The sequence below is a fragment of the Streptomyces aureus genome (genome assembly GCF_000725495.1).
In the GTDB taxonomy this organism is placed as follows: Bacteria; Actinomycetota; Actinomycetes; order Streptomycetales; family Streptomycetaceae; genus Streptomyces; species Streptomyces aureus_B.
Map to the genome: position 1 here is coordinate 228,726 of NZ_KL647042.1, position 50,015 is coordinate 278,740.

Annotated in this window: 41 protein-coding genes, 1 rRNA gene and 4 pseudogenes (1 of these 46 only partly in view); 14 read left to right on the forward strand and 32 right to left on the reverse strand. The window is 73.0% G+C overall.

The window, feature by feature from the left end; all coding sequences use genetic code 11:
* A protein-coding gene (locus tag IO36_RS42130; RefSeq protein ID WP_037628686.1) for an MTB12 C-terminal domain-containing protein crosses the window boundary here: on the reverse strand, positions 1 to 221 show its beginning. Its footprint begins 343 nt before the window's first position; only the first 221 of its 564 coding nucleotides appear in the window; it begins with the start codon at positions 219 to 221; the stop codon falls past the left edge of the window.
* Positions 222 to 343: 122 nt separating this feature from the next.
* Here IO36_RS42130 and IO36_RS42135 point away from each other — a divergent pair, with 122 nt between their 5' ends.
* The 3 genes and pseudogenes from IO36_RS42135 to IO36_RS42145 all read left to right on the forward strand — a co-directional run bounded on the left by IO36_RS42135 (position 344) and on the right by IO36_RS42145 (position 4,641).
* Positions 344 to 844, forward strand: a complete 501-nt coding sequence (locus IO36_RS42135) for a hypothetical protein (RefSeq protein ID WP_051901339.1) — start codon at positions 344 to 346, stop codon at positions 842 to 844.
* A pseudogene (locus IO36_RS48810) lies at positions 844 to 3,916 on the forward strand (ABC transporter permease subunit). Before IO36_RS42135 ends, IO36_RS48810 begins: the two are co-directional and overlap by 1 nt.
* A complete protein-coding gene (locus IO36_RS42145) occupies positions 3,913 to 4,641 on the forward strand; it encodes an ATP-binding cassette domain-containing protein (protein ID WP_037628591.1) in 729 nt (242 codons plus the stop codon). Before IO36_RS48810 ends, IO36_RS42145 begins: the two are co-directional and overlap by 4 nt.
* On the opposite strand, the gene IO36_RS42150 is transcribed toward IO36_RS42145, so the two are convergent.
* Positions 4,529 to 5,227: a transglycosylase family protein gene (locus IO36_RS42150; protein ID WP_107065937.1), complete on the reverse strand. Its 699-nt coding sequence runs from the start codon at positions 5,225 to 5,227 to the stop codon at positions 4,529 to 4,531. The two genes, IO36_RS42145 and IO36_RS42150, sit on opposite strands and share 113 nt — an antisense overlap.
* Before the next feature lie 154 nt (positions 5,228 to 5,381).
* Positions 5,382 to 6,098 (reverse strand): LysM peptidoglycan-binding domain-containing protein, encoded by a 717-nt coding sequence (locus tag IO36_RS42155; protein WP_037628593.1) that lies wholly within the window; start codon positions 6,096 to 6,098, stop codon positions 5,382 to 5,384.
* 534 nt (positions 6,099 to 6,632) lie between these two features.
* Here IO36_RS42155 and IO36_RS42160 point away from each other — a divergent pair.
* Together IO36_RS42160 and IO36_RS42165 are read left to right on the forward strand one after the other, a co-directional pair.
* Complete coding sequence (locus tag IO36_RS42160) at positions 6,633 to 7,406, forward strand: hypothetical protein (RefSeq protein WP_037628595.1); 774 nt, start codon at positions 6,633 to 6,635, stop codon at positions 7,404 to 7,406.
* 263 nt (positions 7,407 to 7,669) lie between these two features.
* Entirely contained in the window at positions 7,670 to 8,011 is a 342-nt protein-coding gene (locus tag IO36_RS42165; RefSeq protein WP_037628691.1) for a hypothetical protein, read from the forward strand.
* A gap of 92 nt (positions 8,012 to 8,103) precedes the next feature.
* Here the strand turns inward: IO36_RS42165 and der are convergent, their stop codons facing one another.
* From der to aroH, 5 genes are all read right to left on the reverse strand, one after another.
* Positions 8,104 to 9,582 (reverse strand): ribosome biogenesis GTPase Der, encoded by a 1,479-nt coding sequence (gene der, locus IO36_RS42170; protein WP_037628596.1) that lies wholly within the window; start codon positions 9,580 to 9,582, stop codon positions 8,104 to 8,106.
* A gap of 78 nt (positions 9,583 to 9,660) precedes the next feature.
* Positions 9,661 to 10,374, reverse strand: a complete 714-nt coding sequence (locus tag IO36_RS42175) for a lysophospholipid acyltransferase family protein (protein ID WP_209441354.1) — start codon at positions 10,372 to 10,374, stop codon at positions 9,661 to 9,663.
* A complete protein-coding gene (gene cmk, locus IO36_RS42180) occupies positions 10,332 to 11,027 on the reverse strand; it encodes a (d)CMP kinase (protein ID WP_037628598.1) in 696 nt (231 codons plus the stop codon). The genes IO36_RS42175 and cmk overlap by 43 nt, the downstream gene beginning before the upstream one ends.
* 172 nt (positions 11,028 to 11,199) lie before the next feature.
* Positions 11,200 to 12,285, reverse strand: coding sequence for a prephenate dehydrogenase (locus tag IO36_RS42185; RefSeq protein WP_037628599.1), 1,086 nt, complete (start codon positions 12,283 to 12,285; stop codon positions 11,200 to 11,202).
* Positions 12,282 to 12,644: a chorismate mutase gene (gene aroH, locus IO36_RS42190; RefSeq protein ID WP_037628600.1), complete on the reverse strand. Its 363-nt coding sequence runs from the start codon at positions 12,642 to 12,644 to the stop codon at positions 12,282 to 12,284. The genes IO36_RS42185 and aroH overlap by 4 nt, the downstream gene beginning before the upstream one ends.
* Positions 12,645 to 12,924: 280 nt before the next feature.
* On the opposite strand from aroH, the gene IO36_RS42195 reads away from it, so the two are divergent.
* The 4 genes from IO36_RS42195 (at position 12,925) to IO36_RS42210 (ending at position 15,429) form a co-directional block, all read left to right on the forward strand.
* Positions 12,925 to 13,602: a hypothetical protein gene (locus tag IO36_RS42195; protein WP_037628601.1), complete on the forward strand. Its 678-nt coding sequence runs from the start codon at positions 12,925 to 12,927 to the stop codon at positions 13,600 to 13,602.
* 25 nt (positions 13,603 to 13,627) lie between these two features.
* Positions 13,628 to 14,212: a DUF6529 family protein gene (locus IO36_RS42200; RefSeq protein WP_037628602.1), complete on the forward strand. Its 585-nt coding sequence runs from the start codon at positions 13,628 to 13,630 to the stop codon at positions 14,210 to 14,212.
* Complete coding sequence (locus IO36_RS42205) at positions 14,209 to 14,619, forward strand: Rieske (2Fe-2S) protein (RefSeq protein ID WP_037628603.1); 411 nt, start codon at positions 14,209 to 14,211, stop codon at positions 14,617 to 14,619. Before IO36_RS42200 ends, IO36_RS42205 begins: the two co-directional genes overlap by 4 nt.
* A 156-nt stretch (positions 14,620 to 14,775) precedes the next feature.
* Entirely contained in the window at positions 14,776 to 15,429 is a 654-nt protein-coding gene (locus IO36_RS42210; protein WP_051901348.1) for a nucleotidyltransferase domain-containing protein, read from the forward strand.
* A 67-nt stretch (positions 15,430 to 15,496) separates the two neighbouring features.
* On the opposite strand, the pseudogene IO36_RS42215 reads toward IO36_RS42210, so the two are convergent.
* From IO36_RS42215 to IO36_RS42270, 12 genes and pseudogenes are all read right to left on the reverse strand, one after another.
* Positions 15,497 to 16,248, reverse strand: a pseudogene (locus IO36_RS42215) (nucleotidyltransferase domain-containing protein).
* A 3-nt stretch (positions 16,249 to 16,251) separates the two neighbouring features.
* The gene (locus tag IO36_RS42220; protein ID WP_037628604.1) at positions 16,252 to 17,274 is read right to left on the reverse strand and encodes an ADP-ribosylglycohydrolase family protein; all 1,023 of its coding nucleotides are present in this window, start codon (positions 17,272 to 17,274) and stop codon (positions 16,252 to 16,254) included.
* Between the two features lie 11 nt (positions 17,275 to 17,285).
* Positions 17,286 to 18,014, reverse strand: coding sequence for an NUDIX hydrolase (locus tag IO36_RS42225; protein ID WP_037628693.1), 729 nt, complete (start codon positions 18,012 to 18,014; stop codon positions 17,286 to 17,288).
* A 188-nt stretch (positions 18,015 to 18,202) separates the two neighbouring features.
* Positions 18,203 to 19,390, reverse strand: coding sequence for a pseudouridine synthase (locus IO36_RS42230; RefSeq protein ID WP_037628606.1), 1,188 nt, complete (start codon positions 19,388 to 19,390; stop codon positions 18,203 to 18,205).
* Positions 19,390 to 20,046: an SMC-Scp complex subunit ScpB gene (gene scpB / locus IO36_RS42235; RefSeq protein WP_037628608.1), complete on the reverse strand. Its 657-nt coding sequence runs from the start codon at positions 20,044 to 20,046 to the stop codon at positions 19,390 to 19,392. The genes IO36_RS42230 and scpB overlap by 1 nt, the downstream gene beginning before the upstream one ends.
* Positions 20,043 to 21,326: a segregation and condensation protein A gene (locus IO36_RS42240; RefSeq protein ID WP_342455148.1), complete on the reverse strand. Its 1,284-nt coding sequence runs from the start codon at positions 21,324 to 21,326 to the stop codon at positions 20,043 to 20,045. Before IO36_RS42240 ends, scpB begins: the two co-directional genes overlap by 4 nt.
* A 129-nt stretch (positions 21,327 to 21,455) precedes the next feature.
* Positions 21,456 to 22,034, reverse strand: coding sequence for a hypothetical protein (locus IO36_RS42245; protein ID WP_037628609.1), 579 nt, complete (start codon positions 22,032 to 22,034; stop codon positions 21,456 to 21,458).
* Positions 22,019 to 23,146, reverse strand: coding sequence for a ParA family protein (locus IO36_RS42250; protein ID WP_078943795.1), 1,128 nt, complete (start codon positions 23,144 to 23,146; stop codon positions 22,019 to 22,021). Before IO36_RS42250 ends, IO36_RS42245 begins: the two co-directional genes overlap by 16 nt.
* Before the next feature lie 425 nt (positions 23,147 to 23,571).
* Positions 23,572 to 24,696, reverse strand: a complete 1,125-nt coding sequence (gene ald / locus IO36_RS42255) for an alanine dehydrogenase (protein WP_209441355.1) — start codon at positions 24,694 to 24,696, stop codon at positions 23,572 to 23,574.
* 162 nt (positions 24,697 to 24,858) lie between these two features.
* Complete coding sequence (locus tag IO36_RS42260) at positions 24,859 to 26,940, reverse strand: tetratricopeptide repeat protein (RefSeq protein WP_037628612.1); 2,082 nt, start codon at positions 26,938 to 26,940, stop codon at positions 24,859 to 24,861.
* Positions 26,941 to 27,194: 254 nt separating this feature from the next.
* Positions 27,195 to 27,821 (reverse strand): NUDIX domain-containing protein, encoded by a 627-nt coding sequence (locus tag IO36_RS42265; RefSeq protein WP_037628614.1) that lies wholly within the window; start codon positions 27,819 to 27,821, stop codon positions 27,195 to 27,197.
* Positions 27,822 to 27,931: 110 nt separating this feature from the next.
* A complete protein-coding gene (locus IO36_RS42270) occupies positions 27,932 to 29,599 on the reverse strand; it encodes a CTP synthase (RefSeq protein ID WP_037628615.1) in 1,668 nt (555 codons plus the stop codon).
* Positions 29,600 to 30,159: 560 nt separating this feature from the next.
* Here IO36_RS42270 and IO36_RS42275 point away from each other — a divergent pair.
* The 3 genes from IO36_RS42275 (at position 30,160) to IO36_RS42285 (ending at position 35,216) form a co-directional block, all read left to right on the forward strand.
* The gene (locus IO36_RS42275; RefSeq protein ID WP_037628696.1) at positions 30,160 to 31,962 is read left to right on the forward strand and encodes a glycoside hydrolase family 15 protein; all 1,803 of its coding nucleotides are present in this window, start codon (positions 30,160 to 30,162) and stop codon (positions 31,960 to 31,962) included.
* A 119-nt stretch (positions 31,963 to 32,081) separates the two neighbouring features.
* A complete protein-coding gene (locus IO36_RS42280) occupies positions 32,082 to 33,476 on the forward strand; it encodes an FAD-binding oxidoreductase (protein ID WP_037628617.1) in 1,395 nt (464 codons plus the stop codon).
* Positions 33,477 to 33,587: 111 nt separating this feature from the next.
* Positions 33,588 to 35,216: a PucR family transcriptional regulator gene (locus tag IO36_RS42285; RefSeq protein WP_037628618.1), complete on the forward strand. Its 1,629-nt coding sequence runs from the start codon at positions 33,588 to 33,590 to the stop codon at positions 35,214 to 35,216.
* A 24-nt stretch (positions 35,217 to 35,240) separates the two neighbouring features.
* Here the strand turns inward: IO36_RS42285 and IO36_RS42290 are convergent, their stop codons facing one another.
* The 5 genes and pseudogenes from IO36_RS42290 to IO36_RS42310 all read right to left on the reverse strand — a co-directional run bounded on the left by IO36_RS42290 (position 35,241) and on the right by IO36_RS42310 (position 40,820).
* Positions 35,241 to 36,377, reverse strand: a complete 1,137-nt coding sequence (locus tag IO36_RS42290; RefSeq protein WP_037628619.1) for a glycosyltransferase family 4 protein — start codon at positions 36,375 to 36,377, stop codon at positions 35,241 to 35,243.
* Positions 36,378 to 36,891: 514 nt separating this feature from the next.
* Positions 36,892 to 38,565: pseudogene (gene recN, locus IO36_RS42295) on the reverse strand (DNA repair protein RecN); the annotation flags it as partial.
* Positions 38,566 to 38,709: 144 nt separating this feature from the next.
* A complete protein-coding gene (locus tag IO36_RS42300) occupies positions 38,710 to 39,615 on the reverse strand; it encodes an NAD kinase (RefSeq protein WP_037628620.1) in 906 nt (301 codons plus the stop codon).
* Positions 39,612 to 40,427 carry a TlyA family RNA methyltransferase gene (locus IO36_RS42305; protein WP_037628621.1) on the reverse strand — a complete coding sequence of 272 codons (816 nt, stop codon included), beginning with the start codon at positions 40,425 to 40,427 and terminating at the stop codon, positions 39,612 to 39,614. The genes IO36_RS42300 and IO36_RS42305 overlap by 4 nt, the downstream gene beginning before the upstream one ends.
* Positions 40,428 to 40,502: 75 nt before the next feature.
* Positions 40,503 to 40,820: a hypothetical protein gene (locus tag IO36_RS42310; protein WP_037628622.1), complete on the reverse strand. Its 318-nt coding sequence runs from the start codon at positions 40,818 to 40,820 to the stop codon at positions 40,503 to 40,505.
* A 42-nt stretch (positions 40,821 to 40,862) separates the two neighbouring features.
* Between IO36_RS42310 and IO36_RS42315 the strand changes: the two genes are divergently transcribed.
* The gene (locus IO36_RS42315) at positions 40,863 to 41,210 is read left to right on the forward strand and encodes an SCP2 sterol-binding domain-containing protein (protein WP_037628623.1); all 348 of its coding nucleotides are present in this window, start codon (positions 40,863 to 40,865) and stop codon (positions 41,208 to 41,210) included.
* 151 nt (positions 41,211 to 41,361) lie between these two features.
* Here the strand turns inward: IO36_RS42315 and IO36_RS42320 are convergent, their stop codons facing one another.
* The 4 genes from IO36_RS42320 to IO36_RS42335 all read right to left on the reverse strand — a co-directional run bounded on the left by IO36_RS42320 (position 41,362) and on the right by IO36_RS42335 (position 45,649).
* Positions 41,362 to 42,297: an ABC transporter ATP-binding protein gene (locus IO36_RS42320; protein WP_078943796.1), complete on the reverse strand. Its 936-nt coding sequence runs from the start codon at positions 42,295 to 42,297 to the stop codon at positions 41,362 to 41,364.
* Complete coding sequence (locus IO36_RS42325) at positions 42,294 to 43,370, reverse strand: FecCD family ABC transporter permease (RefSeq protein WP_051901350.1); 1,077 nt, start codon at positions 43,368 to 43,370, stop codon at positions 42,294 to 42,296. The genes IO36_RS42320 and IO36_RS42325 overlap by 4 nt, the downstream gene beginning before the upstream one ends.
* A gap of 20 nt (positions 43,371 to 43,390) precedes the next feature.
* Complete coding sequence (locus IO36_RS42330; protein ID WP_037628625.1) at positions 43,391 to 44,434, reverse strand: FecCD family ABC transporter permease; 1,044 nt, start codon at positions 44,432 to 44,434, stop codon at positions 43,391 to 43,393.
* Positions 44,435 to 44,617: 183 nt separating this feature from the next.
* A complete protein-coding gene (locus IO36_RS42335; protein ID WP_037628627.1) occupies positions 44,618 to 45,649 on the reverse strand; it encodes an HAD hydrolase-like protein in 1,032 nt (343 codons plus the stop codon).
* Positions 45,650 to 45,721: 72 nt separating this feature from the next.
* On the opposite strand from IO36_RS42335, the gene IO36_RS42340 reads away from it, so the two are divergent.
* Positions 45,722 to 47,014, forward strand: a complete 1,293-nt coding sequence (locus IO36_RS42340) for a DUF1015 domain-containing protein (protein ID WP_037628629.1) — start codon at positions 45,722 to 45,724, stop codon at positions 47,012 to 47,014.
* Between the two features lie 134 nt (positions 47,015 to 47,148).
* Here IO36_RS42340 and IO36_RS42345 read toward each other — a convergent pair whose 3' ends face one another.
* The 3 genes and pseudogenes from IO36_RS42345 to rrf form a co-directional block, all read right to left on the reverse strand.
* Positions 47,149 to 48,039 carry a hypothetical protein gene (locus tag IO36_RS42345; protein WP_245173677.1) on the reverse strand — a complete coding sequence of 297 codons (891 nt, stop codon included), beginning with the start codon at positions 48,037 to 48,039 and terminating at the stop codon, positions 47,149 to 47,151.
* Between the two features lie 543 nt (positions 48,040 to 48,582).
* Positions 48,583 to 49,293 (reverse strand): annotated as a pseudogene (locus tag IO36_RS49490) (tetratricopeptide repeat protein); the annotation flags it as partial.
* A gap of 396 nt (positions 49,294 to 49,689) precedes the next feature.
* Positions 49,690 to 49,802: ribosomal RNA gene (gene rrf, locus IO36_RS42355) — 5S ribosomal RNA — on the reverse strand.
* Between the last annotated feature and the right edge of the window lie 213 nt (positions 49,803 to 50,015).

Genomic DNA, 50,015 nt, shown 5'->3' on the forward strand with positions numbered 1-50,015 from the left:
TTCTGGGCCGCCGCCGGGTCGGCCGGAGCCGTGGCGGACGGCACACTGGTGGTGTGTTCCGCCGAAGGTGTGGGCGACGCGGAACCGCCGCCGCCGTTGTCACTGCACGCCGTGAGGGCCGCGGCGAGGACGAGCACCGCCCCCGCCGCCAGGGCCCTGACGTGTCCCCGCCCGCGATCGCCGCTGACGTTCCCCCGCCTGAGGTCGCTCCCGAGAACCATCTGGCTCACCACCGGGTGTCGGTCCGGGCCACAAGCGCCCGGTGCTTTCAGGGTCAGCTTCCAGGGGGCATAGTGCAAGCCATCGGCTGACATGGACAGATACCCGACGTTTGGGAGTCCGGATGCGGACAGCTCGACTGCGGAGCGTGCACCCCGTCCTGTGGGCCGGCTGGGCCGCCCTGGCCGCCGGGGCGGTGCTGTGCGTCATCGGCTGGTACGGCGTCTCGGGCGAGCGGTTCGCGGAACGCCAGCTCCCCTACCTCGCCTCCTGCACCGTGCCCGGGGCCGCGCTGATCGTCGCCGGGGCGGTGCTCCTCGCCCACGGCAGGGACGCGTCGGCCACGGCCCGCGTGGAGGAGCTGTACGGGCTGCTGGTGGCCGCCGAGGACGGGGAACCGGGGCCCGCGGCGGCCGCACCGGTGGCCGTGAGCGGTGACCGCCTCATGGTGCCCGGCGGCACCCTGTACCACCGCGCGGACTGCCCGCTGGTCGCCGGGAAGCCGGAGGCCGTGCCGGCCGACTCCCGCGTCCTCGCCGGCGGGGACCTGGGGCCCTGCCCGATCTGCGAACCCGACGCCGGCGACGGTCCCGCGGCGGGCCCGGACGACCGATCGCCCCGCTGATGTCCTCGCTGACCTACGACCTCACGCTCGCCGGGCTCTCGATCGGCTCCGCCGCCGCGCTCACCGGGATCGGGCTGGTCGTCACCTACCGGGCCACGGGCGTGCTCAACTTCGCGCACGGGGCGATCGCGATGGTGTGCGCGTATCTGCTGCGCCAGTTCACGGTCGGGTGGGGCTGGCCGCTCGCGCTCGGCGCCTCGGTCACCCTGCTGGTGGTGGCCCCGGCCATCGGGGTGACCCTGGAGCGCCTGGTGTTCCGGCCGCTGTCCCTGCGCGGCGGCGACCCGGCGCAGACGCTGGTCGCGAGCATCGGGGTCTTCGTGCTGCTGGTGGGCGGCGCGGCGCTCGTGTGGGGCACGGGGGCGCGGACGGACGCGCCGGTCCTGGTGTCGGCGGATCCCTGGGGCCAGCTGGCGGTGGTGGTCGCACTGGCCGCCGGGGTGGACGCTCTGACCCGCTGGACCCGCTTCGGCACGGAGCTGCGTGCCGTCGTCGACGACCGCCCGCTGGCGGTGCTCGGCGGGATCGACGCCGACCGGGTGGCCGCGGCGGGCTGGGCCTTCGGCTCGTTCACGGCGGGCCTGACGGGCGTGCTCCTCGCGCCGTACGTGCGGCTCGACCCCTACGGTCTGCCGCTGCTCGTCATCGAGGTGATGGCGGTCGCGGTGGCGGCCCGGATGCGCAGTCTGCCCGTCGCCGTGCTGGTCGCGCTCGGCATCGGTGTCGCCCAGAGCCAGCTGACCCGGCTGCACCCCTCGGGCTGGGCGGAGCCGCTGCTCCTGGCGGTCGGCGCCAACCTCTTCGTGGTGGCGCTGCTCGTCGCCGCGCTCGTCCTGCCCGGCATCGGCACCGGGGACGCGCTCCCGCGCCCGGCGGCGGCCCGGGTGACGGCGCCGCCCGGGGCCTGGGCCGTTGCCGTCGTGCTGTTCCTGCTGCCGCTGGGGTTCGCCGGCTCGGACCTGCACACGTCGGTGCAGGTGCCCGCCCTCGGTGTCGTCCTGCTGTCGCTGGTCGTGGTCACCGGCCGCGGCGGCCAGATCTCGCTGGGCCAGGCCGCGTACGCCGGTCTGGGCGCCCTGTTCACGGCGCTGCTGGCCGCGGGCCGGTTCCCGGGGCTTCCGAGGCTGCCGGAACTGGCCGCGCTGGCGGTGGCCGTGCTGCTGGTCGCCCCGCTCGGCGTACTGACCGGCTGGCCGGCCATCGGACGGCACGGCCTGGCGCTCGCGGTGGCGACGTTCGCGGTGGGGGTGGGCGTCAGCCGGTTCGTCTTCGAGCAGCCGTACGCGGTGACCGGGCTGTCCCTCGGCCGCCCGGCCGGATTCGGCGGCGACCGCGCGTACTACGTGCTCGAACTCCTGCTGCTGGCCGCCGCCGTGCTCGCGGCGCACACGCTGCGCAGGGGCCGGACGGGACGGGCCCTGGCCGCCATGCGGGACCACGAGGCGGGGGCGTCCGCCGCGGGTGTCCGGGTCCCGGCCCTGAAGCTGACCGCGTTCGTGGCGGGGGCCGCGCTGGCCGCGCTGGGCGGCGGCATGCTCGGCATGGGCCTGCGCGCCTTCGACCCGGCCGAGTTCGACCCGGTCCGCAGTCTGCTGTGGTTCGCGGCGGTCGTCGTGCTGGGCGCCGACAGCGTCCTCGGCGCGCTCGTCGCCGCTGCTCTGCTGGTCGGGCTCGACGCTGGGGCCCGGGGCGGGGTGGCGGCCGTCGTCGTCGGGCTGCTCGCCGTCCTCGTCGGCCGCTTCCCCGAGGGACCCTACGAGGCCCTGCGCAAGGCACTGTCCCGGCTCCGCCCCGAACGCCGGGCGACCCTGACCCCGCTGGGCCTCACCACGCGCCGCCGGCTGAGCCCCGCCCTCGCCACCCGCCCCGGCTCACCCGCGCCGGGGCCCACGGCCACGACCGCGCTCCGCACCGAAACCGGACCCCGACCGCACCCGGCCCCCGTCCGACCGACAGGAACGGACCGGGCCCCCACCCCGACGGCGGTCCCCGGCCCACCCCCGAGCCCCACCCCGCCGNNNCCCCCCCCCGAGCCCCACCCCGCCGCCGGCCCCCCGCCGAGGCCCCGGACCACGCACGCGACCCGCCTCGCCGGCCGGCACCGGACGGGAGAACGAACCCGTTCCGGCCGAGACCCTCCCGCCGGGCGGCCGCCCGGAACCCGCCCCGCCGGCCGCCGCCGGCCGGGGACTCGGCGCGGACAGCGGCGCGGACGAGGGGGCCGCGGGCGGGGCCGGTGCGAGGAAGACGCCGGACGTCGGAGGCGGGCCGACCCCGCGGGCCCGGGCCGGGGCCCGGGCAGAGAAGGCGCCAGGTGTCGGAGACAGGGCGGGCCGGCACGGGAAGGACGGGGCCGGTACTCGCGGTGGTGCGGGCGCGGGGCGCCTGGTCGCGCGGGGGCTCCGGGTCGACTACGAGGGGTTCACCGCCCTCGACGGGGTCACCCTGGACGTCCCGGCGGGGCGGATCACCGCGATCGTGGGGCCCAACGGGGCCGGGAAGAGCACCCTCTTCCACTGTCTCGCGGGGACGCTGCGCCCCTCGGCCGGACAGGTGCTGTTCGACGGCCGGGACATCACCCGGCTGCCGGCGCACGCGCGGACGCGGCTCGGGATCGCGCGGACCTTCCAGCAGCTGGCGGTCTTCCCGTCGCTGACCGTGGCGGAGAACGTGCGCGTGGGCGCCGAGCAGGGCCGGGCCGGCGGACCGGGGGCGGTGGAGCGGGCGCTGCGGCTGCTCGGCCTCGACGGGCCGGTGCGCTCGCTGCCCGCGGAGGGGCTGGGGACGGGGACGCTGCGGCGCGTGGAACTGGCCCGGGCGCTCGCCGGGAACCCGGGGGTGCTGCTGCTGGACGAACCCGCGGCCGGTCTCGACACCGGCGAGGTGACCGCGCTGGCCCGGGTGCTGCGGGCGCTCGCCGCGGACGGCACGGCCCTGCTGGTCGTCGAGCACGACCTCGATCTGGTGGCCGGACTGGCCGACACCGTCCATGTCATGACGGCCGGACGGATCGTCGCCTCGGGCCCCGCCGACCGCGTCCTGCGCGTCCTGGACACGGGGACCGGCCGATGAGCATCTCCCTGCGCGACGCGCGCGTGCGCTACGGCCCGCTGGAGGCCCTGCACGGCGTGAGCCTGACCGCCCCGGGCCCCGGGCTCACCGTCCTGCTGGGCCGCAACGGCTCCGGCCGTACGACCGCGCTGCGCGCCCTCGCCGGGTCCGTGCCGCTGTCGGCGGGCGCCGTCGTCTGGGACGGCGCCGACGTGACCCGGCTCCCCGCGTTCGAGCGGGCCCGGCGCGGGCTGTGTCTGGTCCCGGAGCGCCGGGCCGTGTTCGGTTCCCTGACTGTGCGGGAGAACCTGGAGCTCGGTGCCGCCCGCCTCCCCGCCGCGCTGGAGGCCTACCCGCAGCTGGAACCGCTGCTGCCGCGCCGCGCGGGCACCCTGTCCGGCGGCGAGCAGCGCGTGCTGGCCCTCGCCCGGGCCCTGTCGGCCCGCCCCCGTGTGGTCCTCGTCGACGAACCGGCCCAGGGCATGTCGCCCGCGGTCGCGGCCCGGACGTACGCGCTGCTCGGCGGCCTGGACGCCTGCGTGGTGATCGCCGAGCAGCGGCTGCCGCCGGCACTGCGCGGGCCGGCGGGCCGGACGGTGTACGTCCACGAACTGCGCCGGGGCGCGGTCGTGTTCAGCGGAGAAGCCACCGAGCCGAGGGGGCGAGGCGGTGGCCCACCGGGTTCAGGGGCGGGCCGAACAGGCCCGGGGCCCCGGAACGGGAGGCGCCGGTCGCCTTCGGGATGACGAGCTTGACGCCCTTGGTCAGCCGGTTCGGGCTGCTGCCAATCGTCTTCTTGTTGACGTTGTAGAGCGTCTTCCAGCCGCCCTCCACCCGGTACTTGCGGGCGATCGACGCGAGGGTCTCGCCGCTCTTCACCACGTGGAAGGGGCCCTGCAGTCCGTACGAGCGGGAGCACTCGGGCCAGGCACCCCAGCCCTGTTCGGCCAGGACCTTCTCGGCGACCTTGATCTGCTGGGCGCGGGTGGCGAGATCGGCGCGGGGGGCGTAGGCGAGCCCGCCGAACCGGATCCAGGTGGGCTGCCAGAACTGCAGGCCGCCGTAGAAGCCGTTCCCGGTGTTCGCGTGCCAGCGGCCCCCGCTCTCGCACTGGGCGAGGCAGGTCCAGGGCCAGGCGTCGTTGGCGCAGTCGTAGGTCCCCTTGACGGCCCGGGAACCGGGGAGCGGGGGCGGCGCCGCGGCCTGTGCGTCGACGGGGACGAGGGCGGCCAGTACGGCGGCGACCGCGGCCGCGTACCGCACGGTCCCGCCCGGCAGCCGGGACACGGTGTGCGTGGTCGGCGGAATCCGCCTGGTCGGCATGAAGGACATCGCGCCACGCTAAGCAGCGCGTCCCGCTCCCCCGCCGAGCCCGCGCCCGGCACGCCCGGGGCCCCACCCGGTCGGACGACCGGATGGGGCCTCGCGCCCGGGACGAGGGCCTGTCGGACGGGAATTGTCGGACAGGCCCCGGGGGGAGCGTGGCTCAGATGTCGAGCCGCTGGCCGGGCACGATCAGGTCGGGATCACCGCCGATGACACTCTCGTTGGCGGCGTAGATCTTCCGCCAGGTGGTCCCGTGCCGTGCGGCGATGCCGCTCAGGGTGTCGCCCTGGCGGACGGTGTAGTCGCCGCGGGACGAACCGCGGTTGACGTGGCCCGGCGCGCGGACCGGCGTCTTCGCCGCTTCCCGCTTCGCCGGTACGGACCTCTTGGACTGCTCGTGGGTCTGCCCGGAGGCGGAGCCGCCGGACGACCGCGTGCCCGCCGATCCTGCGGCCTGCCCGGTGCCCGAGGAGCCGGGCGCGTTCCCGTAGGCCCCGGCGCGGGCCGAGCAGGTGGGCCAGGCACCCCACCCCTGGGCGCGCTGGACCTTCGTCGCGATGGCTATCTGGCCGCTCCTGGAGGCCTGGTCGGCGGTGGGCGCGTACGCCGTGCCGCCGTAGGCGCGCCAGGTGCCGGCGGAGAACTGGAGCCCCCCGTAGTAGCCGTTGCCGGTGTTGATGTGCCAGTTGCCGCCGCTCTCGCACTGGGCGATGCGGTCCCACACTCCGCTGTCGGCCGCGGCGGCCTCGCCGCCCGCGGCGAGCAGTCCGAGCGGGGCGAGCAGTGCCGCCCCGGCCAGGACCGCCGTCGTACGTGTCTTGTTCGCCGTACGAGCCTTGTGGCCGTTTTCGTGAGTGCTATCGGCACATGCGGACATGTATTTCCCTCTCGAAACACCCGGGGTCCCCCAGGAGGGAACACGACGACCTGCGCGTTGGACGCGGTCCTCGCGCTCCGACCCGCCCGCCGGCGGTGTTGCTGTGATCCGTGGAGGATCGGCCGGCGGACGTACCCGAGCGGTGCTCGTTGCACACGGCGAAGGAATCTAGGGAGCCGGGCGCCCCGATATCAACCAACTCCTTGTCATTCGAGGCCAGTTCGCCGTTACCGTGGGTACCGTCGATTTTCGGCCAGCCGTTTCATGGGGTGATTTCAGGATTTGTCGACCAGCGCCCTTCGTGATCTGTGACTCACTTCACCCATTCAACTTCCCCACGACTTCCACAAGTTGACTGGGAGTGACCGATTCCGGGGGCGCCTTCACCCTGGGCGTCGGATGGTTCGATTCCGTTCGCTCTCGGGCGTGACTCCGGCCACAGATCACCCGTTGACATCTTCATGAGCCGGGAACGCCGGTTCATGGGCCGGGAGCCACCCGGCACCGCCACGCACCGCATCCCGAGGAGCCACCGTGCCGCGCATGCTCGACGTCAGCGACGACGTACGCGCCGAGATCGGCGACGAAGAAGCCGACCGGCTGCTCGCCGGAGAGAACGCCCCCGGCAGTTACGACTGCACGTCGTGCCGCACCCCGGGCGACTCGGAACAGGAGCGCACCAGCACCGTCCTGTTCATCGGCGACGAGACCGCCGTCCTCGCCTTCGCCCACGCCACCTGCCTGCCCTCGCAGGTCGTGCAGGTCACCGAGGAGCAACTCCAGGGCGCCGTCCGCTCGATCCACCCCGACGGCGCGCCCGCCGACCTCGTCCCCGAGCAGGCCGTGCTCGGCGTCACCAGCGGACTCGTCCTGATCCACGGCGAGCTGCACCCCGCGCTCGTCGTCGAGCCGACCGGACCGATCGTGCGGCCCGGCTCGACCGACATCGGCGACGACTTCCTGCCCCTGCTGATCGAGCAGGGCTTCATGCCCGCGACCGAGCTGAGCTCGGTGCCGCCGGTCCTGCACGGCTGGTCCGTGCTGCTCGCGGCGGGCCAGCTGCACGCCGTGCTCCAGCCGGGCAGCGGCGGCGGCGCCCCCGTCGCCTGGTGGCAGGCCCACCAGGCGCTCCAGGTCACCGACAGCTGGCGCGCCGCGGCGAACAAGCTCCAGCAGGTGCTCCTGTTCGCGGCGCCGGTCGGCTCGATCGGGCGTCAGCCCCGGGAGGACCTGCTGCGCGACGCGCTCGACAAGGCGGCGGCCAACGGACAGCTGGTGGCGGCGGCCATGCCACTCGCCGGCATCTGAGAGTCGCCGGACGGGACGCGGCGGGGAACCGCGGGCGGCGGGCCGGCCTCGGCCCGGGGTGCCCGTGCGGTTCCCCGCGCCCCCGCGCGCGCCGTCACTCCTGACGGCCCGTGAAATGAACGTTCCGGCCGCATCCGTCGGCCACCGGGGTCGTTGGCACGTACGTGCACACCTACGACGTCCCCGGCCACCGGCCCTTCCAGCCGGTCCCTCCCTCTGGCTCCCCCCACCGTCCGAGCAGAGAGGTGGCGGCGTCGCGGCCGGTGCATGATCATCATCCGGGCGGCCCGTCGGCCACGCCGATCTACGACGCGCTGTACGCCGAGTGGATCCGGTCGTTCAGGACCCTGCCCGGTGACCGGCACGGCGAGGAGCACCTGGAGTTCAAGGCCTTCGGGCTCCTCGGGCGCGGCTCGAACTCCTTCAGCAGCTCGGGGCTGTACAGCTCGTACAGCGCGGGGGCGCAGACCACCCGGCAGATCGCCGCGCAGCACGGGCACACGTCGATGACGACGGCCGTCTGGCAGACGGGTACGCGCCAGCACGGCACCGGGACCCAGCACGTCCCGGCCGCGCTTCCGCCCGCCCCGCGCAGGGGCGTGTGAGCGGCGGGTAGCGAAGAAGCAGAGAAGCGTGAGGGGCGGCTCCCCGGGAGCCGCCCCTCACGCCGTGTCCACGGGCGTCCTGCCCGTGGGCCCTACTTCTTCTTGTTGGTGCCGCGCTTCTCGCGCACCCGCACCGAGATGTGGATCGGCGTACCCGCGAAGCCGAACTCCTCGCGCAGTCGGCGCTCGATGAAGCGGCGGTAGCCGTGCTCGATGAAGCCCGAGGAGAAGAGCACGAAGCGCGGGGGCTTGGTGCCCGCCTGCGTGCCGAACAGGATGCGGGGCTGCTTGCCGCCGCGGACCGGGTGCGGGTGGGCCGCGACCAGCTCGCCGAGGAAGGCGTTCAGACGGCCGGTCGGGACGCGTGTCTCCCAGCCGTCCAGGGCCGTCTCGATCGCCGGGACGAGCTTCTCCATGTGACGGCCGGTGCGGGCCGAGACGTTCACCCGGGGCGCCCAGGCCACCTGGGCGAGCTCGGTCTCGATCTCCCGCTCCAGGTAGTAGCGGCGCTCCTCGTCGAGCGTGTCCCACTTGTTGAAGGCGAGGACGACGGCGCGGCCGGCGTCGACGGCCATGGTGACGATGCGCTGGTCCTGCACCGAGATGGTCTCGGACGCGTCGATCAGGATGACCGCGACCTCGGCCTTCTCGACGGCGGCGGCGGTGCGCAGCGAGGCGTAGTAGTCGGCGCCCTGCTGGAGGTGGACGCGCTTGCGGATGCCCGCCGTGTCGACGAACTTCCAGGTGACGCCGCCGAGTTCGATGAGCTCGTCGACCGGGTCACGGGTGGTGCCCGCGATCTCGTTGACGACCACGCGGTCCTCGTTCGCCACCTTGTTCAGCAGCGAGGACTTGCCGACGTTCGGGCGGCCGATCAGGGCGATGCGGCGGGGGCCGCCGACCGCGGTGCCGAAGCTCTGCGCCGGGGCCTCGGGCAGCGCCTCCAGGACGGCGTCGAGCATGTCGCCGGTGCCGCGGCCGTGCAGCGCGGAGACCGGGTGCGGCTCGCCGAGACCGAGGGACCACAGATACGTGGCGTCGGCCTCGCCGCTCATGCCGTCGACCTTGTTGGCGCACAGGATGACGGGCTTGCCGGCCTTGCGGAGCAGGCGGACGACCGCCTCGTCGGTGTCGGTCGCGCCGACCTTGGCGTCGACGACGAAGACGACCGCGTCCGACGCCTCGATGGCGTACTCGGCCTGGGCGGCGACGGACGCGTCGATGCCGAGGACGTCCTGCTCCCAGCCGCCGGTGTCGACGAGCTTGAAGCGGCGGCCCGACCACTCGGCCTCGTAGGTCACGCGGTCGCGGGTGACGCCGGGCTTGTCCTCGACGACCGCCTCGCGGCGGCCGATGATGCGGTTGACCAGGGTCGACTTGCCGACGTTCGGGCGGCCGACGACGGCGAGGACGGGGAGCGGGCCGTGCCCGGCCTCCTCGATCGCGCCCTCGACGTCCTCGATGTCGAAGCCCTCTTCCGCGGCGAGCTCCATGAACTCCGCGTACTCGGCATCGCCAAGCGCCCCGTGATCGTGCTCTGCCGAGCCGTCGGGCTGGATGTGGTCGTTCATGAAGTCCGTACCTCGTCGTTCATTCGTGGTGATCGGTGGACCGTCCGCAAATCCGGGTGATCCACTACTAAGTGTCGCCTAGCGCCCGGCGGGGCGCCCGGTGTTTTCCCGGCGTCCGGTCAGATGTCTGGCGTGGTCCAGGTGGGCGCTGAGCTGCTTCTGGATGCGGCCGGTGGCCTCGTCCAGCGCCTGTCGCGTGCGCCGGCCGCTGCCGTCGCCCGCCTCGAAGGGGTCGCCGAAGACGACGTCGACCCTGCTGCGCAGCGGGGGCAGCGCCTTGGTGAGCCGGCTGGCCCGTTCGGTGCTTCCCAGTACCGCGACCGGGACGATCGGGGCCCCGCTGCGCACCGCGAAGTACGCGAGCCCGGCCCGCAGCGAGGCGAAGTCGCCCTCGCCCCGGGTGCCCTCGGGGAAGATCCCGAGGACTCCGCCGGCCGCCAGGACGCCGAGGGCGTCGGTGATGGCCGCGCGGTCGGCGATCTCCCGGTCGACCTTGAGCTGGCCGATGCCCAGCAGGAACGGGTCGAGCGGGCCGACGAACGCTTCCTTCTTGATCAGGAAGTGCGTGGGCCTGGGCGCGACGCCCATGACCATCGGCCCGTCGATGTTGTGGGCGTGGTTCACGGCCAGGATCGCCGGTCCGGTCGCGGGGACCTTCCAGGCGCCGAGGACGCGCGGCTTCCACAGCCCGTACATCAGGCCGACGCCGATGCGGCGCCCGACCTCGGCCCGTCTCGCGGAGGGTGCGCTCACGCGGCGGCCCGCTTCTCCTCGACGAGGGTGACGACGCACTCGATGACCTGCTGGAGCGTGAGGTCGGAGGTGTCCACCTCGACCGCGTCGTCCGCCTTGGCGAGGGGGGAGGTCTTACGGCTGGAGTCGGCCGCGTCGCGCTTGACCAGGGCCTCACGGGTCGCCTCGACGTCGGCGCCCTTGATCTCACCGCTGCGCCGGGCGGCACGCGCCTCCGGGGAGGCGGTGAGGAAGATCTTCAGGTCGGCGTCGGGCAGCACGGTGGTGCCGATGTCCCGGCCCTCGACGACGATGCCGGCCGGCGCGGACCCGGCGAGGGCGCGCTGCAGCTCGGTGATGCGGGCCCGCACCTCGGGGACGGCGCTGACCGCGCTGACCTTGGAGGTGACCTCCTGGGTGCGGATCGGGCCCGCGACGTCGGTCCCGTCGACCGTGATGGTCGGCTCGGCCGGGTCGGTGCCGGAGACGATCTCCGGCTTGCCGGCCGCGGCGGCGATCGCGGAGGGGTCCGTGATGTCGATGTCGTTGCTGACCATCCACCACGTGATGGCGCGGTACTGGGCGCCGGTGTCCAGGTAGCTCAGGCCGAGCTTGGCGGCCACGGCCTTCGAGGTGCTCGACTTGCCCGTGCCGGAGGGGCCGTCGATGGCGACAATCACAGCCGGAACGGTACGGGCGGCGCCGTTTTCCACGGTGGGAACACCTTCCTGGTGCGGGGTGGAGGTCTCTGCGGGGCGCGAGCGCGCCCCGCACAAGGTTACCGGCCCCGCGGACCCCGTATCACTGCCCCTTCCGCCGACGGCCCGGCAGGCCGGTCGGACGACGGTGGCACCGGGGCTTCGGGGCACGGGGCGGCGGCCGTTCTCACTGGCGCAGGGCCCAGCCCCGTTCCCGCAGGGCCGCGCTCAGGACCGGTACCGCCTTCGGCTCCACCATCAGCTGCACCAGACCGGCCTGCTGCCCGGTCGCGTGCTCGATGCGGACGTCCTCGATGTTGACGCCGGCCATCCCCGCGTCGGCGAAGATGCGGGCGAGCTGTCCGGGCTGGTCGTCGATCAGCACGGCCACGACCTCGTAGACCCGCGGCGCGGAGCCGTGCTTGCCGGGGACGCGGACCTGGCCGGCGTTGCCTCGGCGCAGGACGTCCTCGATGCCGGTCGCGCCCTCACGGCGCTTGTCCTCGTCGGAGGACTGGAGGGCGCGCAGGGCCTGGACCGTCTCGTCGAGGTCCGCGGAGACGTCCGCGAGCAGGTCGGCGACGGGGCCCGGGTTCGCGGAGAGGATGTCGATCCACATCCGGGGGTCGGAGGCCGCGATCCGGGTCACGTCGCGGATGCCCTGCCCGCAGAGCCGTACCGCCGTCTCCTCGGCGTGCTCCAGGCGTGCGGCGACCATGCTGGACACCAGATGCGGCATGTGCGAGACGAGCGCCACGGCGCGGTCGTGGGCGTCCGCGTCCATGACGACGGGCACGGCCCGGCAGTGCGAGACCAGTTCCAGAGCGAGGTTCAGGACCTCGGTGTCCGTGTCCCGGGTCGGGGTGAGCACCCAGGGCCGGCCCTCGAAGAGGTCGCCGCTCGCGGCCAGCGGGCCGGACTTCTCCCGGCCGGACATGGGGTGGGTGCCGATGTACGGGGTGAGGTCGAGGCCGAGCGCCTCCAGCTCGCGGCGGGGGCCGCCCTTGACGCTCGCGACGTCGAGGTAGCCGCGGGCCACTTTGCGGCGCATGGCGTCCGCGAGGGTGGCGGCGACGTGGGCGGGCGGCGCGGCGACGATCGCGAGGTCGACCTGCCCCTCGGGGGCCTCGTCGGTGCCGGCGCCGAGCGCGGCCGCCGTGCGGGCCTGCTCCGGGTCGTGGTCGGCGAGGTGGACGACGACGCCGCGGGCGGCGAGCGCGAGGGCCGCGGACGTGCCGATCAGCCCGGTTCCGATGACGAGTGCGGTCCTCACTGGGCGATGTCCTTGCGCAGGGCGCCCGCGGCGCCGAGGTAGACGTGCACGACGTCGGCGCGCGGCCGGTCGGACTCGATATGGGCGAGGACCCGGACCACCCGGGGCATCGCGCCCTCGATGTCCAGTTCCTGCGCGCAGATCAGCGGGACGTCGACGATGCCGAGCTTGCGGGCCGCCGCGGCCGGGAAGTCGCTGTGCAGATCGGGGGTCGCCGTGAACCAGATGCTGATCAGGTCGTCCGTGGTGAGCGCGTTGCGCTCCAGGATGGCGGTGAGCAGCTCGCTGACCTGCTCGTCCATGTGCCCGGCCTCGTCCCGTTCCAGTTGGACGGCGCCCCGGACCGCTCGTACCGCCACGTTGGTGCTCCTCGCTGATCCATGTAGCTGATCTGTGCAGCTGGTCTGTGTTCACGCGTGTCACACCAGCGTAGTCAGCCCCCGGACGGCGGGTGCGCGGCGCCCGTCTGACGAGACGGGCCCCCGGAACCGGATCCGGCCGGGGCGGGCCGCCCGGAGGTGCCGGTGTCACCCGAATCGCCCCATTCCGCGAAGTCCGGGGAGAACGCGCCCGTGCGCCTCTGGACGCGGGGGCACGCGTCCGCTCTGATGGCAGGAGACCCGCCCCGGGGAGGAACGGATGAAGCGCCCAGGACCCCTTCTCACCCTCCTCGCGGGGCTCGTGTTCGCCGTGTTCCTGCTGGCGCTCAACGCGACGACGGGGACGAAGGGCACGTCGAACCCGTACCGGCCGGCCTCGCCGGGCGTCTCGGCGTCCGCCACCGCGCCCGCGGTCTCCGCCTCGCCGCCGAGGAGCCCCGCGCCGAGCCCCTCCGCGTCCCGCGCGGCCGTCCCGAACGCCGACTACGCGGGCCGCACCGACGACGGCTCCTCCGCGGTCGCGGTCTCCCTGCGCGGCGGCAGGGCCATCGCGTACTTCTGCGACGGCCACGACAAGGAGTCCTGGCTCAAGGGCGCGGTCGCGCAGGACGGCACCCTGAAGCTCACGGGCGCGCACGGCGACCGGCTGGACGGAACCCTGAAGGGCAACCGGCTGATCAGCGGCACCACCGAGGTCGGCGGGCAGCGGTACGTGTTCACGGCCGACCGGGCGGTCAAGCCCTCCGGCCTGTACCGGGCGACGGCCACCGTGCGCGGCGCGAAGATCGACGGCGGCTGGATCGTGCTGCCCGGCGGCAGGCAGGTCGGCGTCGTGGAACGCGACGGCACGCCCGCGGCGGCACCGGAGATCGACCCGGAGACCGGCGCCGTGACGATCGACGGCCAGAAGGTCGTCGCCCGTCCTGTCACCCCCTGACCTCCTCTTCCACCGGGAGCCGTTCATGACCGTGGACCCGAACGCCGCCACCCAGGGCTTTCCACCGCAGCCGCCCGGCCACGGCAGCCCCGGCGCGGCCCGCTATCTGGTCCCGGCCCTGGTCGCGGCGGTCGTCGCGGTCGGCCTCGGCGTCTACGGCAAGGTCCACGACCCCACGGGGACGGCGTTCAACCTCGCCGGCTTCAGCAGCACGGGCGCCGTGAAGTCCTGGCTGGCGACGACGGCGATCTTCTTCGCCCTCGTCCAGCTCGTCTCGGCGCTCATGCTCTACGGGAAGCTGCCGGGCCCGGGCTGGGCGGGGGCGCTGCACCGGTGGTCGGGACGGATCGCGTTCCTGGTGGCCGTGCCGGTCGCGGTGCACTGTCTGTACGCGTTGGGCTATCAGACGTACAGCACGCGCGTCATGTGGCACTCGCTCCTGGGGTGCTTCTTCTTCGGTGCCTTCAGTGCCAAGATGCTGCTGCTCCGCTCGGAGCGTCTGCCCAACTGGCTGCTGCCCGTCGTCGGCGGCCTCGTCTTCGCCGTGCTCACCGCCGTCTGGCTGACGTCCGCCTTCTGGTTCTTCCGTACGTTCGGAGTGACGACATGACCCACCGCTCGACGCGGCGCACGGTGATCCTCGCCACGGGGGCGTCCGCGCTGCTCGCGGGATGCAGCCAGTACAACAGCGGGAGCAGCTCCTCGGACTCCTCCCCGAAGGCCTCCAGCGGCCAGGAGCTCGCCACCACGAGCGCCGTCCCGGTCGGCGGGGGCACGGTCTTCAAGGACCAGAAGGTCGTGGTCACCCAGCCGGCGAAGGGCGACTTCAAGGCCTTCTCGGCGGTCTGCACGCACCAGGGGTGCCTGGTCGACAAGGTGGCGAACGGCACCATCGACTGTCCCTGCCACGGCAGCAGGTTCAGCGCCGAGGACGGGTCGGTGAAGAACGGTCCCGCGACGCGTCCGCTGCCCGCGGAGAAGATCACGGTGACCGGAAACTCGATCCGTCTGGCGTGAGCGGGCCCGTACGCTCCGGACATGCGCTCCGAACTTCCCGCACCCCAGGCAGCCCCGACGCCCCCGGCCGACCCGGCGCCGTCCGGCACGCCCGCGCCGACCGTCCCGGACGCCGATCTCTCCCTGGTGCGGGACCACACGATCTACTCCTGCGTGATGGGGTCCCGCGCGTTCGGCCTGGCCACGGACGGCAGTGACACGGACGTCCGGGGCGTCTTCCTCGCGCCGACCGCGCTGTTCTGGCGCTTCGAGAAGCCGCCGACGCATGTCGAGGGCCCGGCGCCGGAGCAGTTCAGCTGGGAGCTGGAGCGGTTCTGCTCGCTCGCGCTGCGCGCCAACCCCAACATCCTGGAGTGCCTGCACTCCCCGCTCGTCGAGCACGTGGACGACACCGGCCGCGAACTCCTCTCCCTGCGCGGGGCGTTCCTCTCCCTCCGGGCACACGACACGTTCGCCCGCTACGCCCTGGGCCAGCGCAAGAAGCTGGAGGCCGACGTCCGCACGCACGGCGCCCCGCGCTGGAAGCACGCCATGCATCTGCTGCGCCTGCTGACCAGTGCCCGCGATCTGCTGCGCACCGGGTCCCTGACGATCGGCGTCGGCGAGCAGCGCGAGCCGCTGCTCGCGGTGAAGCGGGGCGAGGTGTCCTGGGAGGAGGTGGAGCGCCGGATGGTGCGGCTGGCGACGGAGACCGACGAGGCGGCGGCCCACAGCCCGCTCCCGCCCGAGCCGGACCACGCGCGCGTGGAGGACTTCCTGGTCCGGGTCCGCCGGGCCTCGGCGCTCCGGGACTCCGCCGGCAGCCACTAGCCGTCCGGGGCTCCGTGGGCGACGGCCGGTCCTCGGAGACTCCGCCGGGAACCGCTGGTCGTCCGGATCAGTCCAGACGGACCCGGACCACGAAGTCGTGCAGGGCGTCGTACGCGGAGGCGGCGTCCGGCAGCGCGGAGGCCTCCTGGGCCTCGTCGAGGACGGCGTGCAGCCGCTCGACGTCCTCCTCGACGCGCGCGTGGGGGACGTCGGCCGCCCCGTGCTCGCGTTCCGCCTTCGCGGCGATCAGGTCCGGGAGATAGGCGGGCGAGGCGATCTGCCCGGCCAGCGTGGGCAGATCGGCCTGCACCTCGCCGGTGCGCATGAGGTGGATGCCGGTGAGCAGCACCCGGAACGTGTAGAGCAGCGGCTTGAGTTCACCGCTCTTCTCGAAGAGCCGCCACTGCGTGCCCGCGAACCCCCGGTAGTGGTGGGCGTGGTGACGGGTGAGGACGCCGGGTGCGAGCGAGATCAGCTCACGGTGTTCGTCACCGGTGTGCACGACCAGCGGCGACAGCAGCTGCTCCAGCACATAGCCGTTGCGGCGCAGCATCAGCCGGACGAACTTGCGCAGGTCGTGCGTGACCAGGTCCATCTCGGTCCCGTCCCGCATCCACATCCTGGAGCGGGTCTCCTCCGGTTCGCGCAGTCCCAGCAGTCGGCCGCGGGCAGCACATGGACACCGCGCAGGTCGACGTCGGAGTCGCGTGAGGGGAAGCCGTACAGGTGGGCCCCGGAGACGGTGGCGAAGAGGACCGGGTCGGGCTGTTCGCCGACCACGCTCGCGAGGTCGGCGCCGATGCCGAGGACGTCTGTCATGGATCAAGCATCCCAGAGCGCCCCCAGCGCCATGAGGTCGCCGTGGTACTCGATGCGGTCGGCCCAGTCGCCGGGCCAGGCGTCCGAGCCGAGGTGGGCACCCGCGAACGCGCCGGTCAGACAGGCGATGGAGTCGGAGTCGCCCGAGGTGCAGGCGGCCCGGCGCAGGGCGGTGACGGGTTCGTCGACGAACATCAGGAAGCACAGCAGCCCGGTGGCGAACGCCTCTTCGGCGATCCAGCCCTCGCCGGTGGCGAGACAGGGGTCGTCCTCGGGCGAGGCGGTGCGCACGGCCCGGCGCAGGTTCTCCAGGACCGCGATGCACTCGTCCCAGCCGCGGGAGATGTACTGCTCGGGGCCGGCGTCGTGGGTGAAGGTCCACAGGTCGCCGAGCCAGCGGGAGTGGTAGCGGTACCGGTTCTCGTGCGCGTACGCGAGCAGCAGGCCGATCAGTTCGGCGGGATCGGTGCCCTCGGAGAGCAGCCGGACGGTGTACGCGGTGAGGTCCGAGGCGGCCAGCGCGGTGGGGTGGCCGTGGGTGAGCGCGGCCTGCAACTGGGCCGCGCCGGCGCGCTGTTCGTCGCTGAGTCCGCGGGCGAGCCCGACGGGCGCCACGCGCATGTTGGCGCCGCAGCCCTTGGAGCCGGTCTGGCTCGCCTCCTGCCAGCGGCGCTTCTCGTCCTTGAGGAGGTTGCAGGCGACCAGGCAGGTCCGGCCGGGGGCCCGGTTGTTCTCGGGCGACTGGTACCAGTCCACGAACTCCTCGCGGACCGGCCGTTCCATCCGCAGCGGGCCGAGCAGACCGCGGTCCATCGCGGTGCGTAGTCCGTTCGCCAGCGCCAGGGTCATCTGGGTGTCGTCGGTGACGATCGCGGGCCTGGGCAGGGCCATCTGCCGCCAGGGGCCGCATTTGTCCAGGATGGCGGGGACGGTGTTGAACTCGGTGGGGAAGCCGAGCGCGTCGCCGAGGGCGAGGCCGATGAGGGAACCGGTGGCGGCGCGTTTGGTGAGGGTCGGGCTGGTCATCGGGGCCGTCCTTACGAGGTGGGACGCAGCAGGGGTGGGTGCAGAGCCTTGGCGCCGCCCGCGCGGTAGAGGGCGGCGGGTTTGCCGCGGCCGCCGGTGAGACGGGCGGCGCCGGGCACCGGTTCGACGAATCCGGGCGTGGCGAGGACCTTGCGCCGAAAGTTGGGCCGGTCGAGCGCGGTGCCCCAGACCGTCTCGTAGACGTGCTGCAGCTCTCCGAGGGTGAACTCGGGCGGGCAGAAGGACGTGGCGAGACAGGAGTACTCGAGTTTGGCGCCGACGCGTTCGTGGGCGTCGGCGAGGATCCGGTCGTGGTCGAAGGCGAGCGGGCCGAGCTCGTCGTACGGCTGCCACATGGCGCGCGCCGCGTCGCCGCCGCCGTGCGGTTCGGGAGGGTCGGGCAACAGGGCCGCGAAGGCGACGGAGACGACCCGCATCCGGGGGTCGCGGTCGGGTTCGCTGTAGGTGCGCAGCTGTTCCAGGTGGAGTCCGGTCAGGTCCGACAGGCCGGTCTCCTCGGCGAGTTCACGCCGGGCGGCCTCCTCGGCGGACTCGCGGGGCAGCACGAAGCCGCCGGGCAGGGCCCAGCGGCCGGCGTAGGGTTCCGCGCCCCGTTCGACGAGCAGGACCTGCAGGGCGCCCGCGCGCACGGTCAGGACGGCCAGGTCGACGGTGACGGCGAAGGGCTCGAAGGCGTACTTGTCGTAGCCCTCGGGCACCGCGCCCCCCGAGGCCCGCATCTCGTGCGCCGCCACTCCCCACACACCCCTTCATCATGGTCACCTTGACCATGGTCAGTACGACCATAAAGGGAGCGGCGGGTGTCAACAAGGCTTTCGGCCGAGGAGGTTGCCGTTCGAGGGACGGAAAACGGACCGGCCGGCCCCGGAGAAGTCCCGGGACCGGCCGATGCGCGGGCTCGTGGAGGTCAGAGACCGACCTCGGCCATGAGCATGCCGACCTCGGTGTTCGACAGACGGCGCAGCCAGCCCGACTTCTGGTCGCCCAGGGTGATCGGGCCGAAGGCGACGCGGACGAGCTTGTCGACCGGGAAGCCGGCCTCGGCGAGCATGCGGCGCACGATGTGCTTGCGGCCCTCGTGCAGGGTCACCTCGACGAGGTAGTTCTTGCCGGTCTGCTCGACCACGCGGAAGTGGTCCGCCTTCGCGTACCCGTCCTCCAGCTGGATGCCGTCCTTGAGCCGCTTGCCCAGGTCGCGCGGGATCGGGCCCACGATGTGCGCGAGGTAGACCTTCTTCACGCCGTACTTGGGGTGGGTCAGCCGGTGCGCCAGCTCACCGTGGTTGGTGAGCAGGATGACGCCCTCGGTCTCGGTGTCGAGCCGGCCCACGTGGAAGAGCCGCGTCTCGCGGTTCGTCACGTAGTCGCCGAGGCACTGACGGCCCTCGTTGTCCTCCATCGTGGAGACGACACCGGCCGGCTTGTTCAGCGAGAAGAACTGGTAGGACTGCGTCGCGACCGTCAGACCGTCGACCTTGATCTCGTCCTTGTCGGTGTCGACGCGCAGACCCTGCTCCAGCACGATCTGCCCGTTGACCTCGACCCTGGCCTGGTCGACCAGCTCCTCGCAGGCACGCCGGGAACCGTAGCCGGCGCGCGCGAGCACCTTCTGCAGGCGCTCGCCCTCCTCCTCGGCACCCGGGAAGGTCTTGGGAAGCTTGATGTCGGGCTTGCCCGCGTACCGGTCGCGGTTGCGCTCCTCGGTCCGCGTCTCGTACTCACGGGAGCGCGAGGGCTCCGTGCGGCCGCCGCGCTGCTGGCCCTGCTTGGGGCCGCCCTTGGCACCGCCGCGCGCCGAGGCTCCGCGCCCGGACTTGGGGCCGGCCTGCGAGCCGCCGGGGCCTACGTCGTAGAGGCGCTCCTCGGGACGGGGCTTGCTGGGACGCTTCGGCCGGTCGTCGCGCCCGGCGGCCGAGCTCTTCGGCTGGAAGCCGCCGCCGCTCCCGCGCGAACCGCTCCCGCCGCTGCCGCGCGAGCCACCGCCCCCGCCGGTCCCGCGGGGCGCGCCGCCGCCGCGCGAACCGCCGCTCCCGCCGGTTCCGCGCGGCTTGCCGCTCCCGCTGTTCCTGCCACTGCCGCTGCCACTGCTTCGCATCAAAGTTCCGTCGTCGTCGTGTCGTCTGCGTCTGTGTCCGGGGCGTCCGGATCGAACGACGGGACCCCTTCCAGCGTCTCTGCCTCGATCGCGTCCGCCTCGGGGAGGAAGGGCGCGAGCTCCGGGAGCTCGTCCAGACCGCGCAGGCCCATTCGCTCCAGGAAGTAGTTCGTCGTCGTGTACAGGATCGCACCTGTTTCGGGTTCCGTGCCCGCCTCCTCGACCAGACCGCGCTGGAGGAGGGTGCGCATCACGCCGTCGCAGTTGACTCCGCGGACCGCCGAGACCCTGGAGCGGCTGACCGGCTGGCGGTACGCGACGACGGCGAGCGTCTCCAGGGCCGCCTGGGTGAGCCGGGCCTGCTGGCCGTCCAGGACGAAGCGTTCGACGGCGCTCGCGTAGGCGGGGCGCGAGTAGAAGCGCCAGCCGCCGGCGATCAGCCGCAGCTCGAAACCGCGGCCCTGGACGGTGTACTCGTCGGCCAGCGCGCGCAGCGCGTCCGCGACCTGCCGCCTGGGCCGCTCCAGGATCCTGGCGAGGTGTTCCTCGGTGGCCGGCTCGTCCACGACCATCAGGACGGCCTCCAGGGCGGCCCCGAGGTCGAGCCCGGCGACGCCGGGGGTCCCCGCGGGGGCGCCGGTGGTCTCCTCGCTCACGTCTTCTCCTTCTCGCTCCCGCGCCCCGCCCCGTCCTTCGCCGCTTCCGCGGGCCGGTCGAACTCGTCGGTCACCCTCGGCGTCCCCTCGCCCTCCCCGCCCGTCCAGCGCACCAGGAGGTCCCCGAGGGCCTCCTCCTGGTCCAGCGCGACGGCCTTCTCGCGGTAGAGCTCCAGCAGGGCCAGGAAGCGGGCGACGACGGTGAGGGTGTCGTCGGTGTCCTCGACGAGCGAGCGGAAGCTGGCCTCGCCGAGTTCCCTCAGCCGCGCCACCACGATCCCGGCCTGCTCCTGCACGCTGACGAGCGGCGCGTGGATGTGGTCGACGTACACCTGCGGCTTGGGCTTGGGCTGCATCGCTTTGACCGCGAGCCGGGCGAAGCCCTCGGGGCCGATGCTGATGACGACCTCGGGCAGCAGTTCGGCGTACTGCGCCTCCAGGCCGACGGTACGGGGGTAGCGGCGGGACTCCTCCGCCAGCCGCGTGTTGAAGATGTCGGCGATCTGTTTGTACGCGCGGTACTGCAGCAGCCGGGCGAACAGCAGGTCCCGCGCCTCCAGCAGGGCGAGGTCGGCCTCGTCCTCGACCTCGGCGGCCGGCAGCAGCCGGGCCGCCTTCAGGTCGAGCAGCGTGGCCGCGACGACCAGGAACTCGGTCGTCTGGTCGAGGTCCCAGTCCGGGCCCATCGCCCGGATGTGCGCCATGAACTCGTCGGTGACCTGGGACAGCGCCACTTCGGTGACGTCGAGCTTGTGCTTGGAGATCAGCTGGAGCAGCAGGTCGAAGGGGCCCTCGAAGTTCGAGAGCCGCACCTTGAAGACACCGCTGTCCGCGGCGTCCGGACCCGGGGCCGGCCCGGGGTCCGGAACCGGCTCCACGGGGGCGGAGGCGGAGGGCGCAGGATCGCCCTGGGGCGCCTCGGAGGGCGCGAGAGGGTCGAGGGGGCGCGCGGTCCGCGCGGGGCGCTCCACGGGCGCCCCGGAGGGCTCCGCGGGGCCCTCCGGGGGCTCGGCGGTCCGCGGCTCCTCGGTGACAAGGGACTCCAGGGCCGCCGCGGGCGCCTGCGTCGGGGCACCCTCACCGTGCCCGGGCGGCTCCGTGTCCGTTCCCGGAGTCCGGGCGGGCGCCGCCGACGGTCCGGCCGGGAGCGCGGACGGCTCGGAAGCTCCGGACGGCTCGGGGACCTCGTACGGTTCCGCGGCCTCGGACTCGGACGGCTCCGCGGCCTGGGACGGCCCGGGAACCTCGGGCGGCTCGGGTGCCTCAGGTGTCTCGGACACCTGGGAAACCTCGGGTTCCTCGGGTGGAACCGGTGTCGAGCCGGGGCCTCGGCCCAGCGCACGGCGACGGCCGCCGGGGGCGGCTGACGGAGGCGGGACGTTCGAGGTCATAGCCGTCGAAGGCTACCGCTACCGCCCGCGCAGTCGCCGGACGAGAATGCTCGCGTCCCCGCGGGACTCCAGGTCCGCGAGGACCACGGCGACCGCCTCGCGGACGATCCGCCCGCGGTCGACGGCGAGTCCGTGTTCGCCGCGGAGCACCAGGCGCGCGTGTTCGAGGTCCATCAGCTCCTCGGCGGACACGTACACGGTGATCTTCTCGTCGTGCCGTTCCCGCCCGCTGGGCCGGCGGTTCGCGGCGCGCCCGCGCTTGCGGGAGGACTGCACGGACGCGGAGACGGCGGCAGAACCTTCCTGCGCCGGCCGGCCGCGCCCCGAACGGTCCGGGGCGCCGCCCCGGCTGCGCGACTCCCCGGCCTCGTTCGGGTCGGCGTCGGCGGCGACGTGTTCGTCGCCCTCGCCGTCACCGCCCTGGACGGGCACCGACGAGGGCGCGTCCTCCCCCGCCCCCGTGTCGCTCTCGCCGGCCGGAGCCGGCACCCGGGCCTCGCCGTTGGTCCGGCGGGAGGGGGTGGATGCCTGGAGCGCCATGCCCCCGGTGGTACGGAACAGTTCGTCGGCCCCCGGCAGACTCACTCGGCGTGACACCGGGCGAGCACCTCCCTGGCGAGCTGGCGATAGGCGGCGGCACCGACGGAGTTGGAGGCGTACGTGGTGATCGGCTCGCCGGCGACCGTGGTCTCCGGGAAGCGGACGGTCCGGCCGATCACGGTGTGGTAGACGTGATCGTCGAAGGCCTCGACGACGCGCGCGAGCACCTCACGGCTGTGCACCGTGCGGGAGTCGTACATCGTGGCGAGGATGCCGTCGAGCTCCAGCTCCGGGTTCAGCCGTTCCTGGACCTTCTCGATCGTCTCGGTGAGCAGCGCGACACCGCGCAGCGCGAAGAACTCGCACTCCAGCGGCACGATCACCTTGTGGGCGGCCGTCAGCGCGTTCACCGTGAGCAGGCCGAGCGAGGGCTGGCAGTCGATCACGATGTAGTCGTAGTCGGCCATCAGCGGCTTCAGGGCGCGCTGCAGCGTGGACTCGCGCGCGACCTCGCTGACCAGCTGCACCTCGGCGGCGGACAGGTCGATGTTGCTGGGCAGCAGGTCCATGTTCGGGACCGCCGTCTTCAGGAGGACCTCGTCGGCCGCCATGCCCCGCTCCATGAGCAGGTTGTAGACGGTGAGGTCGAGCTCCATCGGGTTGACGCCGAGTCCCACGGACAGCGCGCCCTGCGGGTCGAAGTCGACGAGCAGCACCCGGCGTCCGTACTCCGCGAGCGCGGCACCCAGATTGATGGTCGACGTGGTCTTGCCCACGCCGCCCTTCTGGTTGCACATCGCGATGATCGTCGCGGGGCCGTGACTGGTCAGCGGTCCCGGGATCGGGAAGTAGGGCAGCGGGCGCCCTGTCGGGCCGATGCGCTCGCGGCGCTGACGGGCCGCGTCGGGCGCGAGCGTGGCCGCGTACTCCGGATCGGGCTCGTACTCGGCGTCGGGGTCGTAGAAGTGCCCCTCGGGCAGTTCGTCGTAGTCGGCGAAGTGGGTGTGGTTCTCGCCACTTCCGTTGCCGGCCATGGCGTTCACGTGATGGCCATCCATGCTCGGGTGTGCTGTCTGAGTCGTCCGGGGACTCTGGTGGGCTGCGAAGGTGCGGACAGCGACGGAGCCGACAGCCTCGAGCCCCGTGGGGTCCTGGCCCCGCGCCGGCATTCCTGGTTGACCACCCCCGGGAGTAAATGTCGACTCATTCACAAGTCGTCTTACCTCCTTGGTGACCAGGAAACTTCTCGATAGGTCAGCGTGGCACCATGCCGACGGTTGGCGACTCTATGGCGTGTCACCGCTCCGCAGCAACACAATCCGCCGGACCCGACCCGATGTGTCGGCAACCGAACACCCCTCTGTCAAGGGCGTAAGGCCGTCGCACGGCAGGTTTCACCGGTGTGCGAATCGGTTGAAGAGTTACGTTCGTAGCGAGTTGAACGAGTGTCGCAAAGTGACCCGACACACACCCGGCCGGACCTTGTCGGGCAAGGTCCGGCCTGGTGAGCGGTGTTGACGAGCCGTGTTGACGTATCGCCTTTTGTCAGCGCCGAGTCGGGCGCGAATGTCGACTCGCGGGGGCGCGGGAGGACTCAGCCGAGCAGGCTCTCCAGCGCGACGTGCTCCAGCCCGTGGGCCTCGGCGACCTCGCGGTAAACAACCTTGCCGTCATGCGTGTTGAGGCCCTTGGCCAGCGCGTTGTCACGGCGCAGCGCCTCGGTCCAGCCGCGGTTGGCGAGCTCGACGATGTACGGCAGCGTGGCGTTGGTCAGCGCGTACGTCGAGGTGTTGGGCACCGCGCCGGGCATGTTGGCGACGCAGTAGAAGACCGAGTTGTGGACCGGGAAGGTCGGCTCGGCGTGCGTGGTGGGACGCGAGTCCTCGAAGCAGCCGCCCTGGTCGATCGCGATGTCGACAAGGACACTCCCCGGCTTCATCCGCGAGACGAGCTCGTTGGTGACCAGCTTCGGGGCCTTGGCGCCGGGGATCAGGACGGCGCCGATCACGAGGTCGGCCTCCAGGCAGGCCTTCTCCAGCTCGAAGGAGTTGGACATGACGGCCTTGACCTTGGTGCCGAAGATCTTGTCGGCCTCGCGCAGCTTGTTGATGTCGCGGTCGAGCAGCGTCACCTCGAAGCCCATGCCGATGGCGATCTGCGCGGCGTTCCAGCCGGAGACGCCGCCGCCGATGACGACGGCCTTGGCCGGCAGGACGCCGGGGACGCCGCCGGGCAGGACACCGCGGCCGCCGTTGGCGCGCATCAGGTGGTAGGCGCCGACCTGCGGGGCGAGGCGGCCCGCGACCTCGGACATCGGGGCGAGCAGCGGCAGCGCGCGGCTCGGCAGCTCGACGGTCTCGTAGGCGATCGCGGTGGTGCCGGACTCCAGGAGGGCGTCCGTGCACTCCCGGGACGCGGCGAGGTGCAGGTAGGTGAAGAGCGTCTGGTCCTTGCGGAGACGGTGGTACTCCTCCGCGATGGGCTCCTTGACCTTGAGCAGCAGGTCGGCGGTGGCCCAGACCTCGTCGGCGGTGGGCAGGATCTGCGCACCGGCGGACACGTACTCCTCGTCCGTGATCGAGGAGCCGACACCGGCGTTCTGCTCGACGAAGACCTGGTGGCCGTGGCGCACGAGCTCGTGCACGCCTGCGGGGGTGATGGCCACGCGGAACTCGTTGTTCTTGACCTCGCGGGGGATGCCGACCTTCACGTCGATCACGGTCCTTGACTCAGAGGGCTCTGGGGCTATGCATGCCGAGGCGATGCAAGCCAGGCAATGCATGTCATACCCGACGTACGGGAGCACATCGGGAGACACCACGGAAGAACGCGGCGGAGCCAGTCTAATGAAGGAATTCCCTCTGTCTAGCCTTTCAATGCATCAATCTTCAGCGGATGCACTGCGGATTTCGTAGGCGTTAGCGTCGCGTTCCAAGCCGGATGCACTCTCCGGGAGCTCCTCTCCCAGCATGCGCTCGGCGGCGGCCCGGTGCAGCCGGGCGGCGGCCGGGTCGCCGAGCCGGTCGAGGGTGTCGGCGAGTCTGACCTGCAACGCGGCCTGCAGCCGTACGTCGTCCGCGCGGCGCGCCCACTCCACGGCCTCCTGGCAGGTGCGCAGCGACTCCTCGGGCCGCCCGGCGTACTCCTGGACCCGGGCCATCTCGCTCAACGCCCTTGCCTGGGAGGCGACATCGCCGTTCTTGCGGTGCCAGGCGACCGCGGCGCGCCAGTTGACCTGCGCCTCTCCGTAGCGGCCCGCGTAGGTGTGGGCGCCGGCGATGCGCCCGTACAGCCGGGCCGCGTCCACGCGCTCGTCGCGCGCGAGCCGCTGGGCGAGCGCCCGGCCGAACCAGTCGGCGGCCCGGTCGTGGTCCCCGAGCTCCTGGTGGGCGCCGCCTACGGATTCCATCGCCCGGCCCGTCGCGTACGGGTCGTTCGCCTCGCGTCCGGCGTCCAGCGCGGCCCGGTAGCGGGCGAGGGCGTCGGTCCTGCGGCCGGTCCCCGCGTCCAGGTCGGCGAGGTTGAGCAGGGCCGCCGCCTTCTCGCGGGGCAGGTTCCGGCGCTCGGCGACGTCCAGGACGAGCCGGTGGATGCCGTACAGGTCGGGGGCCGCGGCCCGGGTGCCGAAGTGGGCCGCCATCGCCCGGACCAGGGCCGCCATGAGCCGGCGGGCCAGGGTGTCGAGCTCCCCGTCGGCGACCGCCGCCCGGGCCGAGGCGAGCAGCGCGGGTCTGCGGACGCGCAGCCACTCCTCGGCGGCCCGGGGGTCGGCGAAGCGCAGGGCGCGCGGGGTCCCGGCGAGTTTCTCCCGGGCGGGCGAGCTGTCGGTCTCGGTGATGGCGCGGCAGGAGACCAGGAGCCGTACGGTCCGCTCCAGCATCCGGGCGCGGGCCAGCTGCACCTCGGCGGGCCGGTCGTGGGTGTCGACGAGCGCCGTGAGCAGCGGATGGAAGCAGCCGGGGACCTCGTACTGCGGCAACGGCGAGGGGACCGCCCGCAGCAGGCCGAGGCCGGTGAGCTCGTCCAGCGTGGTGTGCGCCGACTGGACCGAGCAGCCGGCCAGCGCGGAGGCGGTGTGGGGATCGACGAGTCCGGCGGGGGCCAGCGAGAGCAGGCGCAGCATCCGCGCGGCGCCTCCCGGCAGGGAGCCGTAGGAGAGCCGGAAGACCCGCTCCAGCGGGGTGCCCTCCTCCCCCTCGGTGCGCAGGTGCTTGGCCAGGTCGGCCACGGCGGCGGAGGGGCGGGCGGCGAGCCAGCCGCCGGCCAGCACCAGGGCGGTCGGCTGGCCCGCGCACAGTTCGACCAGCCCCTCGGCGGCGAGCGGGTCGACGGTGATGCGCACCGAGCCGGTGAACTGGCCGAGGACCTCCAGGGCGGACTTGGTGTCCAGACCCCCGAGCGTGCAGGGGCGGACGTCCGCGATGCCGGTCAGCGGCCCGCCGGAGACGGCGACGACCAGGCAGTCCGGGGAGTCGGGGAGCAGCGCGTCGACCTGTTCGGCGTCGGCCGCGTCGTCGAGCAGCAGTACGGCCCGGCGGATCGCGAAGGCCTCGCGCAGCCGCTCGCCGAGCTCGTCGGCGCCCGCTCCGGGGGGCGCCGACAGCCCGAGGGCGGTGAGCAGGTCCCGCGCGGTGGTCTCGGTGGGCACCGGGGTGCCGTCGGGTTCGGTGAGCCGGGCGCGCAGGGTGCCGTCGGGGTAACTCTCGGCGACCTGCGCGGCAAGGGCGGCGGCAAGGGCGCTGCGGCCCGAACCCGGCTTGCCGGCGATGAGCAGCACCCGTGCGCGGGGGGCCTTGCGGCCGGCCAGGGTGTCCAGTCCCGCGCGCTCGATGTCGGCCCGCAGTTCCTTCAACTCTCTTGCGCGGCCCAGGAACTGACTTCCCGTAGGAGGGGACCCGGCAGCCGGGAGCTGCCCCTGGGACGCCACCTCGGTGCCGCCGCCGTCCACCACCTGATCCGCCACGGGCCACGCTCCCGTTCCACTGCACGCGCCGGCCCGCCGGGACTCCGGTACGGGCGTTTTCCAGAGCCTAGTTCACGCTCTGCGACGATCCGTGAGGAGCGCGTCGGGGACATCCCCCGATCGGATCAGGCGATCGTCTGACCGCCGTCCGCCGAACGGACGTATACGACCCGTCCGGCGGCGGGACGGCGCTGCGTCTCCGGGGTGGCGGGGCCGCCCCGGAGACGGGTGGCGCAGCCTCCCCGGTAGCGCGGTCAGGCCTCGAAGGGGCGCGCGGGCCAGGGCGCGGTGGCCGGGCGCAGGGCGTCGAGTCCGGCGCCGTGACGGGCCGCGACGAGCGAGAGGACACCCACGACCAGGCAGTTGTTGTGCAGATCGCCGGCGAGGACACCGGCGACGAGCTCGGCCAGGGGGACCCGGGCCAGCTCCATGTCGGCCTCCTCGTCCTCCACCTCGAACCGCTCGCCCTCCGCGGCGGAGAGGTCGCGGGCCAGGAAGATCCGGATGGCCTCGTCGCAGCCGCCGGGCGTGGTGTAGACGTCGGTCAGCACCCGCCAGGTCTCCGCCTTGACGTGCGCCTCCTCGTAGAGCTCGCGCTGGGCCGCGTGCAGCGGGTTCTCGCCGGGGACGTCGAGCAGCCCCGCCGGGATCTCCCACAGCTTGTGGCGCACCGGGTGGCGGTACTGGCGCAGCACCAGCACCCGGTCCTCGCCGTCCAGGGCGAGGACCGCCACGGAACCCGGGTGGACCTGGTAGTCGCGGCGGACGACGGATCCGTCGGGCATGACCACGTCGTCGGTGCGCACCGAGGTCTTGTTGCCCTTGAAAGGGGTCTCGGTCGCCCGGACCTCCCACTCCTCGGGGGTGTCCTTGATCGTCATGGCCTGTCCTCCCACACGCGCAACAGAAGCCGGTCCGGTGACGGGACCGGGGTGCGCGCCCGGCGGGAACACCCGCGGACCCGCACCCCGGTCACCGTACAACCCTGGTGCTACTTGCCCGTCTTGCGCTCGACCGCGGCCTTGACCAGGCCGGCGAACAGCGGGTGCGGCCGGGTCGGACGCGAGCGCAGCTCGGGGTGCGCCTGGGTCGCGACCAGGTAGGGGTGGACCTCGCGCGGGTACTCGACGTACTCGACGAGCTTGCCGTCCGGGGAGGTGCCGGAGAACTGCAGACCGGCCTTCTTCTCCAGCTCGGCGCGGTAGGCGTTGTTCACCTCGTAGCGGTGACGGTGGCGCTCCTCGACGTACTCCTTGCCGTCGTACACCTCGCGCACGATCGAGCCCTCGGCGAGCTTGGCCGGGTACATGCCCAGACGCATGGTGCCGCCCATGTCGCCCTCGCCCGCCACGATGTCGAGCTGCTCGGCCATCGTGGAGATGACCGGGTGCCCGGTGCCGGAGTCGAACTCGGTGGAGTTGGCGTCGGGGATGTCGGCCAGGTTCCGCGCGGCCTCGATCACGATGCACTGCAGGCCCAGGCACAGGCCGAGCAGCGGGATGCGGTTCTCGCGGGCGTACTGGATCGCGCCAACTTTGCCGGACACACCGCGGTCGCCGAAGCCGCCGGGGATGCAGATCGCGTCCACGTCACCGAGCTGCTTGGCGGCGCCCGCCGGGGTCTTGCAGTCGTCCGAGGTGACCCACTTGATCTTGACGCGGGCCCGGTTGGCGAAGCCGCCGGCGCGCAGCGCCTCGGTGACCGAGAGGTAGGCGTCGGGCAGGTCGATGTACTTGCCGACCAGCGCCATCGTGATCTCGTGGACCGGGTTGTGGACGCGGTCGAGCAGGTCGTCCCAGGTCGCCCAGTCCACGTCACGGAACGGCAGGTCCAGCTTGCGCACGACGTAGGCGTCCAGGCCCTCGGTGTGCAGGACCTTCGGGATGTCGTAGATCGACTTGGCGTCGATCGCGGCGACCACGGCGGCCTCGTCGACGTCGCACATCAGCGAGATCTTGCGCTTGATGGCGGTGGGGACCTCGCGGTCGGCGCGCAGCACGATCGCGTCCGGCTGGATGCCGATGTTGCGCAGCGCGGCGACGGAGTGCTGGGTCGGCTTGGTCTTCAGCTCGCCCGACGGGCCGATGTAGGGCAGCAGCGAGATGTGCACGACGAAGACGTTGTCGCGGCCGACCTCGTGCCGGACCTGGCGGACCGTCTCCAGGAAGGGCAGCGACTCGATGTCGCCGACCGTGCCGCCGACCTCGGTGATGACGACGTCGACGTCGTCGGTCGCCATGCGCCGGATGCGGTGCTTGATCTCGTTGGTGATGTGCGGGATGACCTGCACGGTGTCACCGAGGTACTCGCCGCGCCGCTCCTTGGCGATGACGGTGGAGTACACCTGACCGGTGGTCACGTTGGCCGAGCCGTCCAGGTCCACGTCGAGGAAGCGCTCGTAGTGCCCGATGTCCAGGTCCGTCTCGGCGCCGTCGTTGGTGACGAACACCTCGCCGTGCTGGAACGGGTTCATGGTGCCCGGGTCGACGTTCAGGTACGGGTCGAGCTTCTGCATGGTGACGCGCAGACCCCGTGCCTTGAGCAGCGCGCCCAGGCTGGAGGCGGTCAGGCCCTTGCCGAGGGAGGACGCGACACCCCCGGTGACGAAGATGTGCTTGGTCGTCGTGGCTGTGCTGTTTCGAAAAGCACTGGGCGGCATGGCCAAGAGGGGGCTCCCGTGGTCGGTCTGGGGTGCGTATCGGCGTGGGGCCCGGAGATTTCCGGGGGTTGCCGTCGCTGCGGTTCGGGGGTTTCTCGCCCACCGGTCCACGGGCTACCAGGGTATCAGCGACCGGAGGAGGCCGCTTCCGGCCACGCTCCGCGCACGGGCGGACACCCGGCTCGGCGGATGCCCCGCACGCCCCTCACTCGATGCTCACTCGATCGGCCCAACCAGGTTGCCCGGAGCGGCACGCGGATCATCCACGTGCGTCGTATCCTGCTCGGACACTCGCTGCCGAGTCCCTCCGGCGCACTGCACCATCCCGCACGCAACCGGAACAAAGAGGGCCTGTCAGTTCGTTTCGAGACGACAATCGCATCGCCCATCGCAACCGACAACTGGCGTTTCGCAGCGACGCACGACGGACGTCCCCCATCATCGATGTTCCGCAGTGACCGAATCCCATTGCCTACTGTTTTGCAGTACCTACGTTCCCTTTGACCGCAAGAGCGACCGCCCCGCGCAGGGGCGCCGTGGCCGTTCGACTGGAGATGCACGTGGCCGGGCGCATCGAGGACTACGCACTCATCGGAGACATGCAGACAGCAGCGCTGGTCTGCCGGGACGGCACAGTCGACTGGCTGTGCCTGCCCCGCTTCGACTCCCATGCCATCTTCGCGGGACTGCTCGGCACGGAGGATCACGGATTCTGGCGGCTCGGTCCGGCGCACGCGGCCGAGGAGCAGCCCCCCGCGGCCACCCGCCGCCGGTACCGCGGCGACTCGCTGATCCTCGAGTCCGAGTGGGAGACCCCGCGCGGCACGGTCCGGGTGACCGACTTCATGCCCCCGCGCGACGGCGCCCCGCAGCTGATCCGGATCGTCGAGGGCGTCAGCGGCCGGGTGCCGATGCGCTCCGCGCTGCGCATGCGTTTCTCGTACGGCCGTGTGGTGCCCTGGGTGCGCCGCCACGAGGGGCGCACGGTCGCCGTCGCCGGACCCGACTCGGTCTGGTTCGACACGGAGTGCCAGACCTACGGCAAGGACCTGACCACCTACGCCGACTTCACGGTGGCGCCGGGCGAGACGGTCACCTTCACGGTCTCCTGGGAGCCCTCGCACCGGCAGCCGCCGCCGCTGCCCGAGCCGGTGCAGTCGCTGGAGGCGACCGAGGAGTTCTGGCGCGAGTGGGTCGACCAGTGCACCTACCACGGCCCCTACCGCGAGGCCGTCGTCCGTTCCCTGATCACGCTGAAGGCGCTGACCTACGCGCCCACCGGCGGCATCGTCGCCGCGCCCACCACCTCCCTCCCGGAGGAGATCGGCGGCGTACGCAACTGGGACTACCGCTACACCTGGCTGCGCGACGCGGCCATCACCCTCTCCTCGCTGCTGCGCACCGGCTACCGCGAGGAGGCTCGCGCCTGGCGCGAATGGCTGCTGCGCGCGGTCGCCGGCGACCCGGAGAACCTCCAGATCATGTACGGCATCGCGGGCGAACGGGAGTTGGGCGAGGCCGAGCTCGACTGGCTTCCCGGGTACGAGGGTTCGGCGCCGGTCCGGGTCGGCAACGGCGCCGCGCACCAGCTCCAGCTCGACGTCTACGGCGAGGTCACCGAGGCCCTGCACCTGGCCCATATGACGGGCCTGTCCCGCAACGACTACGCTTCGCTGCTCCAGTTGAAGCTCATCCGCTACCTGGAGACCCACTGGGACCAGCCGGACGAGGGAATCTGGGAAGTCCGGGGCCCGCGACGGCACTTCGTGCACTCCAAGGTGATGGCCTGGGTCGCCGTCGACCGCACGATCAAGCTCATCGAGTCCGGGGACGCGGACGGCCCGCTGGAGAAGTGGCGCGAACTGCGCGACGACATCCACCGGGACGTGTGCGAGAAGGGCTACGACCAGGAGCGGAACACCTTCACCCAGTCCTACGGCTCCAAGGAGCTCGACGCCTCGCTGCTGCTCATCCCGCAGATGGGCTTCCTGCCGCCGGACGACAAGCGCGTGATCGGCACCATCGAGGCGATCCAGCGCGAGCTGTCCACCTCCGACGGCTTCATCCTGCGCTACCCGACCTCGGGCGAACACGCGGGCGTCGACGGTCTCGAGGGCGACGAGGGCGCGTTCCTCGCCTGCTCGTTCTGGATGGCCGACGACCTCGCGATGATCGGCCGGGTCGACGAGGCCCGCAAGCTGTTCGAACGCCTGCTGGCCCTGCGCAACGACCTCGGTCTGCTGGCCGAGGAGTGGGACCCGAGGCTTCAGCGCCAGGTCGGGAACTTCCCGCAGGCCTTCAGCCACGTCCCGCTGATCGACACCGCCCTCAGGCTGACGGCGAGCGGCGCCTACGGCGGCTGAGCCGCCGCTCCGCACGCGTGGGGAGGCTCCTGGGGGCCTCCCCCTCTCGACGCGCCCGATGCGCCGCGCCCGCCTAGCCTGGAAGGAGTCCTGTCCCCTCATGGAAGGGGGCGGCTTCCATGGCTCCCCTTTCGAAGGCCGGCGCGGCACTGGCCGCGCTCCGCGCGGGTCTGTCCGGTGACGCCCTCACCCCGGACGATCCCGGGTACGACGAGGCCCGGTCGGTCTTCAACGCGATGATCGACCGGCGACCCGCCGTCATCGTGCGGTGCGAGAGCGAGGCCGACGTGACCCGCGCGGTGCGCTTCGCACGCGAGCTGGACCTGCCGATCGCCGTCCGCGGAGGCGGGCACAGCGTCGCCGGCATGGCGCTCAACGACGGGGGTCTCGTCGTCGACCTCAGCCGCATGCACGCGGTCACCGTCCATCCCGGGTCGGAGACGGTCCGGGTCGAGGGCGGAGCGCTGATGACCCATCTCGACCGGGCCACCCAGCCCTACGGCCTCGCGACCACCGGCGGACGCGCCTCGACGACCGGGGTCGGCGGCTTCGTCCTCGGTGGCGGCAGCGGCTGGCTGGACCGGTCCTGCGGCCTGGCCGTCGACAATCTGCTCGGGGTCGAGCTGGTGACCGCCGACGGTTCGCCGGTACGCGCCACCGAACAGGAGAACCCGGAGCTGTTCTGGGCCCTGCACGGCGGCGGCGGGAACTTCGGGGTCGCCACCGCGCTGACCCTCAAGCTGCACCCGCTGCCCGAGTTCTCCATCGCCCTGCTGATGTACCTGCCGGAACACGGACCCGATGTGATCCGCGTCTACCGCGAGATCATCGCGAACGGACCGCCGGAGGCGAGCGGCGGCATCCTCTACCTCACCGGCCCGCCCGAGGAGTTCGTGCCCCCGGAGCTGGTGGGCAAGCTGCTCTGCGGCGCCCTGGTCGCGTACGCGGGCGGCGAGGAGGACATGCGCAAGATCGCCCAGCCGCTGCTGGCGCTGCCGCACGCGGTCGAGATCGTCACGGCGCTGCCCTACGCCGACTTCCAGTGCATGATCGACGACCCGCCCGGCATGCGGAACTACTGGTCGGCGGAGTACCTGACCGGCGCGCCCGACGACTTCGTGGACGTCTTCTGCGCCCTCGGCGACGCCATGCCCGTCCCCACCGGCAACCAGCACGTGCTGTTCCCGCAGGGCGGCGCCATCGCCTCGGGACCGTCCCGCTTCCCGGTCCCCTACCGCGACGCGGCCTGGGCCGTGCACCCCTTCGGGATCTGGGAGGACCCGGCCGACGACGAGCGGTGCATCGCGTGGGTCAGGAAGGTCCGCGAGGACGTCCGGCCGTGGAGCACCGGCGCCGTCTACCTGAACTTCATCGGGGACGAGGGCACGGACCGGGTGGCCGCCGGACTCGGCGAGGAGAACATGCGGCGGCTGACCGCGGTGAAGGCCGAGTACGACCCGGACAACGTCTTCCGCTTCAACCACAACATCGCCCCGGTGCCGGCCGGAGCCTGACCCCGGCCGCCGGCCCCGGCGCCCGCCGGGCAGCCACCGTCACGGCCCCTGCGCCGTCCGCGGGCGGCCCGGAGATGCCCCCGCGCGCCGTCCGCGGGTAGCGTCCGCAGCATGGACAGCCGTTACGACACCCAAGGCGCCGGAATCACCGTGCAGCGGGCCCTTGAGCTGCCCGGACTGCGCAGCGGGCTTCCGGAGATCATCGCGGGCGCCGACCGGCTGCACCGGACCGTGCGCTGGGTCCACGCGGGCGAGGTGCCGAACATCGCCTCGCTGCTCAAGGGCGGCGAGCTGCTGCTGACCACCGGATACGGTCTCGGCACCCGGCCCGCCGACCAGCGCGCGTTCGTCCGCACCCTCGCCGAGCGCGGGATCGCGGCGCTCGTCGTGGAGCTCGGACCGCGCTTCGCCCGGCTCCCCGCGGCGCTCGTGGAGACCGCGCGGTCCACCGGCCTGCCGCTGGTCCAGCTCCACCGCGAGGTGCCCTTCGTGACCGTCACGGAGGAGATCCACACCGAGATCGTCAACGGTCACTACGCGCTGCTGCAACAGGCCGAGGAGGTGCACCGGCGCTGCACCGAGGCGCTGCTCGGCGGCGGCGGAGTACCCCAGGTCCTGCGCATCCTCGCCGACTTCAGCGGCAACCCCGTCTTCCTGGAGACCGCCGACGGCCAGCTGCTCTACGCGGCCGGAGCGGGCCCGACGGGCGCCGACCCGCTCCAGGTCTGGGAGGGCCTGCGCGGTCAGCACAAGGAGGAGCCGCCCGCCGGGACCACCCTGGTGGACGTGCCCGGCGGCGGCCCCGGCACCGGCTCCGTACGGGCCCGTCTGGTCCTGCTGCCCGTCGGCGCGCCGGTCGCCCCGGTGCACCGGATCGCCGCCGAGCGCGCCGCCGGCATCCTGGCCGTCGTGCTGATGCAGGCGCGCCAGGAGGAGGAACTGGCCGCCCGGGGCCGCGGCGACTTCCTGACCGATCTCGCCGAGGGCCGTATCGAGGCCGAGGACGCGCCCGCACAGGCCCGGGTGCTCGGCTTCAAGCCCGGCGCGAGCCCGCTCCTGCCGGTGGTGATGCGCCTGGCCGACGGCCTCGCCCCCGGCGGCGGCTGGGCCGTCCTGGCCCGTGCCGTGGCGGAGGAGCTGGCCTCGGTGGGGGTGCCGGTCCTGCTGGGCGTGCGTCCCGTCGAGGGCCGGGTCCCGCTGCTCCTCGGTCTGCGCTCGGAGTCGGAGCGGTCGGCCGTCGCGGACCGGGTCGCGGCCGCGCTGCGCGCCGGGGTGGAGCGGGCGGGCATGCAGCGGCCCGGGGCGCAGCCGCCGGTGGTGGTGGTCGGGGTCGCCGGGGGCTGGGCGGCCGCGTCGGCCGGTCTGCGGCACGCCGCGGAGACGGCCACGGCGGCGCAGGGCCTGTCGGACCGGCCCTGGTACGACGCGCGCCGGCTCGACATCGACCTGCTGTTGTGGCGTCTGCGCGAGCATCCGGATCTGGCCGCTTTCGTGGAGCGCGCGATCGGCCCGCTCCGCGACCACGACGTTCGCTCCAAGCCGCCTCTGCTTCCGACCCTGCAGACGTATCTGGCGCACGCGGGCCGCAAGGCGGAGACCGCCCGCGAGCTGCATCTCAACCGGCAGACCCTCTACAACCGGCTGGCCAGGATCGGTGAGTTGCTGGGCATGGACCTCGACGACCCGCAGACGGTACTGGCGTTGAGCCTGGCGCTGCGGGCGCGACGGCACGTTCCCTGATCCGGCGGGCGCGCCCCGCCGGCGTCACACCAGCGGCCGGAGCCGGGTGAACTCGTCGTAGACGCTGAGCACTTGGGCGACCGTCTCGTCCTCGGTCGGCCAGGTGGCGGCCTGCCGGGCACCCTTGTCCCGCAGGACCTGTCGGCGCTCGGGGTCGGCCAGCAGCCGCACGACGGCGTCGCCGAGCGCCTTGGCGTTCCCGTACGGGACGAGTTCGGCGGCGTCCCCGACCATCTCGGGGATGCCCCCGACCGCGGTCGCGACCAGCGGAACCCGTGCGTGGAGGGCCTCCTGCGCCAGCGGCGAGCGGGACTCCCAGCGGCTGGGCAGCAGGACCAGGTCGGCGGCCGCCAGCAGTTCCGCGACGTCCTCGCGCCGCCCGATCAGCCGGATCGGCAGCTCCTCGTCCTCGATCCGGCGCTGGAGCACACCGCGCAGCGGCCCCTCCCCGGCGATCACCAGCAGCGGCACCGGATCCAGCCGGAACCAGGCGCGCGAGGCGTCGAGCAGCGTGTGGTAGCCGCGGTGCCGGTCGAGCGAGCCCACCGCGATGAGCAACGGGCGGTCGATCGCGCCGAGTTCGGCCCGTGCCTTGAGACGGAGCCCGTCGGCGTCCACCGGCTCGGCCGGCGGACGCGGGGCCGGGAGCGCGACGGCGGCGAGCCGCGCGTCACGGGCTCCCCTCCTGCGGGCCCGGTCCACCAGGTCGGAGGAGGTGCCGAGGACCACGGCGGCGGCCCGGGCGACCCGGCGTTCGAGGAGCCGCAGGACGTGGGCCCGGGCGCCGTCGGCCTCCGAGCGGGTGTGCCAGGTGACGACGAGGGGAACCCGCCGCCCGCTGAGCGCCAGCGCCGCCCGCAGGGCCGCGTGGATCCCGTGCGCGTGCACGAGGTCGGCGTCCGCGCAGGCCGCCCGCAGCGCGGACACCGCGGCGGGGTCGGTGCTGCGGGGGACGTCCACGTGGTGCGCGCCGACTCCGGTGAACCCGTACTCCCGGTCCGCCTCGGCGGGCGCGCAGACCGTGACCCGGACTCCCCGGGCCACGAGACCCGCCGCCAGCGACCGCACGTGCGCGCTGCTGCCCGCGCTGCCGCCGCCGAGCACCTGCACGGTGCGCAGCGGCGACTGGCCGTGCGCTGAGTGGCTGCTCACGTGGCTCACGTGGCCGGGGCTCCTGGTTCGGCGTCGGACGGTCACGAGGGAACGTACAGAAGGGGCGTGCGGAGAAGGGGGAACCGCACGTCGTGGACCGCGTACTACGCCAAGGATGCCAGGCCCTCCGGGCGTTCCGGCACCGCCATCACGACGAGGGCACGTCAGAAGGGGCAACCCGGCAACGACGGTCACCCGCACGAGTGACGATTCCCCCCTTCCGGACCCCCGGAGCCCCCACCCCCGAAGAAGCACCGGCGCCCGAAGAGGCGCACACAACCCCACCCAGCGCCCCGGCAAGAACCAGCCAGCCTTGCAGGCGCGGGAAGATTTCAGCCCCTCCGGCGTTTGAGGAGCGGGGTCCGGGGCGGAGCCCAGGTACGGGACGGGTAGGGGCGGAGGGGGCGAAACAAGCACGCGCGACGCCAACGGCCCCCGAGCCCGGAGCGAACACGCCGGCGGGGGGCCGCCCCCCCCCAGAGAGGGGGGGCCCCCCCCCGGGGGGGGGGGACCCCCCACCGCCCCCGCGGGCCATGCGCGACAGCTCCCGAACCCGCTCCTCCCCCTCCAGCACCTTCACCCCGGACCGCGTCACCGACCCGTCGTTCGTCTTCTCGACCAGCAACTGCCGGTCGGCGAACGCCGCCACCTGCGGCAGGTGCGTCACGACGACGACCTGCGCGCTCTTGGCGAGCTTCGCCAGCCGCCGCCCGATCTCGACCGCGGCCTTGCCGCCGACGCCCGCGTCGACCTCGTCGAAGAGATACGTCGGCACGGGGTCGGTCCCGGCGAACACGACCTCCACCGCGAGCATCACGCGCGAGAGCTCACCGCCGGACGCCCCCTTGGCGATCGGCCGCGGCGGCGCCCCCGGGTGCGGCGCGAGCAGCAGCTCCACCTCGTCGGCGCCGGCCGGACCGTAGGCCACCGGGCGTCCGCCGACCTCCACCCCCTCGGGGTCGTCGGTCTGCCGGATCTCGAACGACACCCGCGCGTGCGGCATGGCGAGCGAGGCCAGTTCGGCGGTGACGGCGGCGGCGAACCGCTCGGCGGCCTCCGTGCGGGCGTCCGTCAGCGCCTGGGCGAGCCCGCCCAGTTCACCGCGCAGCGCGTCCCGCTCGGCGGTCAGCTCCCCGATCCGGTCGTCGTCGCCGTCGAGTTCGGTGAGCCGCTCGGCGCTCCGCTCGGCCCAGGCGAGCACGGCGTCGATGTCCTCGCCGTACTTGCGGGTGAGCTGGGTGAGCGCGGCCCTGCGCTCCTCGACCGCCGCGAGCCGCAGCGGGTCGGCGTCGAGGTCGTCGGCGTACCCGGCGAGTTCGCCCGCGACGTCGCCGAGCAGGATCGCGATCTCCCCGATCCGCCCGGACAGCGTGGCGAGGGCCGAGTCGTGCGACCGTACGGCCTCCAGCGCCCGGTGGGCACCCGCCACGAGCGTGGCCGCGTCGATGCCCTCCGGGTCCTCGGGGTTGCCCGCCAGCGCGGCGTGCGCGGCCGTGGCGGCCGACGCCAGCGCCTCCGCGTGACCGAGGCGCTCCGCCTCGGCCGCCAGCTCGGCGTCCTCGCCGGCCCTCGGCTCGACGGCCGCGATCTCGTCGAGCCCGAAGCGCAGCATGTCGGCTTCCTGGGCCCTCTCCCGGGCGCGGGTCGTGATCTCGTCCAGTTCGGCCGAGACGGCCCGCAGCCTGCGGTAGGCGCCCGCGTACTTGGCGAGCGGCACGGCGACCGCGTCCCCCGCGTACCGGTCCAGTGCCTGCCGCTGCCGGGACAGCTTGAGCAGCCCCTGCTGGTCGGTCTGGCCGTGCACCGCGACGAGCTCGTCGGCGAGTTCGGCGAGCACGCCCACCGGTACCGAACGTCCGCCGAGATGGGCGCGGGAACGCCCCTCCGCCGAAACGGTACGGCTGACCAGCAGCACGCCGTCCTCCAGCTCGGCGCCCGCCTCCTCGGCCCGTACGACGGCCGTGCCGCCCGCCGGCACGCTGATCCGCCCCTCCACGACCGCGCTCTTGGCGCCGATCCGTACGAGGGCCGGGTCGGCGCGCCCGCCCAGCAGCAGCCCGAGGCTGGTGACCACCATCGTCTTGCCCGCGCCGGTCTCACCGGTCACGGCGGTGAAGCCTGGTGACAGCTCGACGACCGCGTCGTCGATGACTCCGAGCGACCGTATCCGCATCTCCTCCAACACGTCCCCGACCATACGAGGTTTTCCCGGCGCCGTGCGACGCCGCCCCCCGCAAAGAGAACCGAGCGTTACTTTCCGGGGGTGGTCTCGTTCGTCGGCGGACCGTGCGGAGGCGTCCCGGCACCCGGGCGGAACCCGGGTGCCGGCGAGTGTCCGTGCCTAGTGCGGCGCCCCGCGCCACCCGGCGACCGGGAGCGCGAACTTGGCGACGAGCCGGTCGGTGAAGGACGCGTGGTGCAGCCGGGCGAGCCGCACCGGCACGGCACCGCGCCGCACCTCGACCCGCGCACCCGGCGGCAGCTCCACGGTCCGCCGTCCGTCGCACCACAGGACACCCGGCGGGATGTGCGGCAGCACCTCCACGGCCAGCACCGAGTCCGGCGAGGTGACCAGCGGCTTGGCGAACAGCGCGTGGGCACTGATCGGCACCATCAGCAGCGCCTCGACCTCGGGCCAGACCACGGGCCCGCCCGCGGAGAAGGCGTAGGCCGTCGACCCGGTCGGGGTCGCGCAGACGATCCCGTCGCAGCCGAACCCGGTGACCGGCCGTCCGTCGATCTCCAGGATGACCTCCAGGAGCCGCTCGGCGGACACCTTCTGCACGGCGGCCTCGTTCAGCGCCCAGTCGGTGTGGACGATGTCGCCGTTGCGGTGCACGACGACGTCGACGGTCATCCGCTCCTCGACCTCGTACGCCTTGGTGACCACCCGGTCGACGACCTTGTCCAGGTCGTCCCGCTCGGCCTCGGCGAGGAAGCCGACGCTGCCGAGGTTGACGCCGAGCATCGGCACCCCGGAGGCGCGGGCGAACTCGGCGCCGCGCAGTAGTGTTCCGTCACCGCCGAGGACGATGAGCAGTTCGCAGCCGTCGAGGCACTGCGGGGTCGCCTCCTGGACCAGCTCCACCTCGTGCGGAAGCGGCAGATCCGCCGCCTCGGCCGCGAGGACGCGTACGCCGATCCCGGAGCGCAGCAGCCCCTGGACGACCAGCTCGGCGCTGCGGATGGCTGCCGGCCGCCCGGTGTGGGCCAGCAGGAAAACAGTACGAGCTCGGGTCTGTGTCAACGCGGCCCCTCCGCCACTGCACGGTCAACGTCGGCCGGGTCGAGTTCGGGTGCCCCGGCACGCAGCCACAGAAAGTACTCGACGTTGCCCGAGGGTCCGGGCAACGGGCTCGCTGTCACACCCTTCACACCGAGCCCCAGCTCCTGGGCTCGCGCCGCCACGCCGCGCACGCTCTCGGCGCGCAGCTCCGGACTGCGCACGACGCCGCCGCTGCCCAGCCGGTCCTTCCCCACCTCGAACTGCGGCTTGACCATCATCACCAGATCGGCGTCCGGCGCCGTGCACCGCGCGAGGGCGGGCAGCACCAGTCCGAGCGGGATGAAGGACAGATCCCCGACAACAAGGTCCACGGGCTCCCCATCGATCGCCTCCAACGTCAACTCGCGTACGTTCGTACGGTCCTTGACGGTGACGCGTTCATCGCTCTGGAGAGACCACGCGAGTTGTCCGTAACCGACGTCCACGGCGACGACATGGGCGGCACCCGCGCGCAGCAGCACGTCGGTGAAGCCCCCGGTGGACGCGCCGGCGTCCAGCGCCCGCCGTCCCTCGACCTTCAGGCCCTGCGGCCCGAAGACGGCGAGCGCGCCGGCGAGCTTGTGCCCGCCGCGCGAGACGTAGTCGGGGTCGCTGTCGTCCTGGCTGACCACGATCGCCGCGGCGGTCTCCACCTGCGTGGCGGGCTTGGTCGCGAGGGTCTTGCCCACGCTGACCCGGCCCGCGGCGATCAGCTGTCCGGCGTGCTCGCGCGAGCGGGCGAGCTTCCTGCGGACCAGCTCGGCGTCGAGGCGGCGGCGTGCCACTCCTGCCACGTTCGGTTCAGCTCCTGCGGTCGTACGGCGATGGAAAGGGGTTCCCGGAAGACTCTCCGGGTGTCCCGAAGGATCTCATTGGACGGCGGCGGGCGGACGGCCGGAGGGGGCCGGGACTCCCGGGCGGACGTCGAGCGCGGTGAGCGCGTCGCGCAGCCCCCGGTGCACATCCTCGTACACCTCGAGGTGCCCGTCGGTGGCGAGGTCGTCGGCGTCGGCCAGCCGCTCCAGACCGGCGTCGACGTCCGCGTCGCCCGTCGGGACCCTCGGGACGTTCAGCGGGGCCGGTGCGGCCGGGTCGTAGACCGGTTCCGCTTCCGCCTGCGCGGGCGGCGCGGGCTCCGCCGGGGTCACGGCCTCGGGGAGCTCGCCCTCGGGGAGTGAGTCGTTCATGCCCCGACGCTACCGCGAAGCGCTGCGGTACCGTCGATCACGATGGCCACGACTGAGGAATGCCGCACGGCACTCGACAAGCTTTCGGACAACATGGCGGGCGCCGACGGCGACGTACGCGCCGCCGCGGCCCTGGACCGCTCGCTGAGCTGCCGGATCACCGACCTGGACATCACCTTCGTCGGCCGCCTCAAGGACGGCCGGATCCAGGTGCTCGACACGCTCCAGGGCCCGCCCCCGGAGCGGGCCCAGATCCGGCTGACCATGAAGGGCGACGACCTGGTGTCGATGGTGAACGGCGAGCTGAACTTCGCCAAGGCCTGGGGCTCGGGCCGGGTGAAGCTGGAGGCGGGCCTGCGCGACCTGCTGCGCCTCCGGACGCTTCTGTAGCGGCCCGTCCCGCGCCGCCTCCGGGCGCTCGTCGTAGCGCCCCGTCCCGCTGCGGCTTCGGATGCTTCTCCAGCGGACTCTCCCGGCCCCTCAGGGCCTCCCCGCGGGGGCACCCCGCCGCCGGGAAGCCCTCTGCGGGCGCCTGCCGCCCTCAGGAGCCCTCCGTGACCGTCGCGGCGGCCCGGACCCTCGCCCTGCGCGCCGCGGGCACCACGAGGGGCGTCCCGGTCTCGGGGTCGTCGATGACCTGGCAGCGCAGTCCGAAGACCTCCTCGACCAGCTCGGCCGTGACGATGTCGTTCGGGGCGCCCTCGGCGATGACCTCGCCGCCGCGCAGCGCGATCAGATGGGTGGCGTAGCGGGCCGCGTGGTTCAGGTCGTGCAGCACGGCGACCAGGGTGCGGCCCTGCGTCTCGTGGAGCTCGGCGCACAGGTCGAGGACGTCGATCTGGTGCTGGATGTCGAGGTAGGTCGTGGGCTCGTCCAGCAGGAGCAGCGGGGTCTGCTGGGCGAGCGCCATCGCGATCCACACGCGCTGGCGCTGACCGCCGGACAGCTCGTCGACGTAGCGGTCGGCGAGCTCGGCGACCCCGGTCGAGGCCATCGACTCCTGGACCACCCGCTCGTCCTCCGCCGACCACTGGCGCAGCAGGCCCTGGTGCGGATAGCGGCCCCGGCCGACCAGGTCCCCGACCGTGATCCCGTCCGGCGCGATCGACGACTGCGGCAGCAGCCCGAGGGTGCGCGCCACCTTCTTCGCGGGCATCGACTGGATCGTCTGTCCGTCGAGCAGCACCCGCCCGGCCGAGGGCTTCAGCATCCGGGACAGGGCGCGCAGCAGGGTGGACTTGCCGCAGGCGTTCGGGCCGACGATCACCGTGAAGGAGTGGTCGGGGATCTGGACCGACAGCTTCTCCGCGATGACGCGCTGGTCGTAGCCGAGGGTGACGTCGTCGGCGGACAGGCGGTTCACAGTGCTCCTTGGGGTGTTCTCGCGCGCCGGGTCGTGCGCACGCGCCGCGTTCTTCGGTTCTCGCCCGTCCGGCCCCGCCGGACCACGGACGGCCGCTTCCGCCGGGCCGCTCATATCCGGCCGGCCTTGCGCTCGCTGACCAGCAGCCAGAGCAGGTAGACGCCGCCGAGGACGCCGGTCACGACGCCGACCGGCAGCTGGTCGGCGCCGAAGGCCCGCTGCGAGGCCCAGTCCGCGACGACGAGCAGGGTCGCGCCCATGCACAGCGACGGGATCAGATTGGGTCCCGGTGAGCGGGTGAGCCGTCGGGCCAGCTGCGGCGCGGTGAGCGCCACGAAGCCGACGGGGCCCGCGGCGGCCGTGGCACCCGAGGTGAGCAGCACGGCGGACACCAGCAGCAGCAGCCGCGTCCGCTCGACGCTCACACCGAGGGCGTACGACACGTCGTCGCCCATCTCCGTCATCCGCAGCCCGCGCGCGTTGCCGAGGACCAGCGGGACGAGCACCGCGCACATGATGAGCAGGGGCCAGACCTGCGCCCAGTCCCGGCCGTTGAGGGAGCCGGTCATCCAGACGACGGCACGGGCCGCGTCGACGAGGTCGGCCTTGGTGAGGAGATAGGCGTTGACCGCCGTGACGATCGCGGAGACACCGATGCCGACCAGCACCAGGCGGTAGCCGTGCACGCCCCGCTTCCAGGCGAGCAGATAGATGGCGAGCCCGGTGACGAGTCCGCCGACGAGCGCCCCGAGGGCGACCTCGTTCGCGCTGCCCGAGAACAGCACGATCATGACGAGCGCGCCGGCCGTGGACCCCTGTCCGAGCCCGAGGACGTCGGGGCTGCCCAGCGGATTGCGGGACACGGACTGGAACAGCGCTCCGGCGAGCCCGAGGGAGGCCCCCACCAGCAGTCCGACGAGCACCCGCGGCAGCCGCAGGTCGTGGACGATGAACTCCTGGCTGGGGGTGCCGTCGCCGGCCAGGGTCCTGATCACGTCGCCGGCCGGGATCGGGAAGTCGCCGGTGCCGATGAGCACCACGCTCGCCGCCGCCGCGGCCAGCAGCAGCAGGACGACCGCGGTGAGGGCCCGCAGGTCGAGGCGGACGGAGAGTCCCCCGACGGTGCGCAGGGCCCGGACGCGGCGCACGGGGCGCCCCGGGACGCCCTTGTCGCGGGCGGTTCGGATGCTTCGGACAGGTGGGGTCGTCACAGCTGCGCCGTCCTCCGTCGCCGTACCAGAAAGATGAAGACCGGGCCGCCGAGCACCGCGGTGACGATGCCGACCTGGAGCTCCGCGGGCCGGGCGACCATCCGTCCGAGGACGTCGGCGCCGAGCAGCAGCACGGGCGACAGCACGGTGGCGTAGGGCAGGATCCAGCGCAGGTCCGGCCCGGTGAAGGAGCGGACGGCGTGCGGGACCATCAGCCCGACGAACACGATCGGCCCGCAGGCGGCGGTCGCGGCGCCGCAGAGCACGGTCGCGGCGGCCATGGACAGCGCCCGGGTGCGGTTCAGGTTGGCGCCGAGCGCGCGGGCTGTGTCGTCGCCCATCGCCACCGCGTTCAGCGGCCGGGCGAGGGCGAGCGCGAGCACCGTGCCGACCGCGAGGAAGGGTGCCACCTGCTCGATCGTCGAGTCGGTCGCCGAGGCGAGCGAACCGACGGTCCAGAAACGCATCTTGCCGAGCGCCGCGTCATCCATGATCATCACGGCCTGCAGATAGCCGTACAGGGCGGCGCTGATCGCGGTTCCGGCCAGCGCGAGCCGCACCGGGGTCGCGCCCCGGCTGCCGCCCAGGAACCAGACCAGCGCCCCGACCACGGCGGCGCCGAGGAAGGCGAACCAGACGTAGCCGCTCAGCGAGGTGACGCCGAAGTAGGTGATCGCTGTGACGACGGCGGCGGACGCGCCCGCGTTGATGCCGAGCAGACCGGGGTCGGCCAGCGGGTTGCGGGTGAGCGCCTGGAGGACGGCACCGGACAGCCCGAGCGCGGCGCCGGCCAGCAGCCCGAGCACCGTGCGCGAGATCCTGTCCCCGACCACGACGTCGGCGTACGTCCCCGTGTCGTGGAACAGACCGTGCCAGACCTGGTCGAGCGGGAGCGCCTTCGCGCCGATCGCGATGCTCGCCAGCGCGACCAGCAGCAGGAGGCCGAGGGAGACGAGGAGCCCGACGGCCCGTATCGCCCGGCGGGTTGGGGGCGCGGGGGCGGTCTCCGCGCGCTGTTCAGGAGGACTGTCGACCAACACGAGGTTAGGTTAGCCTACCCTCGCATTGCGTTTCGATGGGCCCGCACGTCGGGCCCACTCCCCCGCCCCGCGCCGCGCCCCTGACGGGCCCGTCCCCGAGCGCCTGCCGGGAACTGCGGGACAGCCCGCCCCGAGCGCCTGCCAGGTGCTACCCGAACGGCCCCCGGGGACGAAGAACAGCCCTCAGAGGCCGAGTCGCGCCAGCGCCTTCCCTCCGTCCAGCGCACACGTGCCCTCGCCCGCGGACGTCCACGCCGCCGCGCACAGCGCCCGCAGTCCGTCCAACGCCTCTCCCTCGCCGGTCAGCTCCAGGTGCTCCGCGCCCGCCGTCGCCGTCCAGCCGCCGCAGCGGAAGCCCTCGCCCGCCTCGACGACCTCGGGCTGCCCGGTGAGCATCCCGCGCAGATCGGCGTCGACGTACGTCGGACGGTGCTGCGGCGGCGCGGCCAGCAGCTGCGCGCCGTCCGTCACGCCCGTGAGGACCAGCAGCGAGTCCACCTCTCCGTTGAACGCGCCCTCGATGTCCGTGTCCAGCCGGTCCCCGACCACCAGCGGCCGCTCGGCCCCGGTCCGCAGGATCGTCTCGCGGTGCATCGGGGGCAGCGGCTTGCCCGCCACCTGCGGCTCGGCACCCGTGGCGATGCGGACGACCTGCACCGCGGCACCGTTGCCGGGCGCGATCCCGCGCGCACCGGGAATGGTCAGATCCGTGTTGGACGCGAACCAGGGAAGCCCGCGCGCGATGGCGTAGGACGCCTCCGCGAAGCGGGACCAGGTCAGATCGGGACCTCCGTACCCCTGGACGACGGCGACGGGCTCGTCGTCCGCCGAGTCGACCGGCTCCAGTCCCCGCTCGCGGAGCGCGACCCGCAGCCCCTCGCCGCCGATGACCAGGATCCGCGCGCCCGCCGGCACCTGCTCGCTGATCAGCCGGGCCACGGCCTGCGCGGAGGTGATGACGTCCGAGGCCTCCGTCGGTATGCCCAGCTCCGTGAGGTGCCCGGCGACCGCGTCCGGGGGGCGCAGCGCGTTGTTGGTGACGTACGCGAGGTGCATTCCGCCCGCGCGGGCCGTCGCCAGCGAGTCCGCCGCGTGGGCGATCGCGTCGCCGCCCGCGAAATAGACCACACCGTCCAGGTCCAGCAGCGCGGTGTCGTACGCCTCGCTCAGTGCCCGCTCACTGCCCTCGGGCCGTGTCCTGACGGTCTGGCTCATTGCGCATCGCTCCTCGTTAGATCCCTTTCCCCCGATCATCGCGCATGCCGCCGACGCACTTACGATGCCCCAATGAACTATGCAGGTCCCGAGGCGGAAACACCGGCTGGGAGCGGCCTCGAACTCACCCCGTTCCGAGGCCTGCGCTACGACCCCGACCGGGTCGGCAGTCTGGCCGCCGTGACGTCCCCGCCGTACGACGTGATCGTCCGGCCCGACGGACTGCTCGAACTCGAATCGGCCGACCCGTACAACATCGTCCGGCTCATCCTCCCGCAGGACGGCAGCCCCGAGGCGCGCAACCGGCAGGCCGCCGACACCCTGCGCCGCTGGCGGTCCGAGGGCGTCCTGGCCACCGACCCCGAGCCGGGCCTGTACGTGTACGAGCAGCGCGACGGCGACCTGCTGCAACGCGGTGTGATCGGCAACCTGCTCCTGTCCGATCCGGCCGACGGTGTCGTACTCCCGCACGAGGACGTGATGCCGCACGTCATCGCGGACCGGGCGGCCCTGATGCGCGCCACGTCAGCCAACCTCGAACCCCTGCTGCTGACCTATCGCGGCAACGGTTCGGGGTACGGCGCCGGTGCCGTCATCGAACGCACCGTCGCGCTGCCGCCGCTGCTGTCCACCACCACGGAGGACGGCATCGGCCATCGCCTGTGGTCGGTCACCGATCCGGCGGAGCTCTCCGAGATCCGCGCGGACCTCGGCCGGCACCAGGCCCTGATCGCCGACGGCCACCACCGCTGGGCGACGTACTTGCGTCTACGCGCGGAGCATCCCTCCCCGAGCCCCTGGGACTACGGTCTGGTCCTCCTGGTGGACACCGCCCGGTACCCCCTGCGGGTCCGGGCCATCCACCGGCTGCTGCACCGGCTGCCGGTCGCCGAGGCGCTGGCCGCCCTCGGGGACTCCTTCCGGGTACGCCGTCTCGACGTGCCCCTCGCCGAGGCACTGGGGGCCCTGGCATCGGCGGCGGCCGAGGGCAACGCGTTCCTCCTGGCGGGCGACGGTTCCTTCCATCTCGTCGACCGCCCGTCGCCCGACCTCCTAGCCCGTACGATCCCGGCCGGGCACCCGGAGGCCTGGCGCGCGCTCGACGCCACGGTCCTGCACGCCACCCTGCTCGACCATGTGTGGGGCATCCCCGAGGACTCCCCCGCGCACATCGCGTACATCCACGACACGAGCGCCACGGTGGAGAAGGCGGAACGCGACGGAGGCACGGCCGTCCTGATGCACCCGGTCCGCGAGGAGGTCGTCCGCGAGCTCGCCCGCCAGGGGGTCACCATGCCGCGCAAGTCGACCTCGTTCGGCCCCAAGCCCGCGTCGGGGCTGGTCCTGCGGGCCTTGGCTCCCTGAGTCCCTCACTCTCCGGCGAGGGCGGGCGTGGGGCCCGGCCCCGCGACCGCCTCCCGGAAACGCCACGTGGGCGGCGGCACACCTTTCGGTGTCCCGCCGCCCACGTGTTCGTGTGCGTGGCGCCGTGCCGGGCGTCAGCTCTGCGGACGGTGAGCGGTCTCGCCCTCCGCGTCCTCTTCGCCGTCCTGGCCGTCCTCGGCTTCCTCGTCGTTGTCCTCGTCCTCGAGGTCGTCGACGTCGTCCGTGAGGCCGTCCGTGCCGTCCGTGGTCGCGGGCTCGATCTCGTCCGCGTCCTCGTCGTCCTCGTCGGCGTCCTGGTGCTCGTCCTCGGCGTGGACGTCCTTGGCGGCCTCGGTCGCCTTCGTGTCCGCGCCCGGGGTCTCGTCGTCCTCCACGAGGGCGTCGACGAACTCGATACCGTCCATCTCGGCGAGCCGGTCGGAGGCGTCCGTGCTGCCGTCCTTGTCGGACTCGACGGTCTTGGCGAACCACTCGCGCGCCTCGCCCTCGCGTCCGGCGGCGAGCAGCGCGTCGGCGTAGGCGTAGCGCAGTCGGGCGGTCCAGGGCTGGACGGAGTTCGAGGCCAGCTCGGGGCTCTGCAGGGTGACGATGGCGGCGTCGAGCTGGTCCATGTCACGCCGGGCACCGGCCGCCACGAGACGCATCTCGACCTGGCCGGCCTTGTCCAGCTTCTGCACCTCGGGCGCCCCGGCCATCTCGAGCGCCTTCTCGGGCCGGCCGAGACCGCGCTCGCAGTCGGCCATCACGGGCCACAGCTCCACGCTGCCGGTCATCCGGCGCGCGGCGCGGAACTCGGCGAGCGCCTCGCTGTACTTCTGGTTCGCGTACGCGGCGAAGCCGGCGGCCTCGCGCACGGCGGCGACACGGGACGCGAGACGCAGCGCGATCCTCGAGTACGCGTAGGCGCCCTCGGGGTCCTCGTCGATGAGACGGGCGACCATCACCAGGTTGCGGGAGACGTCCTCGGCGAGACCCTTGGGCAGGCTCAGGAGCTCCTGACGCACGTCCTGGTCGATCTCCTCGCCCGTGACGTCGTCCGGGATGGGCAGCCGCTTGATCGGCTCGCGGTCGCGGTCGCGGTCGTCGCGGTAACGGCCGCCCCCACGCCGGTCGTCGCCACCGCGGTCGTCACGGCCACGGAAGCCACCGGGGCGCCCGCCGCGGTCGTCGCGGCGCGGGCCGCCACGGCCGCGGTCGTCCCGTCCCCGGTCGTCACGGCCGCGGTAGCCGCCGCCGTTGCCGCCACGGCTGTCGTCACGACGGAACCCACCGCGGTCGTCGTCACGACGCGGGCCGCTGGGCCGCTCGTCACGACGGAAGTCGCTGCCGCCACGGCTGTCGTCGCGACGGAAGCCGCCACGGTCGTCGCCCCGGCGCTCGTCACGGCGGAAGTCGCTGCCACCGCGGCTGTCGTCGCGGCGGAACCCACCGCGGTCGTCGTCACGACGGGGACCGCTGGGCCGCTCGTCACGACGGAAGGAGGAAGGACGCTCGGCGTCACGGCGGAAGCCGCCACCACCACGGTTGTCATCGCCGCGGTAGCCGCCGCCGGAGCGGTTGTCGTCGCGGCGGAACCCACCGCGGTCGTCGTCACGGCGCGGGCCGCTGGGCCGCTCGTCACGACGGAAGTCGCTGCCGCCACGGCTGTCGTCACGGCGGAAGCCACCGCGGTCGTCGTCACGACGGGGACCGCTGGGCCGCTCGTCACGACGGAAGGAGGACGGACGCTCGGCATCGCGACGGAAGCCGCCACCACCACGGTTGTCGTCACGACGGTCGTCGCGGCGGAAGTCGCCGCGGTCACCACGGTCGTCACGGCGGTAGCCGCCACCGGAACGGTTGTCGTCACGACGGAACCCACCGCCGGTGCTGCCACCACGCTCGTCACGGCCACGGTAGCCACCGCCACTGCTTCCGCCACGGCTGTCGTCCCGACGGAAGCCACCACGGTCTCCGCCACCCTGGCGGTCGTCACGGCGGTAGCCGCCGGTGCTGCCGCCACGGTCGTCGCGGCGGAAGTCGCCGCGGTCACTGCGGTCGTCACGGCGGTAGCCGCCACCGGAACGGTTGTCGTCACGACGGAACCCACCGCCGGTGCTGCCACCACGCTCGTCACGGCGGTACCCGCCGCGGTCGTCGTCACGGCGCGGGGCGCCGCCGCGGTCGTCGCGGTTGAAGGCGGGGCGGTCACCGTCGCGGCGGAAGCCGCTGCCGCCACGGTCGTCGCGGCGCGGGCCGCTCGGACGGTCGTCGCGACGGAACGGCGGCCGGCCGCCCCGGTCGCCACCACGGCTGTCGTCGCGGCCACGGTAGCCACCGCCACCGCTTCCGCCACGGCTGTCGTCCCGACGGAAGCCGCCACGCTCACCGCCGCGGTCACCGCCGCGGTCGTCGCGGCGGTCGTCACGCCGGCCGGAGCCCCCGCGGTCGTTGTCTCGGCGCGGACCACCGCGGTAGTCACCGCGGTCACCACTGTCACGACGGCGCTGGTCGCGCTCCGGTCGCTCGTCGGGAGAGTTGGTGGACATGGGGTGACTCCTGTCTTCGGTACCGCAAGTCATTCTCGCGCAGCCGGGTACCCGGCGCGCTTCGGCAAAACAAAAAAGGACCCTCAGCCCCAGCGAGTCGCTGGGACCAAGGGTCCTCCAAATTTAGTTCGGCGGCGTCCTACTCTCCCACAGGGTCCCCCCTGCAGTACCATCGGCGCTGTGAGGCTTAGCTTCCGGGTTCGGAATGTAACCGGGCGTTTCCCTCTATGACCACCGAAACCCTGTCAGACGCCTCGTGATGAAACGAGGCCTCGAACGGGCAGCGAACAAGCACACTTTTCAATTGATGAAGTGAAACTGTTCAGCCAGCACAACCGTTCGTTGTCTGGGAACTACACAGTGGACGCGAGCAACTGAGGACAAGCCCTCGGCCTATTAGTACCAGTCACCTCCACCCGTTACCGGGCTTCCAGATCTGGCCTATCAACCCA

What these genes read in the sequence shown, in the direction of transcription:
- IO36_RS42270 (WP_037628615.1), bottom strand. Translation starts at nt 29,599, where the DNA reads ATGCCGCCCAGTGCTTTTCGAAACAGCACAGCCACGACGACCAAGCAC.
- der (WP_037628596.1), bottom strand. Translation starts at nt 9,582, where the DNA reads ATGAACGACCACATCCAGCCCGACGGCTCGGCAGAGCACGATCACGGG.
- IO36_RS42210 (WP_051901348.1), top strand. Translation starts at nt 14,776, where the DNA reads ATGGGGTCCCGCGCGTTCGGCCTGGCCACGGACGGCAGTGACACGGAC.
- IO36_RS42340 (WP_037628629.1), top strand. Translation starts at nt 45,722, where the DNA reads ATGAACTATGCAGGTCCCGAGGCGGAAACACCGGCTGGGAGCGGCCTC.
- IO36_RS42205 (WP_037628603.1), top strand. Translation starts at nt 14,209, where the DNA reads ATGACCCACCGCTCGACGCGGCGCACGGTGATCCTCGCCACGGGGGCG.
- IO36_RS42285 (WP_037628618.1), top strand. Translation starts at nt 33,588, where the DNA reads ATGGACAGCCGTTACGACACCCAAGGCGCCGGAATCACCGTGCAGCGG.
- IO36_RS42250 (WP_078943795.1), bottom strand. Translation starts at nt 23,146, where the DNA reads ATGCCGGCGCGGGGCCAGGACCCCACGGGGCTCGAGGCTGTCGGCTCC.
- IO36_RS42230 (WP_037628606.1), bottom strand. Translation starts at nt 19,390, where the DNA reads ATGCGAAGCAGTGGCAGCGGCAGTGGCAGGAACAGCGGGAGCGGCAAG.
- IO36_RS42320 (WP_078943796.1), bottom strand. Translation starts at nt 42,297, where the DNA reads ATGAGCGGCCCGGCGGAAGCGGCCGTCCGTGGTCCGGCGGGGCCGGAC.
- IO36_RS42315 (WP_037628623.1), top strand. Translation starts at nt 40,863, where the DNA reads ATGGCCACGACTGAGGAATGCCGCACGGCACTCGACAAGCTTTCGGAC.
- IO36_RS42280 (WP_037628617.1), top strand. Translation starts at nt 32,082, where the DNA reads ATGGCTCCCCTTTCGAAGGCCGGCGCGGCACTGGCCGCGCTCCGCGCG.
- IO36_RS42220 (WP_037628604.1), bottom strand. Translation starts at nt 17,274, where the DNA reads ATGACCAGCCCGACCCTCACCAAACGCGCCGCCACCGGTTCCCTCATC.
- IO36_RS42200 (WP_037628602.1), top strand. Translation starts at nt 13,628, where the DNA reads ATGACCGTGGACCCGAACGCCGCCACCCAGGGCTTTCCACCGCAGCCG.
- IO36_RS42145 (WP_037628591.1), top strand. Translation starts at nt 3,913, where the DNA reads ATGAGCATCTCCCTGCGCGACGCGCGCGTGCGCTACGGCCCGCTGGAG.
- IO36_RS42195 (WP_037628601.1), top strand. Translation starts at nt 12,925, where the DNA reads ATGAAGCGCCCAGGACCCCTTCTCACCCTCCTCGCGGGGCTCGTGTTC.
- IO36_RS42335 (WP_037628627.1), bottom strand. Translation starts at nt 45,649, where the DNA reads ATGAGCCAGACCGTCAGGACACGGCCCGAGGGCAGTGAGCGGGCACTG.
- IO36_RS42135 (WP_051901339.1), top strand. Translation starts at nt 344, where the DNA reads ATGCGGACAGCTCGACTGCGGAGCGTGCACCCCGTCCTGTGGGCCGGC.
- IO36_RS42150 (WP_107065937.1), bottom strand. Translation starts at nt 5,227, where the DNA reads ATGTCCTTCATGCCGACCAGGCGGATTCCGCCGACCACGCACACCGTG.
- IO36_RS42225 (WP_037628693.1), bottom strand. Translation starts at nt 18,014, where the DNA reads ATGCGGGCCTCGGGGGGCGCGGTGCCCGAGGGCTACGACAAGTACGCC.
- IO36_RS42155 (WP_037628593.1), bottom strand. Translation starts at nt 6,098, where the DNA reads ATGTCCGCATGTGCCGATAGCACTCACGAAAACGGCCACAAGGCTCGT.
- IO36_RS42265 (WP_037628614.1), bottom strand. Translation starts at nt 27,821, where the DNA reads ATGACGATCAAGGACACCCCCGAGGAGTGGGAGGTCCGGGCGACCGAG.
- IO36_RS42310 (WP_037628622.1), bottom strand. Translation starts at nt 40,820, where the DNA reads ATGAACGACTCACTCCCCGAGGGCGAGCTCCCCGAGGCCGTGACCCCG.